This is a genomic window from Bacteroides sp. OF04-15BH (assembly GCF_003477995.1).
Taxonomy (GTDB): Bacteria; Bacteroidota; Bacteroidia; order Bacteroidales; family Bacteroidaceae; genus Paraprevotella.
Window position 1 is genome coordinate 1 of the sequence record NZ_QUEM01000008.1, and the last position, 57,671, is coordinate 57,671.

Sequence of the window (57,671 nt, forward strand, 5' to 3'; positions counted from 1 at the left end):
ATCGAGGCTGGTCAGCCATTCTTCTACATTGGTGGTGGTGCAGCTCTGGGCGTTTCACAGGAACCGACTGCAGCTGATACAACTCAGATGTTGATCCAGTTCCCGAAGAACGAAACCAAGACTATCGCTCAGACTCCAAGCAGCTATAACGGCTTGATCGGTAACTACTACAGCGGTACTAAGGTGGCCAAGGGCTTCGGTGTTGTTAAAGAAACTAAGGGCGTTCAGTCAATTGACGCAACTACAGAAGACCAGCAGATCGGTTGGAACAGCGCTTACATCGATGCTTCCAAGATCGAGAACGCTGAGACTCCGGGAACTATCGTCGTTCCTTTGACCGGCGATCTGGAAACAGCTATCAAGGACGCTATCATCGACGCTCAGACCGGTAAGGTTAATGTTTACAGCGTTGACGGTATCCTGATTAAGAAGAACGTGAAGGTTTCAGAGGCTACTGAAGGACTTGCCAAGGGTATCTACATCGTAGGTAACAAGAAAGTGGCAGTTAAGTAATTAGAATCTGACAGAATATTGAAAAGAGGGAGGTAGAAATACCTTCCTCTTTTTGTTTTTTTATTACTTTTGCACTATAAATCTCAAAATCAAAAGCGCATGAAACAGAATATATTCCTGACAAAACTTCTCCCCTACCGGAACCACATCCTTTACTTTCTTATATGCTGGTTCCTATTAGGCTTATACTACAGCGACGTCCTGTATATAGCCCAACAGAACAGTTTCTTTACCACAGAAGGCATTCTCATGAAGTTCGTCACCGACCACTACCCTTACGGTTATCTCTGGTGGCTCGGACGGGCTGCTTTGCAACTCTTTTACTACCCTGTAATCGGCAGCGCAGTCACAGCCCTTATGTTCACATTAATTTCCGGACTTTTTGCTTATGTATTCCGTCTCAAGGGCAAAATGATCCTTCTTCAGTTCTTGCCGACCACCGTTTGGCTCGGCTATATCTTCTATCAAGGATATGACAATTACTATCAGGCAGAAACCGGAAAGATTCTGGGCATCCCCCTGTGTATCCTGATTATCCTCGTTCTTCAAAGCCTGTTCATGAGAACTTTCAGCAAAAAGCCGATTCTGTCTTTCTTCCGAACAGAAGAAAACAACCGTAAACAGAACATTTGGGAGAGCGTGATCCTCGTACTCATACCGTGTCTGCTTGTGGCATGGAATGAAACATATCGCCCGTATGTACGCCCCACAGCCCACATGCAAAAAGCATTGCAGAAGGAAGATTGGGAAGAAATGAAGGAGACCGCAAAAGAATGCGGTGTTTCTGCACGTCCCATTGCAGCCTACTATGCCATTGCCCTGCTGCAAACCGGACAGATCACCCAATCCTTGTTTGATTTGGAGTACAATTATGCCGACCTGCATCTGCACGACCGAAATAATGATAAAGACTTTGGAACGGCTTATTACGAGGCTGACGGCAACTTCTATGCCGGACTGACCAATACAGCATATCGGAATGCCATGGAACGTTTGACCATGGACGGTCCATCCGCACTGATTTTAAAGATTCTTACAGAATCAGCCCTGCTGAATGGAGAGACAGAAGTTTGCAAGAAATATCTGGACATATTAAAGTGTCTGCCTTTTGAAGGAGCCTTTGTAGAACATATTGAAATGTTTCTTGACGACCCGACTCTGATCGAAAAAAACCAGCGCTATGCCAATATCTTAAAGCTTCGCCCCGTAAACGATTCTTTTGAGACTCTTTACCGGGAGCCGCTTTTCCTGGGCTACAACATTGCGTTGCTGCAAGGACGCTCACTGGATGCCTTGCAGGCCTCATTGGCAGCATGCCTGTATAGCAAACTGATGCCGGACTTTCTGGTACGTACGGAGCCTCTGGTCAACACCAGTCCTCTGCCTCAGAATGTACAGGACGCTCTGATTATGGAAAGCTACAAGAACAACCGAATCGAGCAAGTATTCCAGTTCGACGCCTTTACAAAACAAAAGTATGCACTCTTCATGCAGCTGGCCGGACCATACAAACAAAACCGCGAAGAAGGTGCTCAAAAGCTCAAAGAACAGTTCCTGGGATTTTATCCTTACTACTATCACTTTGGTAATGTAAAGGCAGAAGCCGCACCTGAGAACGAACAGAAAAAACAAACCGAACAACGAGTAAACTAAGTCACTATGCATAAAAAACTGTTTATCAGTCTTGCGCTTGCCAGTCTGTTTGTGCTGGGCAGCTGCAAGAAGGAATACAATATTCCACAGAATTACGAATACAGCAAAGATTCTCTGGCCATATTTCCCGACTATAAGGATATTATTGTGCCTCCCAATATTGCACCTTTGAACTTCAGAGTCGATATTCAGGCCAAAAATATTCTGGCAGAAGTATGTGCCAACAAACAGACAGTAGTTATTCCTGCCAACGAAATGAACGAAATCCGTTTTGATGAGAAGGTGTGGAAAGACCTGATTAAAAATGAACACGGAAAAGGCATCAGCATCCACATTTTTGCAGAAACAGAGAAAGGATGGATGCGTTATCAGGACTTTCGCATTGACGTGGCACCGGAAGAAATAGACCGCTATGTATCCTATCGACTGATAGAGCCGGGATATGAGCTCTACCGCCAGATGGGACTTTATCAGAGAGACCTGGAATGTTTTGAGGAGAAAGCAATCTACGAAAACAACCGTGTGCACGATCTAGAAAACAATCATTGCGTAAACTGCCATAACTATCAGAATCACTCTACCGAGAAAATGCTCTTCCATGTGCGAGGAGCCCATGGAGGAACCATCATCTGCAACGGACAGAAAATCGAAAAGCTGGATATGAAAAACGATTCTATCCTCGGCCCTTCTGTCTATCCCAGTTGGCATCCCAAGATGAACAGCATCGCTTTTTCATCGAATATGACAGGCCAGAGTTTTCATATTCTGGATCAGGAAAAGGTTGAGGTCGTGGACGGAGAAAGTGATCTGGTATACTTTAATGTAGACAAACGAAGCATCAAAAACGTTCTGAAAACCAAAACCGATCTGGAGAACTTCCCCTGCTGGAACCCTCAGGGCGACAAGCTGTACTATTGTGTCGCTCATGTTCCTCAGCTGGATTCTCTGAATCAGGAGGAATCTTATCTGTATTTCCTGAATCACTATAAAGAAATCAAGTACAACATCATGTCCCTGGATTTCGATTCTAAAAAGGAGTCTTTCAGCAATCCGCAGCTTGTAGTGAACTGCAGTGCCGAAGGAAAAAGTGCTTCCGTGCCGCGGATCAGCCCCGACGGAAAGTATCTGCTCTTCACCAAAGGAGATTACGGGCAGTTCCACATCTGGCATAAAAGTTCTGACCTTTGGGTAAAAAATCTGCAGGACAGTACCACTTATGCTCTCTCGGCAGCCAACAGCAAGGATGTAGACAGCTATCATTGCTGGAGCAGCAACGGACGCTGGATTGTATTCAGCAGCCGGCGCGATGACGGAAACTTTACCCGCTTGTATATCGCTTACTTCGACAAGACCGGAAAGGCCCATAAAGCTTTCATGCTTCCCCAGGAAAGCCCGCAGGATAACATTTTACTGCTCAAGAGCTACAATGTACCGGAGTTGACAAAAGATGCGCTTAAATGCGACGAGAACAGCTTTAAGGAAGTAATCTACAAGCAGGAAGCCAAACGAGTAGACTACAAGCCTTAATGAAGAGATCATAAAGAACGAAAATTATCATCAGCATGATAATAAAAAAACTCGGGCACGGTAATTGTTTATCATGCTCGAGTTTTTTTTACGTACAGAGCTACGGCAAGGGGTCACATCATGGCGCCCATACTTACCGATACGGTCGATTTGGCCGGTTTTTGAACAGGCTTTCCTTCAAGCACCTCCTTTAAGGTATCCTTTATCTGCTTTCCGCGAACATTTTTCCGGTAAATCCGTCCTTCCTGATCCAGAACCAGAATAAAAGGAATGCCGCTGAACTGCATGGTATTCATTACTGCCTTACCGGAATCCTTCACCCAAGCCTGGGTCCACGGCATCTGTTCATCTTGAAGGGCCTTGGTCCAGTCTGCCTTCTTTCCGTCGATAGACACACTCAGGAAAGCCACTCCTTTGTCTTTAAACTCTTCATATACCGCTTTCAGATTCGGAATCTCCTGACGGCAAGGACCGCACCAACTGGCCCAGAAATCCAGCACCACAGCCTTACCCTTGAAATCAGAAATCCGTACCGGCGTTCCATCCTCTGAAAAACAGTCGAAAGCCGGCAGCACGCTCCCCGGCTCCATCCGTTTTTTACGGGCCAAGGCTTCGCTTTTTTCCTTCATATAAGCTTCTGCAAGTGCAGTAGCTCCGCTATTGGCCTTTTTCAGCGTATTCAAGGCCTGCTTAATCAAAACAGAATCTTCTTCGAAATTCAAGCCCCGTATGGCAGCCATCACCGCAGTACGGTCTGCATAATGCTTCACCAGATAACGGAGGTGCTCTACATAGTTCTCGTTTCCATGATCATAAAGTTTCATGGACAAGGACTGACGCTCATCTTCGGAAGTGAACTGGGCACGATAGGCAGCCTGCGACACAGCTATCATCTGCTGATAGTTACGATAACTCTCAAAGTTGATCCAATTCATCAGCTCATTGTTTTTTCCTCCCTTAATATAGACAAAAGGCGGATTCTTGATTTTGATCCGTGCCGTGTCCTTCCCGCGAAAATCCACATCGAGGTTCTCATCTTCCATCCACACATTTACAGACTGCCAGTTGGCACAGTTCAGAGTCACTACACTCGGACGATCCACCGGAATCTTCATCTCGTAAGTCTGGTCCGGACGCACCTCACAGGTTGCCAGAGTATCTCTCTGAAAGCCTTCGTAACGACAAGCCACAATCTTAAATCCGGGATCGGTAAACTGAACCTTTCCACGAACATGAATTTCATTGTCGGCAAAAACAGTCGAAGCACACGCCAAAGCGACTAATAAAAAGAATGATTTCATTGTATTATATTTTAATGGCATAAAAAGAAACGATACAAGGAAAAACCTTGTACCGTTTCTCTAAATCAGGTGATAATCATTTTTACTTCTTCACAGGTTCATTTGGAATATTCGGAGTCTCATAAACTGGCAGTGGAGAGTGAGCCATCTTCTCCATCATGTCGGCAGAAACTTCCTTCAGGCCAAGAGCCTTCATATCTTCCTTGAACTCAGCCTTCATATCCTCCATCATAGCGTAATCCTTCAATCCATAGTCATCGATAGACATGATGATGGTACGCATGAATCCGAACTTGTCGAAATAGTCGAACAGGTTGTAACCGCTGATCAACGAAGCCTTGCGGATATAGTTGAAGATAAACGGCACACTGTTCTGCCAGCAGTTAGAGTTTGCATTGATGTACTTCAACCAGCAAGTGTTCGGATAGAGTTCTTTCAGCTTATCCAATTTGCCTTTCACACCATTCTGTGCACTGGCAATCAGTTCATACTTATCAACTTTTGTCTTCTTGCTTCCATCGGCATAAGTCTCGATTGCAGAACCGTTCTCATTGTCATTCTGACGCAAAGACTCATACAAATCCAGCTGATAGTCAACCTTTGACTTATCTTCTGATACATAGCTGAAGTAGTTATGCAACATGTAGAATGGTGCTGTATTGGCTTCTACATAAACTTCGTGAGTAGATAATCCGTGTTCGGCATCTTCTGCAATAGCAGGGATTTCCCAACGTCCATTCTTGTAATATTTTGCATACTGTGCTCTGATCTCATCCTGAACAGCAGAACTCCAGCTGAAGCGGCTGATGTTGTTATAGGCACGCAAGCGTGGTTCAGAAGTTGCCGTATCATTCACATTTACAAAGAATGAGTTATAAGCACTCTCCCATGCACCCTTGATTCGTCCGGCATGCCAGTCATCGTGATATCCCATACGCAAAACGTTCTCACAAGAGTTCATGTTATTAGAACTTTCGCCCAGACCTGCCCAACAGAAATAAGGCTGCATCTGATGCTGGTGTCCCCACTCGTGGCTCAAGCCCCAAATAGCATCACCATCATTCTTCATGATTGTCTTACAATTCAAAACACGTGATTCACAATCATATTTGAAAGATACTCCGTAATAACCCTGGAACATGTAGTAGGTATAGTTCACATAAGCCATTGTACGGTTGTCCGGAACACGATTGTACTTCTTCAATCCCAGCAAGTGGTGCTCCCAGTCTACCAATGTATCCAATACATTCATAAACTGAACATAGCCCTTGGAAGTTCCGTCCAGAGCCTTACAGTAGTTTCTCATACCTGAGGCCTGCCATACAGAGTGAACCTTACTACCCACCAAGTCGATACAACGGTTCTTGGCATTCTTCAGAATTACATCCAGTTCCTCGTTCGTCTTGTCTGGAGTCAGATAACCGTTCACATTTCCATTGATAAAGTGTACCTTTACATTCGGATATTTTGCATGATCTACCGGATATGTATCTGAGTAATAAGCGATATAAGCCAGTCCATCGTAGTCAGACTTGTACTCAATAGAGTTAAGACCATTATGCAAAGTATATGAATACTCTACCGGGCCTCCTCCATTACCTTCAGCATTTAACTCCTGCGGGAACCAAGCAACCACTTTCAGGGTCAGTGACTCACCGTCCGGCAATCCGGAAACAGCGATTGCATGAGTACCTTTGTTAATGTTGATACCGGTTACTCCCTGAAGATGATCATAATACTTACCCGGAGCTTTCAACAAATCAGACTGAGCTTCTGGAGACAAACGGCAAGTATACTCCTGAATTCTGTCTTTGGTAAACTCGGCTTTATTGTCATACAACTGCTGAGCTACAAACTTGCAGAAAGGATTGGTCAATGCATTAATCTCATCTTGAGTAACTCCTTCTTTCAAAGCATCACACAAATCGCTGGCAAAAATGGCAGTGTTCGGATCATCGGCTTTCTTCTGATAGAACTCCATCTCAGCACATGAAGCAAAGTTTCCGGATCCAGATAAGATCTTGAACTGAATTGATTCCGGATTCTTTAATGGAGTCTCAAAAGAAACATCTCTTGAAGAAGACTTGCCGCCCCAACTTCCCTTGTAGACCTGTTTGTAATCTGTATCACCGGCACATTTTACGTAAATCTCCACTTCGTTGAAGTTTCCATTGCTACCACCAGAAGTACGAGGTACATAACGAAGATAGTCAATATGATCTACATTCTTGAAATTATAAGTCAGGGTAAAAGGAAAACCTCCTCCCTGGTTGTTATTATAAGGAGAGTGCCACAAAGTAGACACATCGCCGTCATAAGTGCGCTCAATACCTTCACCAGACTGACTGTCACTAGCTGTAGCAGAAGCGACCTTAACCTTCTCATCTGTAGGAACAAATGCAGCATATCCCTCACGATCCTGATCTACCTTGAATGTACGGGCCATAGCACCGTCCTTTGAAGAGATCGTGATGGTAGCATTTCTGTCCATGGCAACATTATTCGTTGCAACCTTTATTTTCAGACGTTTGTTTTCAATGGTTGGAGTCACCCAGTCAGAAGAAGACTTGACTTCAAGTTCCTGATTGGTCAGAACCGGAACAAAGAATGTTGTATCCGTATAGCCTACGGACATTTTCTGCGCACCCAGCAACACTATATTCTTATCGGTTGCACTCTGTGCCAAGGCTGTTGAAGTGGAAAGGAGTGCCAAAACTCCTGCAAACAATATATTTTTATTCATCATTTATTCGCTTTAAAATTCATTTTGAGAACATTACAGAGAAATCTTAACTCCGTTAACCAAGAAGATGCCGTGTCCTAAAGAAACCTGCTCCTCGTTTGTTACAATTCCGGTCCATACCTGCTTACCGTCCACTGTATAAATAGATACACGATAAGGCTTTCCGGATTTCATGGTTATAGTACCATTGTTTGTAACATAAGAGAAACCATAGGCATCCATGATATCCTGGATACCGGTTCCATCAGATACGGCCAAATTCTCACTGCTCAAAACCAAACCCGGAAATTCAGGTGAAGTTACTTCACAATGAATAGCCTGGAAAGGCTTCTTGAATGTAAACATATTGCTTCGTGCAGTGTAATCTGCATTAGAACCTTTCACAAGTTCTTCCTCTCCGTTCTTCCATACATATGAAGGTGAAGTGGCATTGCCATCCGCATCTGTATCCAGACCATCCAGAGTAAACTGCTCGTTCACCTTGATCTGCGTCTTAGGCAATGCGAAAGCACCTTGTGGAGAATAAAGCATATTCGCCGAATTTACCATATTATCCAAAGAGTGCATTGAAGCGAAGGTCAGGTTGTTGCCGTCGCAATAGAAAGCCAAAGACTTATTGCTTGAGTTTGCAGCCGGAATAGTCAATGTAGTCAATTCATTGTTTGAGCAAGAAAGAGTCTGCAGATTTGCATTATTCTGCATGCTCAATGAAGTCAGTTTGTTGTTGTCACACCAGAAGTCCACCAAACCGGTGCAGTTTGACATATTCAAGGTAGAGATTTCATTGTCGTCACAAACTACAGACTTCAAGTTTCTGTTTGAGCTCAAATTCAGTGTCTTCAGGGTGTTGTCCTGACACCACAAAGTTTCCAGAGCCGAAACGGTAGACAAGGTCAATGAAGACAATTTGTTACCAGAACAAATCAAAGTCTTCAGATTTGACGGACCGCTCAAAGACAAACTGGTCAATTGATTATTGGCACAGTTCAGTGTCTCCAGACTCTTCATCAAAGTCAAGCCCAAGTAACTTACTTCATTACCAGAACAATCCAAGTTCACCAGATTACGCATAGAATTCAAATCCAGTGTAGTCAGTTTGTTATCTGAGCAGAAGAAAGTGCTCAGAGAAGAACCGTCAGCAACATTGATCGCGGTCAACTCATTAGAGCTACAGTCAAGGAACCAAAGATTATCTGCAGATACAGTTATTGTCTGACCTTTCAGATCTCCTTGTATCGGTTCTCCTGTACTGGTAATACTAACAGGTGTTCCATCTCCCCAATCAACAGTAACAGTACCCGGATTAGTTGTAAAACTAAATGCCGCTCCGGCTGTCTTTGCTGTGGTCAGCGTCACCTTGGTCTGTGCTCCAGCCAAAGAAGGACTAAGGGCTAGTCCAGCGGCCAGTGCCAAGGAAAATAAAGTAGTTTTTTTCATTATAAATATAGGTAATTAAGTTAATAATATTTATTCGGGTAATTTTATCGGGAATATCGGACTGTCTACATGTTCCTTGCGCACAATTTCTTTCAGCTCGGCAACAATCTCAGGATGCTGGTCAGCCACATTATGATCTTCATGGACATCTGTGGCCAAATCGTAAAGTTCACTCTTACCTGATTTTACAATCAGTTTCCAGTCTCCCTTACGTACGGCAATCTGCTGTGTCTCGTTAAACTCCCAATACAAATAAGGGTGTTTCTTTTGTTTCTTGTCCTTGCCCAATAAAGTTGGAGCGAAGGAAATTCCGTCAAAATAGTCCTGTGCCTTATCTTTGTTTGTGTATTTTTTCTTGTAGTTCTTCTCTCCGGCCAAATCACAGAAGGTTGGCATGATGTCATAGAAAGCGATCTGATGATCATTTACGGCTCCTGCCGGAATCTTACCCGGCCATTTGGCGATGAAAGGTACTCGGATACCTCCTTCGTGACAAGAGCGCTTCAAACCGCGCAGTTTACCATCCCGTCCAAAGAATGACGGATCGGCTCCACCTTCCTCATGAGGACCGTTATCCGAAGAGAAGATCACCAAAGTATTCTCAGCGAGTCCTTTTTCTTCCAGTTTCTGCATAATCTCGCCTACATAACTGTCCAAGCGGGTTATCATGGCTGCAAACTGAGCGTGCACATTGGCCACTGCATTATATCGGGAACCGTCAGCACCCTTGAAATTCTTGTCGTTCTTGAACTGCTCCAGATAATAGTCCAGAATAGAATCTCCCGGCTGAACCAGTTCTGCATGCGGCAAGGTATAGGTAAAGAATCCGTAGAACGGCTGATCGGCAGTCTGCTTATCCAACCACTCCATCGCCTTCTCATGAATCATACGTGCCGAATATTGAGGACGACGACCATATTCAGAACCCAACATCGGATATTTGATATTTTCATCCATCACAACACGTACCACTCCGGTATCACCCAAAGCCTTACTGTAACGGTTCAAGAAGTTCGGATAATACAAATGAGCCTGGAACTGGCAGATAAAACCGTAATACTCATCTACTCCACGCTTATCCGGCGTAGAGACAGAGCCTTCATATCCTCCGGCCCACTTGCCGAACATTCCGGTAGTATATCCTAAATCTTTCATGATTTCAGGAAGAATCACATGATCCGGATCATAAGGATGCTGTCCGGCAACGGCATAATCGGTATTCCTTCCGTATTGAACCTGTCCGGACCAATATTCCTTGTTTCCGCGTACTTCAGTATGTCCGGTATGTTGTCCGGTCATCAAGCTGGCACGGGAAGGTGCACTGACGGGACTGCCGGCATAAGCCTGTGTAAATAACATACCCTCCGAAGCCATCTTGTCCAGATTCGGAGTCTTTATATATTTCTGACCGTAACAAGCCAGATCTCCGTAACCCATATCATCACATAGAATAAAAATTATATTGGGCTTGGAATTCTGTTGGGCCTGCATTCCCACTGATAACAACAAAGACCCAAACAAGCTAATTTTTTTGAGACTAAATTTTTTCCCTGAAATCATGATTCCGTTCATTATTGTATTCAGTATAACAATGCAAATTAAAAGAAAAAGCCAAAAATCTCCAATTTTCTTATGTTAAAGTTTTAAAGAGAATACTGATTAAAGAAAAACAAACTGGCTGAATAAATTCAACGAAAAAATTTCATTATATCTTTTACAATTACTACCTTTGTAACAGTAATGTACATTAATTATTAAAAGACAAAGTTATGAGAGTTATTATTGAGCCAAACTATGATCAGCTGTCACAATGGGCTGCCAATTACGTCATTAATAAAATCAACGCTGCAAACCCAACTCCGGAAAAGCCATTCGTTCTGGGATTGCCTACCGGTTCATCTCCAATCGGCATGTACAAGGCATTGGTAGAGGCTTGCAAAGCAGGTAAAGTAAGCTTCAAGAATGTGGTTACCTTCAACATGGACGAGTACGTAGGACTACCGGAATCTCACCCGGAAAGCTATCATTCTTTCATGGCCAACAACCTGTTCAACCACATCGATTGCCCAAAAGAAAACATCCATATCCTGAACGGTAACGCAGAAGATCTGGAAGCAGAATGTGCCAACTACGAGAAGATGATCGAAGAGGCTGGTGGCATTGATTTGTTCATCGGTGGAATCGGTCCTGACGGACACATCGCATTCAACGAGCCTGGTTCTTCTCTGACTTCACGCACTCGTGTTAAGACTCTGACTACTGATACACGTATTGCCAACTCACGCTTCTTCGGTGGCGATCCGAACAATGTACCTTTGCACGCTTTGACTGTAGGTGTAGGTACTGTAATGGCTGCCAAGGAAGTTCTGATTCTGTGCAACGGCCACAACAAGGCTAAGGCTCTGTATCATGCAGTAGAAGGCGGCATCACTCAGATGTGGACCATCAGCGCTCTGCAGTTGCACCAGCACGGTATCATCGTTTGTGATGAAGCTGCAACCGACGAATTGAAAGTGGGCACTTACAAATACTTCAAAGACATCGAGAAAGATGCTCTTTAATCGCTTCGCCCCAGATTATATCTGATCATAACGAAAACGCATCCTGAATACAGGCAGACAGCTCCAAAAGCCAGTCCTGTATTCAGGATGTCTATTTTAAATGCCATTTATGGAAAAAGCTACCTATACCCTTAGCAAACCGCTCTATATCATGACCAAGCCGGCCGGTTCTCTCTGCAATCTGGCCTGCGATTACTGTTACTATACTGAAAAGTCAAAACTCTACCAGCATACTCCCAAACAGATCATGAGCGACGAGTTGCTGGAAAGATTTATCAAAGAGTACATCAACAGCCAGACCACTCCCGAAATATGCTTCACATGGCATGGCGGAGAAACCATGATGCGTCCGCTTGACTTCTATAAGAAGGCGGTAAAGTTCCAGAAAATGTATGGACGGGGACGAAGAATCGCCAACTCCATCCAGTCCAACGGAACTCTGATCACCGAAGAATGGTGCCGTTTCTTCCATGACGAAAACTGGCTGGTCGGAGTCTCTATCGACGGTCCTCAGGAGTTTCATGACGAATACCGAAAATCAAAAAGAGGAAAACCTTCGTTCGTACAGGTCATGAATGGCATCAAGCTGCTGAACAAATATCAGGTGGAATGGAATGCCATGGCCGTAGTCAACGACTACAATGCCGACTATCCGCTCGACTTTTATCATTTCTTCAAGGAAATCGGCTGCCACTACATTCAGTTCACACCCGTTGTAGAGCGTATTTTCAAGCATCCCGACGGCCGTATCCTGGCCACTCCGACCGAAGGGGCGGAAGCCAAACTGGCAGACTTTTCCGTTACTCCCGAACAATGGGGCAACTTTCTGTGCACGATTTTCGACGAATGGGTGCGTCATGATGTGGGAGACTACTATATTCAGATTTTCGATGCCACTCTGGCCAACTGGGTCGGTGTGCTCCCGGGACTGTGCAGCATGGCTGAGACCTGCGGACACGCCGGAATCATGGAATTCAACGGTGATGTTTACAGTTGCGACCACTTTGTGTTTCCGGAATACAAACTGGGAAACATTTATCAGAAGAATCTGATTGAAATGATGTTCAGCGAGAAACAGCTCAAGTTCGGCGAGGCCAAGAAATCTGCCCTGACCCAACAATGCAAGAACTGCGAGTTTCTGTTTGCCTGCCACGGCGAATGCCCGAAAAACAGGTTCGCCCTTTCCAAAGATGGAGAAAGCGGACAGAACTATCTGTGCGCCGGATACCATCAGTTCTTCAAGCATGTGGCTCCATACATGGACTTTATGAAAGAAGAGCTCAAGAATGAAAGACCACCGGCCAATGTCATGCAATGGATCAAAGACGGCGGACTGGAACAGGAACTTTAGTCCGAGAAAGAAATGCTGAAACAGGCAATAAAAAAGAATCATATCATCACTCTCATTCACAGAGTTCTGATATGATTCTTTTTGTTTATAAGGAGGCTTAACTCCTCATTATTTCAATCCAACAATCACAAAGTTATTTTTTAATTACCTTCTGACCGTTTTCAATGTAGATACCACGTACGGTAACTTTCTTATACTCACGTCCGTTCAAGTCGTAGAGTTTTCCGTCACCCTTGCCGGTAACCTCTATCTGACCGATACCGGTGCTGAGTTTCTTATAAACCACCTGAATATCCAGATTCTCACCAACGACAGCAAGCTGTTCGGCCGATACATTTACAGTCGGTGCCTCATAACCATCCAGTTCCGGAGCATTCAATGTATAAGCATCACCAGCCTTGATAATCGTTGTTGTAGCAGGTACGGCAGTAATCGCATTGCCGTTATCATCCACATAGTTGCACTTCACTTCGAAATATGGAACAGCTACAAAAGAATAAGCCTTATAAGGATGAGCACCTGACCATCCGGTCATGCTTCCGGCATTACCATTCCAGTATTTTCCGTTTGTACCCTGAATCGTCCAGGTCACGTTATCTGCATTCAAAGTGAAAGTAAAGGTATCGCCATTATTGCCCACAGTTACGGCACTACCGTTTGGCAAAGCAGGAATATACTTCTCGTTGTAGCTCATCACCTTAAACTGGTTCTCTGAAGCACCGGCTGTCAAAGTCCAGATATAAGCAGGAGCACCCTCTGTGGCTTTGGTTGTCAGCACCTGACCGTTGGCTGCCACATTGATAAAGCCTTTGCGGTCTTCGGCTGATGTAGCATCGAAGAACAGATATTGTTTGCCGGCCTCCAGTTTGGTAACCGCTTCACCTACAGCCTTGAATCCACAGTACAAAGCCTCTGTGCCATAAGTAGCCGTGATGATTTCATCCTGGCTCGGAGTATAGCTTCCGGCAGGAATTGCAGCCTCCTTAAAGGTATAATAAGGAAGTTCCGGATATACTATCTCGATGCTCTCCCCGGTCTTGACGGTATCCTTCTGAATATCCAGCAAATTGCCATTTTCATCGCGATACTCAAAAGACAAGGCATAGGCTATTCTCTTATAAACTACCTTCACGGTCTGGTTCTGGCTGATATTCTCCACAACAGGAGCTTCTGTCTGAGCATCGCCATAGCTTACAACCTCAAAATTCGGAATCTCCGGAGCCTTGCAGGTTACGTTTGCACCATCGGCCACAGCCTCAACATAAGTGCCCAGTGTGTTACCGTCGGCATCCACACATTCATATTTCACCTGCCATACCTTATCCATCTTCCAAGCTGCTCCCTGCGGACGTACACCATCTACATAAATACATCCAGGATTAGTTGAGTAATTGGCAGATACCGGGAACAAAGCCTTATTCTCGGCAGTAGCCAGCGTAAAGTCCTGATAAGACGGGTTGAAGCTGTATTTATAGGCTGTCGGCGCTGTTCCCAGTGTCAGCGGGTTAGCATTACCGTTGATATACTTGCCGGAAACCAGATTCTTCAAGGCAAAGCTATTCTCGGCACTGTTCTCCACAACCCAGATGTCGGAACACCATTTTGAATCGGAAGTCTTGAGCAGACCTTCCTGTTCTGAGATTGACAAGCCTTTGTAGCTTCCTTCCACAGCATTGGTAATACGAATCTGGTCACCATCCTGCGGCACACCCAAAGTAGCCTCCATTGTCTGTATGGCTGTCTGGATTTCCTCGGCAGTAACATCTTCCTTCTCGATTACCGCTTTCAGTTCATCTGCTTTGGCCTGATCGTATTTACCGATTTGCGGATTTCCGGTTTCATAACATACAGCATTTGCCAGAAGTGACTTAGCTTCGCCGATCAGTCCCTCCAGACTGATTGTCTGGCTTCGGTCCAAAGGCTGGAATTCCCAAAGACCGCCATTACCATCTTTTGGATCGGCATAAAGATTGATAGCATAACCCTGACCGCCGGCACCCATATTGAAGTAATTATTGGTATGCTGATCACTCTGGATGGCATAATAGTAATTGTCGCCGTTCTGTCCGTAGTAAGACCCGGTCACGATCTTAAAGTTATAGTGCATGGCTTCCTGATCATAGCTCCAACGGCCGGTATTGCTGTTAGCTGTAGCCGTAGAGTTCACGGAACCGTTCGGGAATGCCTTGCAGACCAAAGCATATTTACCTTTGTTCTGCGGGTCCTCTACCAAAGCCCACCACTGATAATCGTAGGCTTCGTTTCCTTCAGCCACCATGGCACCACTCCAAAGGCGTCCGGCCTGTGCTCCCTTGTCACCATACTGAGAAATCTGTGAAGCACCTTCGCGCAGCAGTTCCACACACATATTATCGCGCTGATCGCTGGCCATAGTCACCAGGCGATACCACACCTTCTTTTCCAATGTAGAAGAAACCGGCAGAACCACCTCAGAACTGTTCATGTCCTTAATATAGTAAGGGGCATACTGATAGTTATTATAGTTCAGCAGTACGGTATCCTGCTTCATACGGTTGCAGAAGTCATTAAAGTTCTTCTTCTCGGTTGGTGACCATCCGGTTTCGGCGATAGCCATCAGACGCGGGAAAGTAAGATATTCCACATGACCGGCCTCGGAAACATGCTCGGTCCAGAATGTTCCCTGCACACCGGTGTAGTATTTCTGCAAATTGGCAGCCACTCCATTGCTTGGATTGTAGCCATATACTTGCTGCAAGGTGGCATCGTTACCGCCTCCCACAGCATGCGGTTCACTCGGGTCGGTTCCTGCCTTACGGTTAATGTATAAGGTAGGCTGAGGAGTCAGCACATTGTTCAAGCCCAACTCAGCTGCTTTCTTCGCCGCAGCATCGGCACCGGTCCAGCACATCACGGTAGCACCGGCTTTTTTAATCATTTCTACATCGGCTCCTCCTGCGGTAATAGCCTCGTTCCAAACATACAGTTTCTTGCCATGAGCAGCAGCGTGATCGGCCAATTCATGAATGAAATGACTTTGCAACTGACGATAGTTGGTATAACCATATTCCTTCATCATCTCCTGGCACTGCTTGTTGCTTTCCCAGGCAGAAGTGGGGCATTCGTCTCCACCGATGTGGAAACAAGGATAGGGGAACAACGCCATCAGCTCGGTCATAATGTCCTTGGCAAACTGAACGCCTTCGGGATTAGCCACATTCAGCACGTCGGAAGAAATACCACCATCGCACCAAACGTAATGTGAACCCTGAGGATTACAGCTATATTCGGGATAAGCAGTCATCGCAGCGGCAAAGTGTCCCGGCATATCCACTTCTGGAATGATGTCGATATGACGCTCCTGAGCATATTTTACCACATCCTTAATCTCTTCCTGAGTGTAGAAGTAAGGACCGTAGGGCTCATAGGTGCGGTAACGCTGGCCGCCCGGTATATATTCCGTGTTCCAAGAGAACTCGCGCACTCCTCCTACACTGGTCAGTTTCGGATATTTCTTGATCTCAACGCGCCATCCCTGGTCTTCGGTCAGATGCCAGTGGAATTTGTTCATCTTGTAATAAGACATCACGTCCAATATGCGCTTGATTTCATCCACCGTGAAGAAATGACGGCATACATCGAGCATATATCCACGGTACTGGAACTTCGGTGCGTCATTAATGTCCACCACCGGCAAAATGAAAGTAGTGACATTCGGGTCTTTCACTCCGGCCATGACACAAGGAGGCAACAGTTTCTTCAAGCTCTGGAAAGCATAGTAAAAGCCGCGGGTTGTTTCTGCCTCGATGGCAATGTTCTGCTCGGTGATCTTCAACTTGTAAGCCTCCGGACCCAGATTATTGGCTCCCGTATTCAGGTTCAGGTTAATTATAGAAGAAGCATCGCCCTGATCCACGATAGTGACATCAGCACCGGATACCTTCGTATAACATTCTACAAACTTCTCGGCCTCTACTTTAACAGAGTCGGCCAGACCGTTAATATTGATGCTGAATTTCTGCGGCAAGGTCAATGTTCCTTGTCCCATCTGAATCTCTTTTGGTAATGGAGTGAGATTCACGGACTCCTGTGCCCATATATTTCCTGTGGAAAGGACTGCCAGGGCAGCAGCAAAAAGGGTAACTTTTTTCATGTTCTCATGTAATTAATAATATAAATCGCTTTTATGTTTTAAGATTGTTTGGGGTCAGATACAGGGCGTGGCAGGTTGTGATTCAACAGCAGCCAGCTGATAATACCGGACAGCAGCGAACCGCACAAAATTCCAATCTTGGCATCACTGAGCAATATGGCCGTTTGTGGCATCGTGCTGTCGTATGACAAATCGGCAATAAACATGGCTACCGTAAAACCGATTCCACTCAATGCGCAGACACTGGCAAAGGATTTGAGGTCGGCGCCCGAAGGCTTTTTCACAAGTCCCAGTTTGATAGCCATCCAGGAGAAGGAGAACACACCGATAAACTTACCGATAACCAAACCCAGAAACACGGCCAGTCCCACTCCGGAGAACAGATTGGCCAAAGACATACCCTCCAGCACAATACCGGCATTGGCAAAGGCAAACACCGGAATCACAATGTAGTTAATCGGAGTATGCAGGGAGTCTTCCATATCCTGCAGGGGGCTGATAATATGGTCTGAGGCATTCTCTATGCTTTTCAGGATACCGATCTGATCGTCGGTCAATATCGGTGCCTTGCAGCCTTTCTCAATATTGTTCACCGGAAACTGGTTGATTCTCCTACGGATGCGTTCGATAAAGAAAGTAGGAGTACGCTTCAAGGTGGCCGGAATGCAGAAGGCCACAATAACACCGGCTATCGTAGCATGTATTCCCGAATTCAGAAAACAATACCAGACGAAAACGCCGACAAAGATATAGAAGAACTTGGACCGTACCCCTTTCATATTACCGAAAATCAGAATGGCAATAAGAATCAGAGCATAAAGCAGAAAATTCAGATGTATCTCCGTGGTATAGAACAAGGCAATAATCAGAATGCCCCCTAAGTCATCGGCTACAGCCAGAGCCGCCAGAAATACTTTCAGCGACAGAGGTACCCGATTTCCGAAAGTTGAAAGAACACCCAAAGAAAAAGCAATATCCGTGGCCATCGGAATGGCTGCTCCACGCAGCATCGTCGGATCATCGGGACTGACCAGCCAGAACACCAGCACCGGCACAAGCATACCGCCTATAGCTCCTATCACGGGCAAAAGCGCCTTTTTCACCGAAGAAAGCTCTCCCACCAGAATCTCGCGCTTGATTTCCAGACCTACAGAAAAGAAGAACACCACCATCAGAAAGTCGTTGATAAACTCCATAACCGTGAGTGTGGTTCCTCCGTGACTGAAAAGATTGAAGTTTCCGATAGATAATGACATCGGAAGATTCCAAAAGCTGGTATAAGTATGACTCAGACTGGAATTCGCAATAATCAATGCAAGAATAGTAGCCAGAACCAACATCACACTCGAAGTGACATATTTCCGGAACATTTTCAAGAAGCTGTAACTACGCATCATAGGGGTTTATGGTTTAGATTTCTAACATATCTCAAAGATAACGAATCTTATGCGTATCCTAAAATAAAAAAAGTTTTTTTCATAAATAATACCAGCGTTCGGGAGAAATGGAATAGTGGAAAGACGGCACCCCGGAAAGCGCATAAAAAAAGAGCTGTGCCCTTTTGTCAGGCACAGCTCCCATATTTCAGATTCTCTTAGAACAGAGTATTCTCGATGATCTTACCCATCTGCCAGATGCAACGGATATTCAAAGCCTCATCCAGAATCAGGATATCAGCATCCTTGCCCTTGGCCAAAGAACCCTTGCGGTCGTACACGTTCATGATCTTGGAAGGAGTCTCGGAAACCATTCTGATAGCATCTTCCAAAGGAACCTCTACCTGCTCTACCATCGTGCGGATCAGGCGGTCAGTAGTAGCGATACTTCCAGCCAACGCAGAACGGTCAGAAAGCTTGCACACACCGTCCTCGATGATGACACGTGGGTCGAAAGCCTTGTCGCTGTCGCTGGCAGCACAAGCCAAAGCGTCGGTAATCAAAGCCATGCGCTCCACACCCTTGATCTTGTAAACCATACGCAAGATGGTTGGAGGAACGTGAATTCCGTCGGCTACACACTCTACAGTCATGTCGTCCAACAGATAAACGCTCTCTACAGTACCCTCGTACTTGTACTCACGCTTGTTGTGGAAGCCCGGCATGGCGTTATAGAAGTGAGTCACGTGTGTAAAGCCGGCTTCATAAGCAGCCTTCACATCCTTGAACTCAGCCTGAGTATGTGCAATTGAAGGCAAAATACCCTTGGCAGCACAATACTTACCGAACTGGATGGCTCCCGGAAGTTCCGGTGCGGCATCCCAACGTGCCAGACAAGGAGAGTTCTCTACGATTGGAATATACTCGTTAGGATCCGGATCCTTAATGTTCTCCGGAAGCTGACCTCCGGCCTTCTTGATGTTCAGGTAGTGACCTTCCAGGTGAAGACCCAGGATAGGGCTGTCTTTCTCAGCCATCAACTTGTTACAGGTTTCAACAGCCTTCTCGATCATAGGCACTGTTGAAGAAGACAGAGTCGGGAAAATTGAAGTCATACCGTGCTTTGCATGAGCAGCAACAGCCTCGCGGAACGCATCTTCGGTACCTTCCATGAAATCGCGGCCACCACCACCGTGTACGTGCATTTCTACACCACCCGGCACTACGTACATACCCTTGGCGTCAATCACTTCGGCACCGATAATGGCCAGGTCGCAATTGGTCACCTCAAGAATCTTGTTGTCACGTATAATTACAGAACCATCCTTCAACCATCCCTGTGGAGTAAGGATCTTTGCATTGATAATTTGAGTAAGCATATTATATATTTTTTAGAACTTCAAAGTTACCAAAATGATTTGACAGTTAAATGTATACACTTGTTTTTTTTACATAAATTAAACAAGGGCATCCGAAAGAATTCTTTACTTATTCAGCGGATATTTGTTGCGAATCGGATCGTCATACTGAATCTGCAAATCCCAAAGCTGCTTTTTCAGTTCCTTCGTAATCTTTTCCGTACCTTTCTTTCCGTAAATATTGTTCATTTCTTTCGGATCATTCTTCAGATCATACAGTTCCCATTCGTCGATATCATTGTAGAAATGAATCAGTTTATAACGCTCGGTACGGATACCGTAATGGCGCTTCACCATGTGTTCGGCCGGATATTCATAAAAGTGATAATAAAGATTCTTTCTCCAGTTCTTCGGGTGCTCACCCTTCAGCAGCGGCAACAGAGACTCTCCCTGAATATCATCAGGAATCGGAGCACCGGCCAAATCCAGGAATGTAGGCGCATAATCAATATTCTGCACCATCTCCTTGATTTCACCACGGGCATTCAGTCCGTCCGGCAAGCGCATCACCAGCGGAGTACTGAAAGACTCTTCATACATAAAGCGCTTGTCAAACCATCCGTGCTCACCCATATAGAATCCCTGATCGGAAGTATAGACCACCAGAGTGTTATCCAGCAAACCGGATTCCTTAAGATAGTCCAGTACACGGCCCACGTTGTCATCGAGCGACTTCAGTACCTTGGCATAGTCACGCATATAACGCTGGTACTTATATTCAGCCAGTTCCTTGCCCTGAGGATTCTTTTTCTCAAAATCGGCAGTGATGGCATTATAAAGGCTGTCGTAACGGACACGGTCCTGCGGGTCCATGCGGTTGATCATAGCCTCATAATTGGCAGACAATCTCGTTTTCTGTCCCGGCTTGTAAATCTTTGTATCGTAGACAATATCCATGTGGTCGTTGTTCGCAATCTCCATTTCCTGAGCGGCAGCAGCCTTGCGGCCGGCATAATCGTCGTAGAAATTATCCGGAAGCGCGAAAGTCTTGTCTTCGTACTCATTCAGATACTTCATTTCGGGCAGCCAGTTCCGGTGGCATGCCTTATGATGGATAAACAGAATAAACGGTTTACTCTTGTCTCTCTGGTTCTCCATCCAATCGATACTCTTGTCGGTGATGATATTGGTCAGATAGCCTTTCTCTACCACGGTATCATTCTGCATCGTAATAAAGCGCGGATTATAATAATCGCCCTGCTCCGGCAGAATATTCCAATAATCGAATCCGGTTGGCAGACTTACCAGATGCCACTTTCCGATAATGGCTGTCTGATAGCCGGCTTTCTGCAGCAGTTTAGGCATTGTCTGCTGGCTTCCGTCAAAAATTCCGTTCTCATTGTGTGTAAAACCGTTCTTATGGCTATGCTTTCCGGTAAACATACAGGCACGGCTCGGTCCGGAAAGAGAATTGGCCACAAAGCTATTGACGAACTTGACTCCGTCGTTGGCAATGCGGTCCAGATTCGGGGTCTCCACATAACGCTGGTCATAACAGCTCATCATCTGTGCTGTATGATCATCCGTCATGATATACACAATATTATAGGGCTTATGGGCAGCTTCCTGCTGCGCCAGTGCGGGACATAGAGGCAGTCCCAGCAAGGCCATCGAAAAAAGTTTTCTTGTCATAGGGATATTGGTTATCATAAAAAAGAACGGCTGAACGAAAGCCAAAGACTTTTGATCAGCCGTTGTTGTATAAATCGGTTTGCTTATTATTTAGCAAACTTGTAAACTACGTCCATGATTTCCTTACCGATCTGATCTGCAGCTTCCATAGTAGCAGCCTCAGAATAAACACGGATGATCGGCTCGGTGTTGCTCTTACGCAAGTGTACCCACTTGTCAGCGAAATCAATCTTCACACCGTCAATGTCGTTGATTTCCTCGTTCTTATACATTTCCTTAACCTTAGCCAACAGAGCATCAACATCAGTATCAGGAGTCAGGTCGATGCGGTTCTTTGCAATAAAGTAAGGAGGATAAGTAGCACGCAGCTCGCTGGTCTTCATGCCCTTCTTAGCCAGATAAGTCAGAATCAAAGCGATACCAACCAAGGCGTCACGGCCATAGTGAGCTTCCGGATAGATAACTCCACCATTACCTTCACCACCGATTACGGCATTGGTTTCCTTCATCAAAGTAACTACATTCACCTCTCCTACGGCAGAAGCGTTGTACTCGCAACCATACTTGCGGGTTACATCACGCAAAGCTCTGGTTGAACTCAGGTTTGATACGGTGTTACCCGGAGTATTCTGCAGAATATAATCGGCAACAGTTACCAAGGTATATTCCTCACCATACATAGTTCCGTCCTCGCAGAACAAAGCCAAACGGTCAACGTCCGGGTCAACCACGAAAGCAATATCGTGTTCGCCCTTCTGCATCAAGGTCTTGATGTCCTGCAGGTTCTTCTCCAGAGGTTCTGGGTTGTGCTGGAAGTCACCGGTTGCCTCAGTATACAAGCCTGTAACCTTCTCTACACCCAGCTGCTCCAACAGTTTTGGCAAAATGATACCACCCACTGAGTTAACGGTATCAATAGCCACCTTGAAGTGAGCATTCTTGATTGCCTCAACGTCTACCAGCTTCAGGTTCTTTACCAGGTCAATATGCTTCTGGTCGTAAGAGTTGTCCTCACGATAAGATCCCAAGTGATCTACATCGGCATATTCAAACTCTTCGGCTTCGGCAATGCGCAAAACTTCATTTCCTTCTTCCTTGTTCAGGAATTCGCCCTTCTCATTCAGAAGCTTCAAGGCATTCCACTGACGTGGATTGTGTGAAGCAGTCAGGATGATACCACCGCAAGCACCTTCCATGGTTACGGCGAGCTCAGTAGTCGGGGTGCTGGCCAAGCCGATGTTTACCACATCAAAGCCCATACCCATCAGAGTACCACACACTACATTCTTTACCATCTCACCTGAAAGACGCGCATCACGACCAACTACGATCTTGTTGCTGTTCACTTTTGTAGTCTTACGGATCAGGGTTGCATAAGCAGAGGTAAACTTTACAATATCCAATGGATTTAAAGTATCACCAGCCTGACCGCCGATGGTTCCACGAATACCGGAAATTGATTTAATAAGAGTCATATTGTATTAATTATTTGGTTGTTTAATCTTTCTTGCAAAATTACTTAAAAACAAGATAATCGCAAAGGAATCATCCACTTTATTTAGCGGGAAGTGTCACCTTGAACAACGGGCTGTCTGTATGCTCCTTGAAGAGGATTGCCTTGAGTTCTTTCACCACTTCCGGGTATTTTGCAGCCACGTTATTGTCTTCATGCAGATCGTTAGCCAGGTCATAAAGTTCACAGTTACCGGCGTTTACACGAAGTTTCCAGTTGCCTTTTCTCACAGCCATCTGGTTGGTCTCATGGAATTCCCAGTAAAGGAAATCATGCTGTTCCTGTTTCTCATCGTTGCCGAGCAGAGTAGGCAAGAAAGAAATACCGTCAAAATAATCTTCTTTTCCGGCTGCGGCATATTTCGGATTCGTATACTCCTTCACGTAATCTTCCACTCCGATGAGGTCGCAGAAGGTAGGCATCACATCATAGAAGGCCAACTGATGGTCGTTCACACTGCCTGCCTGAATCTTTCCGGGCCAGCGCACGATAAACGGAATACGGATACCTCCTTCAAAACAAGAGCGCTTTGTTCCTTTCAGCAAACCGTCGCGGTTGAAGAATGTTGGATCGGCTCCACCCTCTTCATGAGGTCCGTTGTCTGAAGAGAAAATAACAATCGTATTTTCGTCCATGCCCTTTTCCTTCAGCTTGGCCAGAATTTCTCCCACATAAGCGTCCAGACGGGTAATCATGGCTGCAAACTGTGCATGCACATTCTCTGAAGGATTATATCGGGAACCCTCAGAACCTGCAAAGTTCTTATCATTGCAGAAGCGGTTGTTATAGGCCTGCAAAATGGAATCGTTAGGCTGATAAAGCTCTGCGTGAGGCAGAGTGTAGGTAAACAGTCCGTAGAAAGGCTGGTCGTCTGTCTGTTTGTCCAGCCACTTCAAGGCTTCCTGATGAATCAGGTCGGCAGTATACTGCGAACGGTTCTCATAACCGTTGCCATACATCGGATATTTCGTATTGTCGGTCAATTCCTCACGTACAATGCTGGCATTACCATCCTTATCACGCACCAGACGGTTCATAAAGTTCGGATAATACAAATGTGCCTGGAACTGGCAGATATAGCCGTAGTACTCGTCCACGCCACGTTTTTCGGGAGTTGACTCGGAACCTTCATAACCGCCGGCCCACTTTCCGAACATACCGGTAGTATAACCCTGGTCCTTCATGATCTCCGGCAGAATGATATGGTCTGGATCATAGGGTTCCTGACCGGTTTGTGCCGGATCCGAAGTCTGGCCATACTGCACGTTTCCTATTCTGTATTCTTTGTTACCACGCACTTTGGTGTGTCCCGTATGCTGTCCCGTCATCAAGGAAGCACGTGAAGGGGCACTCACCGGGCTACCGGCATAAGCCTGTGTAAAACGCATTCCTTCTGCAGCCATACGGTCCAGATTCGGAGTGCTGATATACTGCTGTCCGTAGCATCCCAAATCTCCATATCCCATATCATCGCACAGGATAAAAATTATATTGGGCTTTTCATTGCTTGTCTGTGCCGATGCAGCACCAGCCAGCATACATAAGGAACTGAAAAGGATCATATTTTTATTTTTCATAATAATCTGTTCTAAAATTTATGTTATAGTTTGGAATGAGAGGCATCCGTCAAAATTTTTCCATGCCCCGTTTTTATTTCAAAGAAACCTTCTTGCTTCCGTCACCTGCAGCGGTAACCACCTTCACGATATAAGTACCCTGTGACAGGCCGGCTACAGAGACCTTCTTTCCGGCTGCCTTACGCACCTGAGTTCCGTCTACGGCAAAGATATAAACCATCTTGACTTCTGCATCAGTAATCACCTGAATGTTCTGGTCGCCCTGCTGTATTTCATATACAAAGTTATTCTGGTCTACATCGGCGCTCTGAATGTCTGTGGCTATAGTACTGTTCGGAGAGAAGCATGCCACCAAATCAGCATTCTCGGTCACGGTGAAGCTGTATTCCTTTTCAGTAGAAACCACGGTTCTGTTATCCTTCCAGGCGATGAACTCCAGCTTGTCGTTCGGAGTAGCTACTACAGTCAGTTCCTGACCATAATCACAGGTATAAGATTGCAAGGATTCCTCTCCAATCCGAATTTCTGCCACGCCACGCTCCGGGTCATTAGGTGCCACAGTGATGGTATGCTGTGCCTGTGGTTCCGCGATATTGACAATAAAGTCATAAATAGAACCTACCGCATCATCTTCTGCATCAGCCAAAGCATTGTTGGTGATGCGGACACGCATTCTGGATTTACCGACCACGGCATCCTCCGGCACTGAAATCTCTTCTGCCACATCGGCACTATTATAAGTATACATGGTTTCAAACATGCCGTCACGATTCCAGTCGAAATAAACATACAGGGTTACGTTTTCATCCATCTGTGCGACGGTGGCGGCCAAATTAAACTTCTGTCCGACACTTACCGTTGCTTTTTCTGTAGTATAAAGTGTATAGTAGTTGGTCGGTTTGGCTGTTGCCGCATAATTCAGTTCTTTCTGAACCTGCTCACCGGTGATATTCAGTGCTGTGAGATATCCGTTATCCAGAATACCGCAAGGCAAAGTATAAACCTGAGCCATCAAGCTGTATGTGCTGCGATAATTGCCCAAAACGAAATCAGAAGCACCGCCCACGGTCAGATAAGGTGCATCGGCCTCGTCTTTCTGATCGAATGGAACAAATACCAGACGGGGAACACCATTGAATTCCTTTTCGGCAACAAACCAACGGGTAGCGTTTTCCGGCTCTGCGAAGGTATAATTGCCTTCCGCATCCAGTGTCAAGGCTTTTGCCGGTTCTGTCATATTCACCAGATAAATACCTTCGGTCTTGTTGCTTTTACCTACAAATACCCATGCATATTTATTCTCAGAACCTCTTTCGGTCAATACGACGGTTCCATTTTCAGCGGCCATCCACTGTCCGTCGGAAGCCACCAAAGCATATTTGGCAGCAGAAGCGACCTTATCAAAGCTTGCAACCAAAGGAACGATCTGTGCCTCATAAGTATATTCCGTTTCAGAAACAGTCCAATAAGAGTTCTGGTTGCCGCTTGATGCAGACCAAGCCACAACATTGGCTCCCGGCTTGCTTCCGTTCAGGTTCAAGCCCAAAGCACCGCTCGGAATATTGGTCTGGTCTGTACTGCAGAAATAATAGAAAGAAGCACCGTTGGTAGCCGCTCCGCTCTTGGTATCCTTTCCGATCTGGATTTCTACCGGATTGCTGCCCATAGGGATTTGTGCACTTAAATTCTGCTTGGTGCTCTGAACATAACGTCCGGTAGTTGCATTCTGCACATAATAACAATTCTCCTTGCCTGTCGGAATCAGTTTCCAGAAGACACGTTCCGTATTTTGGAAGGTCGTGGTATAAAGTTCTCCGGTATTATTCTCGACCATGAAGGCACCGTCCATATTCATTCTGTTGATGGCATAATACTTATTCTCAGAGAACACACCGTCCGTAACCGGTTTCAATGGATTCTCCGGTTCCGGCTCTACGGCATCCCAATCCACATTGGTCACATCATACACATACATGATAGACCATCCTCCGGTACCAACTGCATATATAGCCTTGGCAGAGGCCCCCTGGGTATTGATCTTCATATCCGTACCCTTGCTGGTAAAGCGGGTCAGCAGACTATGGTCTTTGGTCGGTTCCAGCCAGTTCATATCCCCCTCATCATTGAATGTAGGGTTGGAAATCTCAAAAATACCGGCCGAAGCCTTGTTTTCGGTGGAGCCGATTGTTGAAGAACCACTCTGATAAGCAGTCAGATACAGGCCTGTGCTTTCATTTTTCAGATAGTAACCTCCTTCGGCACTTTCCACGATAAAGACGGAAGCCTTTGACACGGTCATTTCATTATTGGCCAAAATGTTAATCCACGGGTTACCGTTCTTCAGTCCGCGCAGGACTATTTTTTTCCCGGCAACAATTTGATCAGCCTTTAAAACCTGATCCAAGGTCAGCGAGACTGCTCGCATTTCACTAAGACCTGTCACAAACAAAAAAAGCAGGCATAGTAAGGAATAAATTTTTCTCATAAGTTCTAGATTGTTTAATTTTTTCTAAGAGTTTTCTTTGCTTTGATTAAATAGCAAATCTAGTAAAATATTTAAGATTCATTTCTATTTTCAAGTAATTTTAATCTTTATTCACTATCAAGCAAATCGGCACAAGTTTCTTAATAGTTCATTTCTCCAGGGATTCTGCCCGGTTGTCCAAACCGCTTTCTTACCTTATTCTGTCACTAATTAGAAAACTTCTTAAAAAAATATTATTATAAGAAAGGTGATTCAACAAAAAAGAATTATATTTGTAACAATCTACAAACAAATAAATCTCTCTAATTATGGAACAAACAGAATTGAAAGAAATTGTATCAAAATTTGCCATTAAAGGCACTGTTGCCGAAATCAAACCTTTAGGTGCCGGACTGATCAACGATACCTTTATGGTAACTACCAGTGAAGAGGACCAGCCTAACTATGTATTGCAGCGCATCAACAATGCGATTTTCCCGGATGTGGAAATGCTGGCAGACAACATTCAGGCCGTGACTACTCATATCCGCAAAAAGCTTGAGGAAAAAGGCGAAACAGATATCGACCGCAAGGTGCTGACTTTCGTTCCTCTGGCTGACGGAAGCAAATATTTTTATTTCAACGGAGAAAGCTACTGGCGCATCATGGTGTTCATTCCAAACGCCATCACCAAACAGGCTGTAAATCCGGAATCTTCATACGCTGCCGGTGAGGCCTTCGGTAATTTCCAGGCTATGCTGGCTGACATCCCAGTACAGTTGGGCGAGACCATCAAGGACTTCCACAACATGGAATTCCGCCTGCAGCAGTTGCGCGACGCTGTGAAGGAAGACAAAGTTGGCCGCGTTGCCGAAGTACAGTACTACATTGACGAAATCGAGAAGCGTGCCGACGAGATGTGCAAGGCCGAGCGTCTGGGCCGCGAAGGCAAGCTGCCGAAGCGTATCTGTCACTGCGATACCAAGGTAAACAACATGATGTTCGACGAGAACGATCAGGTACTGTGTGTTATCGACCTGGATACCGTAATGCCTAACTTTATCTTCTCTGACTACGGAGACTTCCTGCGTACAGGTGCCAACACAGCCGAAGAGGACGAGGCAGATCTGAGCAAGGTAAGCTTCAACATGGAAATCTTCAAGGCCTTTACCAAAGGTTATCTGAAGTCTGCACAGAGCTTCCTGACTCCTATCGAAATCGAGAACCTGCCATACGCTGCCGCTCTGTTCCCATACATGCAGTGCGTACGCTTCCTGGCTGACTACATCAACGGAGACACCTATTATAAGATTAAGTATCCGGAACACAACCTGGTGCGTACCAAGAACCAGTTCCAGCTGTTGCTGAGTGTTGAGGAGCATACCCCGGAAATGAAGCAGTTCATCCAGGAGTGTCTGGCTTAATTCCGCATCAAGACATAAAAGCCCATTCTTCGCCGAATGGGCTTTTTTTGTCGGCATATTTGTAAAAATGCTCTAATTTACGTATGTTTGTATCATTAAAATCAAATACTGAAATTTCATGAAACATTACTTTCTCCCGTTGTTCTGCCTGATGCTGGGCGGAGCCTCGCTGCAGGCACAAACCAACACCAACCTGCTCCAACCCAAAGTACAGGAGTTCCAGCTGACAGAAACATCAGAAACCCTTACTCTTCCGGAATCCTATAATCTGGTCGTTACGGAAGGCAGTTGTCCTCATGCGCTCGAAGCCCTGAAGCAGATTATGCCCAACAAGGAAGGCAAAAGCAAGTTCCAGGTAATCGTGGGCAAGAAAGGCGACAAGGCTGTAAAAAAGTATGCCAAGAAAATTCCGCAGAAGAAGGAAGGATACTATCTGGAAGTCCAGAAAAACCGTATTGTCATTGCCGGTGCCGACCAGCGCGGTACGTTCTATGGCGTGCAGACCCTGGGGCAGATGATCCGTCAGGGCCAAATGAGCATTTGCGCCATTGAAGATTATCCCGACATTGAGTTCCGCGGAGTGGTGGAAGGCTTCTACGGCACCCCCTGGAGCCACGAAGCACGCATGCGCCAGCTGGAGTTCTACGGAAAGAACAAGATGAATACCTATATTTACGGTCCGAAGGATGATCCTTATCACTCTTCGCCAAACTGGCGCAAGCCTTATCCGGAGAAGGAAGCGGCACAGATACACGAACTCGTGGAGCAGGCCGCCCGTAACGAGGTGGACTTTGTGTGGGCCATCCATCCGGGAAAAGACATCAAATGGACCAACGAAGACCGCGACGCGCTGATTCAGAAATTCGAAGCCATGTATCAGCTCGGAGTGCGCTCTTTTGCCGTGTTCTTTGACGACATCTGGGGCGAAGGTACCAATCCGAACAAGCAGGCCGAACTGCTGAACTACATCGACAACGAATTCATCCAGAAGAAACATGATGTTACTCCGCTGGTGATGTGCCCCACAGAATACAACAAAAGCTGGTCGAATGTAAAGGGTGGTTATCTGACCACCTTGGGCGAGAAACTTAACCCGAGCATCCACATCATGTGGACCGGCGACCGGGTGATTGCCTGCATCGACAAGCCGACACTGGACTGGATCAATCCGCTCATCAAGCGCAAGGCCTATATCTGGTGGAATTTCCCGGTGAGCGACTATGTACGCGACCATCTGCTTCTGGGACCGACCTACGGAAACGCCCTAGACATCAAGGACGACATGTCCGGATTCGTGTCCAACCCGATGGAGCGTGCCGAGGCTTCCAAGATTTCGCTGTATAGTGTTGCGGACTATACCTGGAACATGGAGTCTTATGACAGCATCAGTTCCTGGAAGAATGCCATCAAGGACCTGTTGCCGCAGAACTGCTCTTATCTGGAGCTCTTCGCTTCTCACAGCTCTGACCTGGGTCCTAACGGACACGGATTCCGCCGTGACGAGAGTACCGACCTGCAGCCGACACTGAAGGCCATGAAACAGGGCGAGCAAAAAGCACTGGAAAGTGTGCTGGCTGAATGCAAGAATCTGGAAACTGCCTGCGACATCCTGCTGGCAGATACCGAAAATCCGTACCTGATCGAAGAAATCCGTCCGTGGCTGAAACAGGGCAAGCTGCTGGGTGAATACGGACAGTCTGTGCTCTTGATGATCAAGGCCATCCAGCAGAAAGACGATGCCTTTATGACACACTACAACCGGGCACGCTCACTGCAGGCCCAGATGTATGAGCTGGATATGACCGAAAACCAGAATCCATATCAGCCGGGTGTCAAGGTGGGCAGCCTTGTGCTGTTGCCTAGCCTGAACGAAATGTTCACGAAGGCCATTACGGAATACAACACCAAGAACAACACCAATCTGGATGCCAAGGCCGAATATAACCCATATACCCTGACCAGTGATGTGCCTCAGCTGAAGATACAGCCGGTACGCGCCCGCCATCAGGATGTCAATGTATCGCCGTCGAACGAGGTCATCAAGTGGCCAGCCAATGCCAGTCTGCAAATCGCTTCCGACCAGCCGGTGCGCATGCAGCAGTTGTATCTGGATCTGGGAACAAAAGATATCGCATCTTCCTTCCGTCTGGAAACCAGTGCCGACGGACAGAACTGGACCGCCGTACCGCTGAATCAGGCTGCCGACAATACCGAGATTACGGGAGCCATCAACAGTGCAGCCGGACAGAGCTATATCCGTCTGGTCAACGCTTCAGGCAAGGAACTGCAGGTTTACTTCAAGAAATTCACACTGCGCCTGCAGAAATAATATCGGCGAAATATTTTTTCCGCTCCGGCCTGCTTTGCACCTGCAAGGCGGGCTTTTTGTTTCTCGCGCTCCCCTAACGCTTTTCAGGGCAGGAAGCCTTGAAAAACATCCTGATGAAATTGCAGAATCATCGAAATGAAAATTAAAAATCATTTCGATGATTTTTTTATTCCCTTTCCACCGGCATGAAAAACCAATCCCTCATGCATCATTTTCTCTATCCGGAAACGGCTGTAACAACCTTGCTGCATTCCGGAAAGAACGAAGTTTAAAGAAAGTTAAACCCTAAAGAAGAGCAAGAGAATCTGTTTTGAAAAATTGATTTTATCAGCTATTGTTTGTAATTTTGCAAACAACAAATAAAAACAACAGGCAATGCCTGTATTTTTTTGCCGCAGATGTTCGTAAAATCACAAACTAACAAATATATAATATCAGTATGAAAAAGATTCTATTCATGTTGGTTGCTGCCATCGCGCTTTTGGCCACCCCCACACAGGCTAAAACAAATGCCGACAACCCGACACAACAAGAAAACAGTGCCAGTCCGCAGGTGGAGGTACTGTATTTTCATGGAAAACAGCGCTGTGCCACATGTATGGCCATCGAAAAGAACGCACGCGCAGCCGTCAGCAACCAACTGGCAGCAGAAGTGAAAAGCGGCAAAGTGGTATTCAAGACCATCGACATCTCACAAAAAGCCAATGAGAAACTGGCGGAAAAATATCAGGTGACCTGGTCGTCGCTCTTTGTCGTGGGCCATAAAGACGGCAAGGAAAGCGCCAAGAATCTCACTCCCTACGCTTTCAAACAGGCCCGGAAAGATCCGGAAGGATTCAAAAAGGGACTCGTACAGACCGTAAAGGATCTGCTAAAATAAAAGCCTATGGACGAACTGCAAACTCTGCTCGACAACAGTTCCATCCCGGTGGTCACCGCCTTTCTGCTGGGACTGCTCACCGCCTTGTCGCCCTGTCCGCTGGCCACCAACATTGCGGCCATCGGCTTCATCGGCAAGGACATTGAAAACCGGAACAGGATTTTCCGCAACGGTCTGCTCTACACATTGGGACGCATCGTGAGCTACACCTTGCTGGGCAGCCTGCTGATTCACACCTTGCAGGAAGGCTCCAGCATGTTTGGCATACAAAACACAGTGGGCAAACTGGGAGAATGGTTTCTCAGCCCTCTTCTGCTGCTTGTGGGAACCTTCATGCTCGTAGATCACAGACTGAATCTGCCACAATTCGGGTTTCATGGAAATGCCGAGGGACTGGCCCGCCGCGGCGGTTGGGGCGCCTTTCTGATCGGGGTGCTGTTTGCCCTGGCCTTCTGCCCCACCAGCGGAGTATTCTTTTTCGGCATGCTCATCCCCATGGCGGCAACGAGCAGCGAAGGACATCTGCTGCCGGCCGTCTTTGCCATTGCCACCGCTGTCCCCGTCATCATCGTGGCCTGGATTCTGGCCTTCAGCGCCGCACGCATCGGCACCTTCTACGGCAAAGTAAAGGTGTTGCAGAAGGTACTCAACCGCGTGGTAGGCATCCTCTTTATTCTTACCGGTATTTATTACGCATATATGCTCTATTTTTAATCGAACAACACTCTAAAACAACAAAAATATGGAAATCAAAGTATTAGGACCGGGTTGCAGCAAATGCAAGACAACCTATCAGGTTATTGAAAAAGTAATTCGTGAAAACAATCTGGATGTAAAGCTCACCAAGGTGGATGATATTATGGAGATCATGAACTACAACATCATGGTTACTCCGGCTGTGGTTGTTGATGGAGAGGTGTGCCTGAAAGGTCAGGTACCGAGCGAAAGTGACGTCAAGAAATTACTCGGCATCTAAACCGTGACAATATGATTCAGAACTTTGCCGACTGGCTGGTTTACGACATTTTCGGACTGTCACCGGCCACAGCATGGGGCACAGCCGTGAACTTTTTCTTCTATGATTCGATAAAAATCATCATTCTGCTGTTTTTTATCAGCATTCTGATGGGCATCATCAATGCCTATTTCCCAATAGAACGGTTGCGCAACTATCTGATGACGCACAAGATGTATGGGCTTCAGTATCTGCTGGCCTCCGTATTCGGTGCCATCACCCCGTTCTGCTCCTGTTCTTCCATTCCGCTCTTTATCGGATTTGTCAAAGGAGGCATTCCGCTGGGGGTAACTTTCGCCTTTCTGATTACCTCGCCGCTGGTCAATGAAGTGGCCGTGGCCATGTTTCTGGGCTCGTTCGGACTGAAAATCACCCTGATCTATGTCCTGAGCGGCATCTTGATGGGAGTTATCGGAGGCGTTGTGCTCGGACGCATGAAGCTGCATCCCTATCTAAGCGACTGGGTGAAACAGATTCAGGCCAACTCTTCGGCCCAGGCCGACAGCTGGGAAAAGGAACACACCACCTTTCTGAAGCGTCTGCCCGCCATCGTCCATGATGCCACTCAGATTGTGCGCGGCGTATTGGTCTATATTCTGATAGGAATCGGCATCGGAGCCTTTATGCACGGCTTCGTTCCCGAAGGTTTCTTTCAGGAATATCTGTCCAAAGACAACTGGCTGGCCGTACCGCTTTCGGTCATTCTGGCCGTACCGATGTATGCCAATGCAGCCGGAATCGTTCCCGTCATAGAAGTCTTTGTGGCGAAAGGAATCCCTGTAGGCACCGCCATCGCCTTTATGATGGGGGTGGTAGGCCTGTCTCTGCCCGAAGCAACTTTGCTTAAAAAGGTAATGACCTGGCGCCTCATCGGTATCTTCTTCGGTACGGTGGCGTTCTTCATCATCCTGTCGGGCTATCTGTTCAACTATATTCTGTAACCCAATAAAACACTCACAAGAATGAGAATCTTGATTCTTTGCACCGGAAACAGTTGCCGCAGCCAGATGGCACACGGCTTTCTGCAATCGTTTGATGCCTCGCTGGAGGTTTATTCGGGCGGAACGGAGCCCGCTTCACAGGTAAACGCCAAGGCCGTTGAAGTCATGAAAGAGGTCGGCATCGACATCAGCACGCATGTCCCGACGCATGTCAACACTTACCTGAACGAAGCCTGGGACTATGTGATCACCGTTTGCGGCGGTGCTAACGAGAGTTGTCCGGCATTTACGGGAAAAGTAGGCCAACGCCTGCACATCGGTTTTGACGACCCGTCCCATGCCACCGGCACACCGGAATTTATCGACTCGGAATTCCGCCGCGTGCGCGACGAAATCAAAAACGCATTTGCCCGCTTCTATATCACGGAAATCAAAAAACAGGAACTGCCCAAATGCTCCTGCGGCGGAAAATGCTGAACCACACCAATCCCCACCTTCCTGCCACTGGCACGAAGGTGGGGATTGCCGTTTATAACTAAAGATAAATCCGCGACATCCAGCGCACGCATTCTTCCACCTGTTCCCGGAAAGATATCGGAGCAAGCACCTCCACATCCGAACCATAAGACAACACCTCCTGAAAGAAATCAAAAGTGGGCCTCAGAAGATACTCGAAAACCATATATTCGTCATCGCTCGAAATCAGCTTCTGCGAATGATGCAGGGGCCTCTTCTTGATATACATTCCCTGTTCAGCGATAAAACGCAAGCGGATATTCTCTATGGGAACATCGGTGCGCTGGATAATGCCAAAGCTGTTGGAGAAATAAGCATCAACATCCATAAACTCAGGCATGGTAAAGGTTTGCTCGGCCATCTCAACCTCCTTTATCCGGTCAAAGGCAAAAATTCTGATTTCATGGTGCTTGTGCGAATATCCTACCAGATACCACCGCTGTTTAAACAGCCTGATGAAATAAGGAGACAGAAGAAACTGATAAGGCTCATCGTGCCAGAACGGCTGGTATTCTACCCGAAGACAGCGGTTGGCCGACATGGCCTCCGTAATCAGAGGCAGAAGCTTTTCTTCGCCGAAAGTGGGTTCCAGCATAATCCGGTTCGACAGGGTCTTGCACCGCTCCATAGTGGTCACCGCCGAAATGGAAGACAGCAGCCAGCTCTTCAGTGGATCGGCTCTCAACGCACTCGATTTCTTGATTCTGTATTTATTCGTTCTGCGGTCGCATACAATATCAATACCAAAGAATTCCTCTGCCCTACGTTTATAAGCCAGGAAAGTGTTGCGCGACATATCTTTCTCATAAAAGGGGGTCCTGCTCCATGCTTCATAAATCTCTTTTAGTGTAGACTCGGATTCTAACAAATAATGAACAAGCCATATAGAAAATTCAATTTTCATGTTTTTCCCATAATTTTTTGATTCGACGCAAAAATAACTTCAGCTTGCCTAGAAAGCTTGTGCAAGCTCCCTCTATTTTTGCAAAACAAAGGCAGTCCGGATATTTATGTTCTCTGTTTTGTTGGAATAAATGATCTGACGGAAAAAGGAATATTTTGTCCGACACACTGTCGGCATATTATGGTATGAAACAGCAAGTCTGTTTTCATCCATCACAAATACACGAATCGTGAAAGTTCTTATAAATGTGATATAATTTAAACATGAGGCCATGAAAGGAAAAGTCAAGTACGTAACCAGAAATGTCTGGTATGCAGGAAATGCTGCCGACCAGTACAGTTCAGACATCCACGATGTACGTTTTACAACCACCAATGCCATCCTGTACGATGGAAAAGAGGTGGTCATTGATGAGGATGATATTAAAAGCTATTACGACCGGAGTAGAATTACAGACAAACTTGTAAACACAATCAGCGAATCCTTACACAATGTCTGGATAAACTATTCCGAAGATAATGACGGAGTATATCATTTGGATGGAAATCTGGAAGATTATCTGTAAATCTTCAGCACAACCGGAGCTTGCACCATTATTTTGCGCAAGCTCCGGGTATTTTTGCAGCACATTTACCAATGAGATAATATTCACTAAAAACAATCACGTATGAAAACATTTTTATGTTGGGGCATCTCCAAACTGGAAGGATTGGCTGCCCTGTTAGTATGGCCGGCCATGATGCTCCTAGGCGCCAATGAGGCAAAAATTTTCCATGAAGACCAACTGAATGCATCCGGATGGATCCTGACACTAGTCTCAATGGTGGGAGCAGCCATTCCTGCAATCTTCACAGCCATCTATGCCGTCAAGAATTTTGATGAGGTAACGTCCTACTCCATGCTTTTTTATTTTAGCAGAAGCACGATGCTGGATTCAAAAATCAAATATTTCTTTCGCACCATGTTCACCGCCGGCTTTTGCTGGGCTATGATCATCTTCAGCATAGGAATTTTCTTCGTTTAGCTCTTCCAAATTATAAATACCCATACAAAAAAGAGGCAAAAATCCCACAAGACCTACATCAACAGGTTTTGTGGGATTTTGTATAAGGGGTATAAAAACAAAAAAAGACAAATCGTAAACGATCTGCCTCAGCACGTACTCGAAGCGGGACTTGAACCCGCACAGCCATTACTGGCCAAGGGATTTTAAGTCCCTCGTGTCTACCGATTCCACCATTCGAGCGCCTTAGAGCGGAAAACGAGGCTCGAACTCGCGACCCCGACCTTGGCAAGGTCGGGGTCTACCAACTGAGCTATTTCCGCAATTCTTTTTGAAACCGCTGCAAAGGTAAGAAGAAAGGATGACAGTTGCAAATATTTCCGAGTTTTTTTCTAGTTATTTATTAAAAGAGTATTGTTTTGATAGGTTACCCGATAACGGTATAACGACTTACCCGGAGTACCGCTCGTTACATACCCCTGATTGTTGAGATCGTACGTGCGCTGACAAAGGCGGCAATAGCACTTTCCACCAGCCTGCAACTGCATTTCCCGGGTAACCACCTGCTCTTCATAACAGTTGGGACAAGCCAGATCGTAACAAACTACCTGACTGACACTGGAGCCTAAAGGCGGAATGTTAGGTAATCCCACAATAAAACCGGATAATCCCATATAGTTACGGTCAGCATCCGTTACCGGGCGTTGCGTGGACGTTTGTGTATTACTATAAATATAGACATTCGTGCGCTGTGTGATGGTGGCAAACTCCCCCATACTGTTGAGCGCCGCATTCAGCGGAGGGATGGTCTGCACATACTGAACCCGGAAGCGTGCCGGCAGATTGGCATAGAACTGTTCGGTCTGCCCGGCGCAAGACAGCAGGGACAGTAATAACACAACAAAAAATCTCCCTTTCCCTATACCACGGGATATAGGGGAAAGGAGATTCTTGGATTTAAAAGATTGCTGAAAAATATTCATCTTAGTCTTTTTATTCAGATGCCAGAAGTTTTTTCTCGGCTTCCTGCATCTTGGAGAAATTAAAGCCGCTCCACACCTGAGCCATCAGGCTGACAATACGGTCGTTGCAAAGGTTGCCGATACTGCCCTCGTGGGTATGTGCCACATGTTTGTCGGGAGTAAAGGTACCGGCCTCAATGTCCAGACCGACTTTCTTATAGGCATCACGGAACGGCATTCCGGCAGCTGCCAGACGATTCACTTCTTCAACACTGAACATGTTGTCGTATTTCGGATCATCCAGAATATGTTCGTTCACCTGAATCTTATTGATGATGTAAGCCACCATCTGCAGGCAATCCTTGATTTCCTGGAAAGCCGGAATAAATACTTCCTTGATAATCTGCAAATCACGGAAGTATCCGCATGGCAGATTGTTCATGATCAGTACAATCTGCTGCGGCAAAGCCTGCAACTTGTTGCACTTGGCACGGGTCAGTTCAAAGACATCCGGATTCTTTTTATGCGGCATGATGCTGGAACCTGTCGTACACTCGTTCGGAAGTTTTACGAAACCAAAATTCTGTGAGTTGAACATGCAGGCATCAAAAGCCAGCTTGGACAGGGTTCCGGCCAGCCCGGCTAAAGCAAAAGCCACATTGCGCTCCATCTTGCCACGACCCATCTGAGCGTAAACCACATTGTAGTTCATCGAATCAAAGCCCAACAATTCGGTGGTCATCGTACGGTTCAACGGGAACGAAGATCCGTATCCCGCTGCCGATCCCAACGGGTTGCGGTTGGTCATCTTAAAGGCGGCCTGCAAGAAAAGCATGTCGTCTACCAGACTTTCGGCATAGGCACCGAACCATAATCCGAAGCTAGACGGCATGGCCACCTGAAGATGCGTATAACCGGGCATCAGCACATCCTTGTAACGGTTGCTCTGCGCTATCAGTTCATCGAACAGCACACGCACTTCTTCGGCTATCTCCATCAGCTGCTGACGGGTAAAGAGTTTCAAATCCACCAACACCTGATCGTTACGTGAACGGCCGCTGTGGATTTTCTTTCCCATATCGCCCAGCTTACGGGTCAGCATCAATTCTACCTGAGAATGAACGTCTTCCACGCCTTCCTCGATCACAAAGCGACCGGCCTCGATCTCGGCATGGATATTCTTCAATTCGGCCAACAGAGCTTTCAGTTCTTCCTTTTCCAGCAGACCGATGCTCTGCAACATCGTGATGTGTGCCATGGAGCCCAACACATCATGCTTGGCCAAAAACAAATCAAGTTCACGGTCGCGACCGACCGTGAACTTCTCTATTTCCTGATTAACCTCGAAATTTTTTTCCCAAAGTTTACTTGCCATAATCTTGTCTGTTTATCAGCATTCTTATGCTCCGTAAGGAATCATGGCCAACATGTCAGCCAGTTTCTCCACACCCTCTTTCAAAGGTTTGCTCACCATTGCCTTTATAAACATATTCAGTTCGGCACGTACAGTCAGCTTCATCTTGCACTGGGTTTCGGTTACCGGCAGCAACTGAATCCACAGGTTTGCAGGAATCGGACTGTTCACCGCCTCAAACTTGATGCATTTAGGCTCTTCGCGCTCTATGATTCTCAAAGACAGCTCACCCATTGGAGGAACATTGGTCGTGATGGAATCCCGGTCGAAGGTCATGTCCTTGACGCGTTCCTTGATCTGTTCCAGCTTATCCTGCGGCACTTTTCCGGCCACAGCGGTATCAAACATAGGATCGTTGATGCGCTCCTTAATCACAGAAAGATTGGTCAGATCGGATAACTTGGCGTAAACCAAATCCTGACTGTAGGGGATCAACTTCACACTGCTCTCAAACTGTTGTTCTGCCATATTCGAAGATTCCTGAATGGTTTATACATTCCAATGTGCAGGATCCTTGCGCCACTGGTTCAACAACTCTACATCAGACTCGGCGATGTAACCGATACGCAAAGCCTCAGCAACAACTGCTTCGTAGTTGGTCAAGGTAATCAGACGCACATTCGCATCGCTGAATGCCTTCTGAGCAACGTCGAATCCATAAGTGTAGGCTGCAACCATACCCACTACCTCACAACCGTTATTGCGGATAGCTTCTACGGCCTTCAAGCTGCTACCGCCAGTTGAAATCAGGTCTTCAACAACAACAACCTTCATTCCCGGACGCAACTCGCCTTCAATCAGGTTCTCCAAACCGTGATCTTTTGGTTTTGAACGAACATATACAAACGGCAGATTCAATTCGTCAGCTACCAGCGCACCCTGTGCAATGGCACCGGTTGCCACTCCGGCAACAGCATCTACCTCTGGGAAGTTTTCTTCAATCAAGCGACAGATTTCAATCTTGACAAAATTGCGCAAAGCAGGATAAGACAATGTTTTGCGGTTATCGCAATAGAACGGTGATTTCCAACCTGAAGCCCAAGTGAAAGGATTGGTTGGCTGCAACTTGATCGCTTTTACGTTAAGCAATTTTGAGGCAAAGATTTTCTCTAATGTTTCCATAATTTATTCGCTTATTTTTGTTTGACATGCAAATATACAATAATTCAAAGATTTAACGGCGACTTATGTACAAAACTTTTGCAACCGGAACACAAAATTATCCTCCGGCCCAAGCTAAAGTCAGAATACTGAAACGCACCCCGGGCACCGCCTTCAAGGTATCACAAAGCGACAGCATCGTGGCGCCGGTAGTAAATACATCATCAATCAACAAGAGGTGCTTGCCGGACAAGGCTGAAGAACGACGGGTCAAACCGAAGATGGAATCAACATTTTCCATACGCGCCCAACGGTCCAAACGGGTCTGGGAAGGATTGTTGCGTACACGCTTGACTGCGTTCCGGCAAACGGGGATTCCACTAATCGCAGCCACCCCTCGGGCCAGCCATTCGCTTTGATTATACCCGCGTTGCCAACGGCGCAAACGCGAAAGGGGCACCGGAATAATGACATCGACCTCGTCAAAAAAGCCTTTGGCCTTCAACATGCGCCCCATAAAACGTCCCAAGACATATCCCACTTGCGGATTATCCCGGTATTTCAAGTCAAAAAGAATCTGATTCACCGCCGCTCCCTTCTGATAATGAAAGCAAGAGGCAGCCTTGATGATCGGAAACAGACCAACGAAGCGATCGGTCATGGGATTCTCCGAGAAAGAGGCAAAACGAATCAATGGCAACTGATGCAGACAGGAAATGCAGAGTTGCTCTTCATCAAGCGCCAGGCGGGTGCCGCACACCACACAAAGCCGGGGAAAGAACACATCGGCACAGGCCCGGAAATAACGGCGTAACGGACTACTCATCCTCTGCCTCTCCCCGACCGAGATTGTCTAAAGCATGCAGCACTTCCTGCATACCGAAACCGCGGCCCAAAGCAAAACGAATCACCTTCTGCCGGCATTCATAATCGTTTTTCCCTTTCACCAGTTTCCACTTGTCGCGCAAAATCCTTTGCAGCATTTCGTCATATTCTTCTGACTCCAACTGCTCCAAGGCATTCTGTATCTGTTCCTGTGCCACTTCCTTTTCGCGCAGGGCATAAGTGATCTTCACACGCCCCCAATGATTATAACGCATCTTGTCACGGGCAAAGGCAACAGCAAAACGCTCCTCGTCTATAAAGCGCTCCTGCAACAGATGGGCCATAATCGAAGCCGTCTGAGTATCCTGTGCTCCCCAGGTCTCCAACTTCCGGGCTACCTCACTGCAACAACGCTCGGCCTGAATGCAATAACGCTCGGCCTTATCGGTCAATTCTTTTTCTGACAATTCTTTCATCTTCGGCATTTTATCATTCGGTCGTTTCCAAACTGATCCTGACGGATCTGGATTTCCTGATATCCCATCTCTGCAAGCATCTGCCGGGTGGCAGCACCATAAGCCCGGTTTATCTCAAAATAGAGATATCCTCCGACACATAAATGCTCCAAGCCCGCCTGCGCTATGGCGCGGTAAAACAACAGCGGATCGTCATCGGGCACAAACAAGGCCGTGTGAGGTTCATGGTCCAGCACGTTCGCCGTCATCTCTTCACGTTCTCGATTGCAGATATAGGGTGGATTACTCACCCAAACATTCCATTTCGGCTGGTTCGCCAGAGACCTCGGATGCAGGATGTCTTCCTGAAAAAAGTCTACCACAGCCCCCAAACGGTCTGCATTCTCACGGGCCACATTCAAGGCGCCTTCACTGATATCACAGGCCGACACGGCAGCCTGAGGCAGAAAGCACGCCAGAGAAACAGCGATGCAACCGCTACCCGTACCCAAATCCAGCATGCGCGGAGCATCCGGAAACGACGGCGCATCCGCAACAATCCAATGCACCAGTTCCTCGGTCTCCGGCCGGGGAATCAGCACATGACGGTTCACCAGAAAAGTCCGGCCACAAAATTCGGTTTCTCCCAAAATATACTGAACAGGCTCATTTTCCAACAAACGGGATACAATATTTTCAAAATCATCCCGTTCTTCTTTAGAGAATTCCCTATCTTTGCCCAGACAATAGTCCAAACGGGTATAATGAAACCGGCTTTCGAAGACCCAACGCGCGATAGCAGCAGCCTCACCGGCTGGATAACAGGCCAGAAGCTTTTCTTGCAGATAGTGCAGTTCTTTTTTCACAAGCTGATTGTTTTATTTAGTACCAGTAGAAGTAAATTTGATATATCCATACAAACATAACACTATTTTTCGAAGAAGCGAAATGGAATTTAAAGAAATATATATGGACCGCTGCCTGCAACTGGCACGCAACGGCGCCTTGACAACTGCTCCCAATCCGATGGTGGGAGCCGTTATCGTATGGCAGGATCAGATTATCGGAGAGGGATATCACATCCGTTGCGGCGAAGGACATGCCGAAGTGAATGCCATAGCCTCTGTAAAGAACCCGGAATTGCTGCGCGAATCAACCATGTACGTCAGTCTGGAGCCCTGCGCCCACTACGGCAAGACGCCTCCTTGCGCCGACCTGATTGTAGAGAAGCAGATTCCCAGAGTAGTTATCGGCTGCCGGGACCCGTTTGCCAAAGTTGCCGGAAGAGGCATCCAAAAGCTGCTGGATGCCGGGATAGAAGTGGTTGTAGGTGTCAAGGAAAAAGAATGCCTGGAGCTGAACAAGCATTTCATAACCTTCCATCAGTACAAACGGCCGTTTATCACGCTGAAATGGGCCGAATCGGCCGATCGTTATCTGGATACCTTACGCACTGACTATCAGCAGCCGGCCTATGCTTTCTCCACCCCGGAAACCCTCACGCTGGTTCATAAAAGAAGAGCCGAGCATCAGGCCATTCTGGTAGGAGGAGCCACAGCCCTGAAAGACAACCCTTCGCTGAACGTGAGACATTGGGGCGGTCGTCAGCCTCTGCGCCTCGTTATCGACACGCACGGCAATCTGCCGGAAAACCTGAAACTTTGTCAGGATCAGGCGCAACCGACCCGAATCTACACCTATCACCGATACCAGAATGAGCAGAATCTGCCCCAACACGTGTCTTTCAGAATCTTGAATCCGGAAGAAAACCTGCTCCGGCAGATTCTGGACGATCTGTATCAAAGCAACATCCTTTCGCTGCTGGTTGAAGGCGGTGCTGCTACCCTGCAACAGTTCATCACCCAGGAACTGTGGGACGAGATCTATGTGGAACGCTCTCCGGTATGCCTGAAAGAGGGTGTCCCCGCACCACAACTTCCCGAGAAAAAAGGAGCCGGAATCACCCGTTATCACCATCATGAGATTTTACGTTTTGCGCAGAATCTGGGAGCCTGCAAGGATTCATTATGACACGATTAAGGGGCAAAAAGAAACAGAACTCTAGTTTTTATCCATAATTTTAGATAATTCAACGAATTAATTTTCGCTAAAGAAAAAAATGTGAGTATTTTTGCGAAATTAAAAATCAATATCTATTTTAAGAAATCCACAATGAGAAAAATTTTCCTTCCGATCATTGCGTTACTCGCTTGTATGTTAGGGTCATGCAGCGACGAAATCGACTATACACTGAGCAACGACTGCATCATCACGGGATTTACCTTAGGACAGGTAAAGCGCACGATGCACACCACAGATGCAGACGGCAACGACAGCACTTACACCATCAATTATTCCGGAGGATACTATCCAATGACCATTGACCAGATTAACAACAAAATCTACAATCAGGATTCATTACCCTACGGAAGCGATCCAAGCAGCATTCTGGCTTCTCTCTCATGTGTGGGTAGCGTGGCCTACTGCATCGCCGGAGAGGCAGAACCGGAATGGAAGATGTACAGCTCTTCCGACTCTATCGACTTTTCTTATCTGCTGAAATTCCGTGTGATGTCGAATGACGGAAAGGCATATCGGGATTACGAAGTCAAACTGAATGTTCATCAGCAGGATGGAGAAGAGTTTGTCTGGCAGAAGGTTTCAGAGAATGCGCCTTTTGAGGATATGAAACAGACCAAGGCTGTGTTCTGGAACAACCAGGTCTTCGTTTTGGGCCGTAAGGACGGAGCCATCTACGCATCACGTCAGGAGCAGAATCAATGGACACTGATACCGACCAGCGGATGTGAACTGGCAGAAATAAGTTCCCTGACCGTGCTGAACAACAAACTGTATCTGAACACAACGGACGGCCGGATTCTGGTATCCGAAAATGGCAGCATCTGGTCGCCGGCAGGCAACGGCCTCAGCATTGACCATCTGATTGCCGCTACAGAAAACAGACTGTTTGCCCTGGCAGGAGGAGAAATCGTATATTCCAAAGATGCGGGCATCAACTGGGAAAAAGACTCCATCGATACCCCTTCGGCATGGCTTCCTACTCAGGATGTCACCGGTATCTATTACGAACTGAGCAACGGCAACCAGCAAATGGTGCTGGCCGGAAACCGCGCACCGGAAGTCTTTGCACAAGACACCACCGCTATGGTATGGAGCAAACTGTTCCTGGCACAAAGCCAGAAGGAACAGCCGTGGATTTATTATCCGGTAACCGCCGAAAATACCTTCCCATGCCCGAATCTGAGCAACTTGTCTTTAGTTCGCTACAACAATAACATCATCGCACTGGGCGGAACTCCGGTGAACGGAACCGGCGGCATTGCCTACAACAAGCTCTATGTCAGCAAAGACAACGGCATTACCTGGAAGGAAGACGAAGACATCGTCATGCCGTATACCATCAAAGGAACCTCAGAATGTGTGGCAGCCACAGCCGATGACGACCAGTTTATCTGGCTGATTTGTGGCAAGAACGTCTGGAAAGGACGCCACAACGAACTGGGATTTAATTAAAAGAAAAGGGAGCAGCCCATTCAAACGTATCCAAGCATGAAAAAGAGCATTTTCTTCTGGCTTCTGCTGCTCGTCACAGGAACAACCCTGCCGGCTCAGGAGCTGGAGTACAAAATGGAACTGGGCGGAGCCTTGGGCGGCAGTTTCTATCTGGGAGACCTGAACAGCACACCTTTCCGGAATCTGGGAGGCAGCGGAGGTATTCTGGCCCGATATATCCTCAATCCGAGAATGGCCGTAAAAGGAAATCTCTTTATGGGACACATCAAGGGAGACAACCAGAAGGTCTTTATCCCGGAAGACGGCCATACCCCTTCGGAAAACGGAGGAAACGCGGCCCATGTTGCCTTCACGCGCAATGTGTTCGATCTGGGAGCCCAGTTCGAATTCAACTTCTGGGGCTACGGCATGGGCAACAGTTATAAAGACAACAGTCGCATCACACCGTATATGCTGGCCGGAGTGGGACTGACCTTTGCTCCCAAGCCGGCAGATATCGTTGTGGGATTCAACATTCCCATTGGCGTGGGAGTAAAATATAAACTGAAAGAAAGAATAAACATAGGATTTGAATGGAGCGTACGGTTCACCACGAGCGATGCTCTGGACACCACGAATCCAAACGGAGCACAGGTGATTCATCCCTACGGCATCACAGCCAAAGGATTCAAGAACAAGGACTGCTACTCGCTGAGCCTGTTCTACATCACCTATGATTTATTCCCCAAATATAGATTATGTAATAATTAGTCATATGTCTTATAAAGAACAAATAGATAAATCGCGCATCCCCGAACATATTGCCATCATTATGGACGGGAACGGTCGTTGGGCCAAAGCACAAGGACTGCCACGCACTGCCGGACATCAACAGGGAGTGGAAATCGTAAAGAAAATCACAGAGGAGGCCACAAGACTGGGTGTGAAATATCTGACCTTATATACCTTCTCTACCGAGAACTGGAACCGACCGGCTGCCGAAGTGGCTGCGCTCATGGGACTCATTCTGGACCATCTGGAGGAGGAAATCTTCATGAAGAACAATGTGCGTTTCCGAGTAATCGGCGACCAGTCAAGACTGCCCGAAAGCGTACAGAAACGCCTGGACGAATGCATGGAGCGCACAGCACAGAACGACAAGATGACCATGGTCATTGCGCTCAGCTACTCTTCCCGCTGGGAAATCACACAGGCCGTAAAAAATATCGCACAGGAGGTTCAGGAAGGCAAACTCAGTGCCGGAGAAGTTTCGGAAGAAGTAATCTGCAAGCACCTGAACACCAACTTCATGCCCGATCCGGACCTGCTGATCCGCACCGGAGGTGAATTGCGCATCAGCAACTATCTGCTGTGGCAGTGTGCATATACCGAACTATATTTCTGCGACACATTCTGGCCCGACTTTGACGAAGAGGAATTCTGCAAGGCCATCGTAGACTATCAGTCGCGCGAAAGAAGATTCGGAAAAACCAGCGAACAAGTGGCAGAACAATAAAGGACTCAAACACATGAAACAGAAATTCATAATAGGACTGACAACCGCAATCCTTTGCGGCAACATTACCTCATCGTGGACACAAGACGACAAACATATTCAAATCAAACCAGACATTGAATATTCCAGAACACCGATAGAATGTACCATCGGTGGTATTCGTGTGGACGGAGTCCAGAACTACGACGACTACTTGCTCATCGGAATCTCAGGTCTGTCTGTAGGACAGAAAATCAGTTTGCCGGGTGAAGAGATCACCCAGGCCGTAAAACGCTACTGGAAAAACGGTTTCTTCTCCAATGTAAAGATTGAAGTAGACAGTATCGTAGACCAGAAGGCCTATCTGCACATCCAGCTCAGCCAGCGCCCCAGAATCTCACAGATCAACTACAACGGCGTGAAAAAGTCGGAAAAGGAAGACCTGGAAGCCAAACTGGGACTGATCAAAGACGCACAGCTCACTCCGAACATGCTGGACCGGGCCGAGATTCTTGCCAAAAAATATTTTGATGAAAAAGGTTACAAGAATGCGGAAGTGCATTTTGTACAGCGTGATGACGCAAACGAAAAGAATAAAGTGATTCTGGATGTCAATGTAGACAAAAAATCCAAAATCAAGATCAACCAGATCATTCTGGACGGCAACAAGGCTTTGAGCGAAAAGCAGATCAAGGGTACCTTGTTCAAACCGGGTGCCTTCAAGAAAACCAATGAGAAGGGAAAAGTTGCCAGCTGGTTCCGCACCAAGAAGTTTGTCCCGGAAAAGTATGAAGAGGACAAACAGAACCTGATTACCAAATACAATGAACTGGGTTACCGTGATGCCATGATCGTAACCGACAGTGTTTGGAATCACGACGACAAGACCGTCAACATTTATGTGAAGATTGACGAAGGACAGAAATACTACCTGCGCGACATTTCGTGGGTAGGTAACACCTTATATAATACGGAATATCTGAACCGACTGCTCAAGCTGAGCCGGGGAGACGTCTATAACCAGACTGAGCTGAACAAGCGTCTGAACATGGACGAGGACGCCATCGCCAACCTGTATCTGAACAACGGTTACGTGTTCTCAACCATCGATCCGGTGGAAATCAATATCGACGGAGACTCGATTGATCTGGAAATCCGTATCACGGAAGGTACTCAGGCCACCATCAAACACGTCAAGATCTCCGGTAACGACCGCGTTTACGAAAATGTCGTGCGCCGTGAGCTCCGTAACAAGCCGGGCGACCTGTTCAGCAAGGAAGCTTTGGAGCGTTCTTATCGTGAAATCGCTTCTATGGGACACTTTGACCCGGAAAACATTCAGTATGACATCCAGCCGGATCCCGAAACCGGAACCGTGGACCTGTCATGGGGTCTGACTTCCAAATCAAACGACCAGATTGAGTTCTCACTGGGTTACGGACAGACCGGTGTGATCGGACGTATCGGTTTGAAGTTCTCCAACTTCTGCATGGCCAACCTCTTCAACAAGGACGGTCTGCGCCGCGGTATTCTGCCGCAGGGTAACGGAGAAACCTTCAGTATCAGCGGTGAAACCAACGGACAGTACTATCAGTCTTACAGCGTCAGCTATCTGAACCCGTGGTTCGGCGGCAAGCGCCCGAACAGCCTCTCCTTCTCGGCCTTCTACTCCAAGCAGACCGAGGTGAACGACCGCTACTATAACGAAGCCTACTACAACAGCTACTATAACTATCTGTACGGACTCGGTTCTACCAGTTCGAACTATTATGAGAACTTCTACGACCCGGACAAATACGTCAAGGTATTCGGAGTTTCTCTCGGATGGGGTAAACGTCTGCGCTGGCCGGACGACTACTTCACCATGATGACGAGCCTGTCGTACAACCGTTATGTGCTGAAAGACTGGAGATACTTCCTGATTGCCAACGGTACTTGTAACAACATCAACCTGAACCTGACCATCGGACGTAACTCTACCGACAACCAGATTTATCCGAGACGCGGTTCCGAGTTCTCGTTCTCCGTATCACTCACTCCGCCGTATTCTCTGTTCGACAACGTAGACTACAAGTCTTTGGGTAACGACTACCAGAGCTCAACCTACCAGAGCGAGCTGCAGAAGAAATACAAATGGGTGGAATATCACAAGTGGAAATTCAAGAGCAAGACCTATACGGCTCTTACCGGAAAGAACAAGTGTCCGGTGTTGATGACCCGAGTGGAATTCGGTATCGTGGGTTCTTACAACCAGTATAAGCCTTCGCCATTCGAAACCTTCTATGTGGGTGGTGACGGAACCTCGGGATACTCATCCAACTACGCTACCGAAACCATCGGTCTGCGCGGTTACTCCAACGGTTCTCTCACTCCGAACGGTTATACGGGATATGCTTACGACCGCTTCACTCTGGAACTCCGCTATCCGCTGATGCTCCAGACCTCTACCAACATTTACGCCCTGGCCTTTGTTGAGGGTGGTAATGCCTGGAACAGCGTGAAGAAGTTCAATCCGTTCGACATGAAGCGCTCTGCCGGTGTGGGTGTGCGTATCTTCCTGCCGATGGTCGGACTGATGGGTATTGACTGGGCATACGGATTCGACAAAGTGTTCGGAACGAAGGGTGGCAACAACTTCCACTTTATCTTAGGACAAGAATTTTAAACAAGGAGGTTTTTATGAAAAAACTAATATGGATTCTGCTGGTGATGCTGTCATTCGGCATGCCAGAAGTCAAGGCTCAGAAATTTGCCTTAGTTGATATGGAATATATCCTGAAAAAGATACCGGCCTACGAACGGGCCAACGAACAGCTGAATCAGGTTTCCAAGAAGTGGATGGCCGAGGTAGATGCCCTGAACACCGAGGCACAGACCCTCTACAAGAACTACCAGAGCGAGGCTGTGTTCCTGAGCAACGAGCAGAAAACCGAAAAGGAGAATGCCATTGTGGCCAAAGAGAAAGAGGCAGCCGAACTGAGAAAGAAATATTTCGGTCCGGAAGGCGAACTCTTCAAGAAGCGCCAGAGCCTGATGGCACCGATTCAGGACGAGATCTACAACGCCATCAAGGATATCTGCGACTCCAAGGGCTACTCCCTGATTCTGGACCGTGCATCAGATGCCGGCATCATTTTCGCATCGCCCAAAGCAGATATTAGCAATGAAGTGCTTGCTAAATTAGGATATTCAAACTAACATTCGTATTTTTGCAATCGCTTAGAACGAAAATAAATAACTTAAAATAGAAGAATAATGAAAAAATTAATTTTAGTATGCCTTCTGTTGGCTCCGCTGACAGTTTTCGCACAGAAGTTCGGACATTTCAACTCGGCTGACATCATCCAGGCTATGCCGGAATATCAGACCGCACAGACAGAACTGCAGAACCTGCAGAAGCAGTATGAGGAGGACCTGAAGCGCATGCAGGACGAGTTCCAGAAGAAGGCTGCCGAGTATGAGAAGGAAAGAGCCAACCTTTTGGACAACGTACGCCAGCGCAGAGAGACTGAGCTGACTGACTTGCAGCAGCGCATCCAGCAGAGCTACCAGGACAACCAGATGGCTCTTCAGAAAGCCTCTCAGGAGAAGATGCAGGCCATTACAGACAAAATGCTGAACGTAATCAAGGAAATCGGTCAGGCCGGTAATTACGTTTACATCATGGATGTTACTGCCGGTGTTCCTTACATCAGCACTACCCTGAGCACAGATGTAACCGCTGACATCAAGAAGAAGTTGGGATTGCAGTAAAAACAAACGATAAATAACAGAACAAGAGGAGGTTTTTTGAAATCTCCTCTTTTATTTTTTCTACAGTATTCCTCTTTTTTCATCCAAAAGAATTACTTTTGCAATAATCATAAAAAAAATATCTATGCTGAAAAGAATATTCTTCTCCCTGCTTTGCCTTTGGACACTCTCGGCTGCCGGACAAATCCGTTTCGGCTACCTGAGCTATCAGAAGGTCATCGCCATGATGCCTGAATATAAGAGTATTACCGAAAAACTGAATACACTCAAAGACAAGTGTAACGAAGAAGCCAAGAAGTCGGAAGACGAACTGGAACGGAAATATGCCGAGTTTCTGCAAGGACAGAGGGACTTTCCGGAGAACATTCTTCAGAAACGCCAGAACGAACTGCAGTCGCTCATCAACAGCGGCCTCATGTTCCGCCGGGAAACCGAACTGCTTCTGAGAAACGCCGAAAGAGACATGCGCAAGGAAGTGGAAAACAAACTGAACCAGGCCATCGAAAGCGTGGGACAGGAACAGGGACTGGCTTTCATCCTGAATACCGACAACAATGCATGTCCTTTCATCAACAAGAGCAGCGGACTGGACATCACTTATAACGTGCTGGTAAAACTCGGACTGGCCAAGGCGCAGCCGATAGCCGTTCCGGAATCAACCACCATCATTCAGAAAACCGACAGCGTTGCCCCACAGAGCGATCCCAAACAAGCCATCGATTCTACCGTAACGGAAAACGGCTTCCTGCAGCATGTTGACGACTCCCTGCTCAAAACCATTAACCCTTCAGACAAATAAGACAGTATGAACAACGGCACACTTCCCACCCAGCCGGGACCGATAGGAATTTTCGATTCCGGATATGGAGGACTGACCATACTCCGACAAATACGGCAGTTTCTGCCTCAATATGACTATCTGTATCTGGGAGACAACGCACGCGCTCCCTACGGCACACGCTCCTTTGAGATTGTCTATGAATTTACCTTGCAGGCCGTAAAGAAACTATTCTCCATGGGATGCCATCTGGTGATTCTGGCCTGCAACACGGCGTCGGCCAAGGCTCTGAAAAGCATTCAGGAAAAGGACCTGCCCTTGCTGGACCCCAACCGGAGGGTGCTCGGAGTGATCCGCCCCACGGCCGAATGCATCGGCGACATCACGCAGACAAGGCATATCGGCATTCTGGCAACTCAGGGAACCATCAATTCGGAATCTTACCCGCTGGAAATTCACAAGCTTTTTCCCGACATTGTGGTCAGCGGAGAAGCCTGCCCCATGTGGGTGCCTCTCGTAGAGAACAATGAATTCGACTCTCCGGGAGCCGATTATTTCGTGCAGAAGCGCATCGGCAACCTGCTCCGGAAGGACCCGGAGATTGACACCATCATTCTCGGATGCACGCATTACCCGCTGCTGCTGAACAAGATTCTGAAATATACACCGCGCACCATCAAGATCATTCCGCAAGGCGACTACGTGGCTGCCAGCTTGAAGAAGTACCTGCAGCGCAACGAAAGCATCGAGGCCAACTGTACGCGTAAGGGTACCTGCCGCTTCCTGACTACCGAATCGGTGGAGAAATTCGAGGAGTCTGCCTCGATATTCCTGCGCGACAGAATCGTGGCTGAGCGCATTACTCTGGAATGAGCCAACACTTCCCCTACCGGGCACCTGAAAGAGCCGGAGAACGGCTTTCCGGGCCTTTCTGAAAGGGCTGAAAAAACATCCTGATGAAATGAAAAAAGCATTTCGATGATTTGAAGAAATCATCGTGATGAAATCATAAAGCTGCACGCACCTCCCCAAAGGGCGATGAAGCAGCACAGAGAAAAAACAGAAGGAGCTGCATGACGATGATGCCATGCAGCTCCTTCTGTATGTTTATACTTATTAATCGATCAGGCGCTTGCCCAGATAGCGTATCGGCAGCCAGAGGGCCACATAGCCCACCAGAACTACGGTGACAAACACCAGCAGCAGATCGCCCCAATATACACTGACAGGATAAGCATCGACCAGGAAGAGACCTGTAGAAGAACCCATCTTGATCAGACCAAAGGTCTGTTGCAGCCAGCATAACAGCAATCCGAGCAACAGGCCGACCACGGCTCCCAGTGTGGAAATCATGCGGCCTTCGTACAGGAAGATCCGGATAATCTGACTGTCATTGGCACCCAGATTGCGCAACGTGTGCACATCGTCTTTCTTGTCAATAATCAGCATCGAAACCGAACCGATAATGTTGAAGCAGGCAATCAGCAGAATGAACGTGAGGAAGATATAGGCAATCAGTTTCTCCACCTTCATGATGCGAAACATGTCGGCCTGCTGTTCATAGCGGTCCAGCACCTTAAAGCGGTCTGCTCCCAACAGGTCCTGAATCCTGTGCTTGGCATCCTCCACATCCACATGATCCTTCAGCTTCAGGTCTATCGACGACACCATATCGGGCTGGTCGAACAGATGGCGCGCAAACTCAATGGAGGTGAGAATGTAATGACTGTCGTACTTCTCCATATTCACCGAGAAAACCACTCCCGAAGAGTTCAGCTCGCTCTGACGGAAGGCCGTGGTAGGATTTGCCACATTGATCTGCGCCCCTTTTTTCGGAGCATAAATCTGAAGCGGCTCCTCAAAATAAGCGCCCACTCCCAGAGAATTTGCCAAACCGATACCGGGCACACCATACTGCAACACATCGGCATGCAGCACAAAGGAACCTTCTCCGTAAAGCAGTTTGTTGATGTCGGTCAGTTCAGAAAACTGGTCCTCCACTCCTTTGATGCTGACCATCACCTGACGGTTCTTGTAAACGGCAAGGGCATTGTCTTCCAGACATTCGGAAAACAGAGCAATGTCTTTGTCGCCACGCAGTTTCTGAATGGCCGGGTCGTTTCTATGAAACACCTTTCCCTCTACCGGCACAATCTTCAGTTGCGGGTCGAAGGCGGTAAAAAAAGAGGCTACCAGATCCTGAAACCCGTTGAACACCGACAGGGTGCATACCAGCGCCATCGTGGTAAAGGCTACTCCGCACACCGAAATCAGGGAAATGATGTTAATGGCATTGTGCGTTTTCTTCGAGAACAGATAGCGTTTGGCAATATAATAAGGAAAGTTCGCCATAATTCATTATCTGGAAAGAAACCGGTCAGTCTTCCGCTTCCGGCTGCTGACCGATGGTACGGGAATCTCCCTCTACATTATTTAATAAGTGATCAATGTTTTCGATGTAATCCAAAGAATCATCCAGGAAGAATTTCAGTTCGGGGATAATGCGCAACTGATAGCGCACTCTCTTGCCCAGTTCAAAACGAATGGCCTTGGCATTCTCATTGATGTTCTTGATGATTTCCTCGGCCTTGGCACTCGGAAATACACTAAGATACACACGGCAAATGCTCATGTCGGGACTGATGCGGCACACACTGACCGTTACCAGCACTCCCTTCATCACCTTCGTCTGGAGCATAAAAATCTCGCTTAATTCCTTTTGAATCAAACGAGCTATCTTGTTTTGTCTGGTTGTTTCCATATCTTTTATTCCTTTTTTCTAATAATAGTCAATCCGTCGCGCATCGGAAGGATCACCTTCTCCACACGCTCGTCGGCAGCTACAAAATCATTGAAATGCATGATTCCCTTGGTCTGGAGGTCGTTGGCATGGGGCTGCTCCTCGAGCACATGCCCGTCCCACAAGGTATTGTCGGCCAGAATATATCCACCGGGAGATAACTTGGAAAGCACCAATTCGTAATAATCCAGATAACGCCGCTTGTCTCCGTCAATAAAAGCCAGATCAAACACGATATCCATATCGGGCAGAAGCTTCAGGGCATCGCCGATATAAAAACGGATCTTGTCTGCATAATCGGACCCTTCGAGCCAGGGACGGGTAAAGTCCTCCTGCTCATCATTGATCTCGAATGTGTGCAGCATAGATCCTTCGGGCAGTCCTTCGGCCAGACATAAGGCGGAATATCCGCTATAGGTACCTATTTCCAAAACCTGTTTCGGGCGTATCATGCGTACAAACATCTTCAGCATACGCCCCTGAAGGTGGCCTGAAGCCATTCGGGGACGCAGTAAATGTACATGCGTCGCCCGATATAATGCTTTCAGGTATGTTCCTTCCGGATCAATATGATTCAGGATATATTCATCCAAAAGATCCGTTTCTTTCATCTGTCGATGTTTATGAATTAAAGATAACGGTTGCGGTTTGGCAACACGTAATCCATGGCATATTTCAAGACATCACCCACAACGTTGATTTCGAGGAATGAAGTCTGGGCACCCTGCTTGCCACCGCTCAGGTAAGCCACCATTTCGTTTTCTGTCAATACTCCGTCGTCGAGCAGCTTGCGCAGTGCAGCAAAATAGTATGCCTGTCCGTTGGCCTTCTCCGGCATATAGATTGCCTCAACACCGTAAGACAGTGCCAAATGACGCATGGTCTTTTCCTTGTAGCAGATTGCCAGCACCGGATACTTGCCTCTGAAGGCAGCCAGGTTGCGGGCCATTCTGCCGCTGAAGCTGTCGGTAATGATTGCGCGGATCGGAAGCTTGGTAGTAGCCTTCACAGCCTGCTTGGCCAGGAATGCGGTTACGTCGGTTCCTTCTTCCAGCGGAATGCGGATATCGTTTTCTGAGAGCTTGTCCTTCTCTGCCTGAGCAGCAATCTTGGCCATGGTGCGGACAGCCTCTACCGGATATTTTCCGTAAGCAGTCTCACCGCTCAGCATCAATGCATCGGTACGGTAATAGATGGCGTTGGCAATATCGGTTACCTCGGCACGGGTTGGACGCGGGTTGTTGATCATGGTGTGCAGCATCTGAGTGGCTACGATAACCGGCTTCTTGGCCAAGATACACTTTCTGATCAACTGGCGCTGGATACCCGGAATGCGCTCCTGCGGTACCTCGATACCCAGGTCTCCACGGGCAACCATCACACCGTCGGCAACTTCCAGAATCTCGTCGATGTTGTCCACACCTTCCTGATTCTCAATCTTGGCAATGATACGGATATCGCTGCCGTATGCATCCAATATCTGACGGATGTCCATCACATCCTGCTTGTTTCTTACGAAAGAGTGAGCGATGAAATCAATGTCCTTCTCGATGGCATAAAGAATGTTGTTACGGTCTTTCTCGGTCAATGAAGGCAGATTGATTCTCACACCCGGCACATTCACACTCTTGCGGCTTCCCAAAGTAGCGTCGTTGCAGATTTCGCAAGTCAGAGCCTCATCGGTCTTCTCGGTAACGCGCAGATCCAGCTCACCGTCGTCCATCAGGATTTCATCACCGACATTCAGGTCGTTCACAAAATTAGTGTAAGTCACGGCGATACAGTCCTTGGTGGTTTTCAGTTCCGGATTACCCACAATACGAACCACATCACCGGTCTTGAAATCAATTGATCCGTCGGCGCATTCAGTTGTACGCACCTCCGGGCCTTTGGTATCCATCAAAATGGCAATACGGTTGGATACCGTACGCACATTGGCAATCAATCTCTCGAATCCTTCTCTGTTTGCATGAGCCGTATTCATGCGTACTACATTCATACCTGCTTCGTACAAAGCACGAATAAAGTCTACGTCACATCTCAAATCAGAAATGGAAGCTACGATTTTTGTCTGTTTAAGCATCATAATCACTTAGTATTTAATATCATTTTTTATTTTCAAAAGTGCCTCTACTGCCAGACGGTAGGAGTCCAGCCCAAAGCCACAAATTACTCCCTTGCAGGCTGCGGAAATCATAGATACGTGCCGAAAAGCTTCTCTCTGGTGAACATTGCTGATATGAACTTCAATGACCGGAGCGGGAACAGCCCGTATGGCATCCTGAAGCGCAATGGAAGTATGCGTATAAGCGCCGGCATTCAACACGATTCCTTCATAGTCAAAACCTACCTCTTGAATCACATTAATCAGTTCTCCTTCTACGTTACTCTGAAAGTAATCGAACTCCACCTCGGGATACTGCGCTTTCAGTTGCTCGTAAAAGTCTGAGAACGGGACAGAACCATAGATGCCGGGCTCTCTTTTACCCAGCAAGTTAATGTTCGGTCCGTTAATGATTTGTATTCTCATGTTTTATTCTCTATATTTGTGAAAATTTGGGTACAAAGTTAGCAAAAAGAATGGAATATCCCGCAAAAAATCAGCAGAACTATCTGTCAATAGATAAAAGTATATTACGCAGATACAACCAATATCTTCAGTTGGAGAAATCCTTGTCGCCAAATACACTCGAAGCCTATCAAAATGACTTGAATCATTTACTGGAATTTCTGCAGGAGAAGAACCTCTGTTACAAAAATGTTACAATCGAAGATTTACAGCATTTTTGTGCCGTTCTGATCGATCTGGGAATCAGCGCCCGTTCCCTGGCCCGCACCCTGTCCGGCCTGCGGTCTTTTTATCGCTTTCTGCTCCTGGAAGGAGAAGTTGAAAATGACCCAACGGAACTGTTGGAAGGCCCCAAGATAGACCGCCATATTCCCGATGTTCTGACAGTAGAGGAAATAGACCGAATGATCTCTTGCATAGACCTTTCCAAACAGGAAGCACAACGCAATCGGGCCATATTGGAGGTGCTGTACAGCTGCGGCCTGCGTGTCAGCGAGTTATGTCAGTTGAAACTCTCCAGCCTGTATCTTGATGAAGGGTTTATCCGCGTCGAAGGAAAAGGCAACAAGGAACGCCTGGTACCCATCTCCGAAAAAGCAATCAAGGAACTGAATTTTTGGTTTTCCGAACGGGTTCATATCCCCATAAAACCTGGAAACGAAGATTATGTTTTCGTCAGTTTCCGGAGAGGCGGCGCATTGACCCGCGTCATGGTATTCTATATCATCAAAGAACTGGCAGAACGTGCTGGTATACACAAGAGTATCAGTCCACATACATTCCGTCATTCCTTTGCCACTCATCTGCTGGAAGGAGGGGCAAACCTGCGGGCCATACAAAGCATGCTCGGGCATGAGAGCATTGGAACCACAGAGATATATACTCATATCGACACCGCAAGAATCCGCGAAGAAATCCTGAATCACCACCCTCGAAACATCAACAAAAAGGAAATCAAAGGATAAAAAAGACACGAAAAACGTACTTTTATTATTTTTTTTGCAAGTTTTCAGTCTAATAAATCTCTTTGTTGGACAAAGTTACTTATCTTTGCAACTGCAACGAATAACATAATTTAAGTTAGTATGCGTAAAAATTTTTATTTAGCAATGACAGTGGTGTCTGCATTGGCATTCACCTCTTGTAAAAAGTTGGGCGCTTTGTCAGCCGACAACTTTACAGTGACTCCTACTCCATTGGAAAGCGTAGCTGGTCAGGTACCGGCAACAATTAACGGTCAGTTCCCAGAGAAGTACATGAAGAAAAAAGCCGTTGTAACTGTTACTCCGGTTTTGAAGTACGAAGGTGGCGAAGCAACTGGTGCCAGCGCAACATTCCAGGGTGAGAAAGTAGACGGTAACAACCAGACTATTTCTTACAAGATGGGTGGAAACTACACCATGAAGAGCATTTTCGATTTCGTACCAGCTATGCAGAAGTCTGATTTGTATCTGAAGTTCGAGGCTAAAGTTGGAAAGAAGTCTGTTACAATCCCTGAAGTTAAGATCGGTTACGGTGTAGTTGCTACTTCAGAACTGTTGAAAAACACTTTGGCTTCTGCTAATCCTGCTATCGCTCCAGACGGATTCCAGCGCATTATCAAGCAGCGTCAGGAAGCTACTATCAAGTTCTTGATCCAGCAGGCAAACATCCGCAACAGCGAGTTGTCTTCTACTTCTATCAAGGACTTCATCAAGACTTTGAAGGAAATCAAGGCTGACCAGAAGGGTAAGGCTCTGAACGATATCGAAATTTCTGCTTACGCTTCTCCAGATGGTGCTTTGGATCTGAACACC

Annotated in this window: 48 protein-coding genes, 2 tRNA genes and 1 pseudogene (1 of these 51 running past the window's edge); 25 read left to right on the forward strand and 26 right to left on the reverse strand. The window is 46.9% G+C overall.

Going from position 1 to position 57,671, the window contains the following annotated elements; genetic code table 11:
* The 3 genes and pseudogenes from DXA74_RS16295 to DXA74_RS04950 form a co-directional block, all read left to right on the forward strand.
* A pseudogene (locus tag DXA74_RS16295) lies at positions 1–513 on the forward strand (hypothetical protein); the annotation flags it as partial.
* A gap of 99 nt (positions 514–612) precedes the next feature.
* Positions 613–2,166: a DUF6057 family protein gene (locus DXA74_RS04945; protein ID WP_147401036.1), complete on the forward strand. Its 1,554-nt coding sequence runs from the start codon at positions 613–615 to the stop codon at positions 2,164–2,166.
* A gap of 6 nt (positions 2,167–2,172) precedes the next feature.
* Positions 2,173–3,693, forward strand: coding sequence for a PD40 domain-containing protein (locus DXA74_RS04950; protein ID WP_118525722.1), 1,521 nt, complete (start codon positions 2,173–2,175; stop codon positions 3,691–3,693).
* A 113-nt stretch (positions 3,694–3,806) separates the two neighbouring features.
* Here DXA74_RS04950 and DXA74_RS04955 read toward each other — a convergent pair whose 3' ends face one another.
* The 4 genes from DXA74_RS04955 to DXA74_RS04970 all read right to left on the reverse strand — a co-directional run bounded on the left by DXA74_RS04955 (position 3,807) and on the right by DXA74_RS04970 (position 10,665).
* On the reverse strand, positions 3,807–4,994 hold the full coding sequence (locus DXA74_RS04955) for a TlpA disulfide reductase family protein (RefSeq protein WP_158576020.1): 1,188 nt from the start codon (positions 4,992–4,994) through the stop codon (positions 3,807–3,809).
* Between the two features lie 82 nt (positions 4,995–5,076).
* Positions 5,077–7,737 (reverse strand): M60 family metallopeptidase, encoded by a 2,661-nt coding sequence (locus tag DXA74_RS04960; protein ID WP_158576021.1) that lies wholly within the window; start codon positions 7,735–7,737, stop codon positions 5,077–5,079.
* A gap of 33 nt (positions 7,738–7,770) precedes the next feature.
* Complete coding sequence (locus tag DXA74_RS04965) at positions 7,771–9,174, reverse strand: leucine-rich repeat domain-containing protein (RefSeq protein WP_147401037.1); 1,404 nt, start codon at positions 9,172–9,174, stop codon at positions 7,771–7,773.
* A 30-nt stretch (positions 9,175–9,204) separates the two neighbouring features.
* Positions 9,205–10,665 carry an arylsulfatase gene (locus tag DXA74_RS04970; RefSeq protein WP_118525788.1) on the reverse strand — a complete coding sequence of 487 codons (1,461 nt, stop codon included), beginning with the start codon at positions 10,663–10,665 and terminating at the stop codon, positions 9,205–9,207.
* Positions 10,666–10,943: 278 nt separating this feature from the next.
* Here DXA74_RS04970 and nagB point away from each other — a divergent pair, with 278 nt between their 5' ends.
* On the forward strand, positions 10,944–11,735 hold the full coding sequence (nagB, locus tag DXA74_RS04975) for a glucosamine-6-phosphate deaminase (protein ID WP_118525726.1): 792 nt from the start codon (positions 10,944–10,946) through the stop codon (positions 11,733–11,735).
* A gap of 109 nt (positions 11,736–11,844) precedes the next feature.
* On the forward strand, positions 11,845–13,086 hold the full coding sequence (locus DXA74_RS04980; protein ID WP_118525789.1) for an anaerobic sulfatase-maturation protein: 1,242 nt from the start codon (positions 11,845–11,847) through the stop codon (positions 13,084–13,086).
* Positions 13,087–13,219: 133 nt separating this feature from the next.
* Here the strand turns inward: DXA74_RS04980 and DXA74_RS04985 are convergent, their stop codons facing one another.
* The 7 genes from DXA74_RS04985 to DXA74_RS05015 form a co-directional block, all read right to left on the reverse strand.
* The gene (locus DXA74_RS04985) at positions 13,220–17,218 is read right to left on the reverse strand and encodes a family 20 glycosylhydrolase (RefSeq protein WP_118525727.1); all 3,999 of its coding nucleotides are present in this window, start codon (positions 17,216–17,218) and stop codon (positions 13,220–13,222) included.
* 38 nt (positions 17,219–17,256) lie between these two features.
* Positions 17,257–18,612, reverse strand: a complete 1,356-nt coding sequence (gene nhaA / locus DXA74_RS04990) for a Na+/H+ antiporter NhaA (protein ID WP_118525790.1) — start codon at positions 18,610–18,612, stop codon at positions 17,257–17,259.
* Positions 18,613–18,812: 200 nt separating this feature from the next.
* Positions 18,813–19,973 (reverse strand): N-acetylglucosamine-6-phosphate deacetylase, encoded by a 1,161-nt coding sequence (gene nagA / locus DXA74_RS04995; RefSeq protein WP_118525728.1) that lies wholly within the window; start codon positions 19,971–19,973, stop codon positions 18,813–18,815.
* Positions 19,974–20,078: 105 nt separating this feature from the next.
* On the reverse strand, positions 20,079–21,644 hold the full coding sequence (locus tag DXA74_RS05000; RefSeq protein ID WP_118525791.1) for a sulfatase: 1,566 nt from the start codon (positions 21,642–21,644) through the stop codon (positions 20,079–20,081).
* Positions 21,645–21,730: 86 nt separating this feature from the next.
* The gene (gene glmM, locus DXA74_RS05005; RefSeq protein WP_118525729.1) at positions 21,731–23,119 is read right to left on the reverse strand and encodes a phosphoglucosamine mutase; all 1,389 of its coding nucleotides are present in this window, start codon (positions 23,117–23,119) and stop codon (positions 21,731–21,733) included.
* Positions 23,120–23,198: 79 nt separating this feature from the next.
* Positions 23,199–24,734 (reverse strand): arylsulfatase, encoded by a 1,536-nt coding sequence (locus tag DXA74_RS05010; RefSeq protein WP_118525730.1) that lies wholly within the window; start codon positions 24,732–24,734, stop codon positions 23,199–23,201.
* Between the two features lie 73 nt (positions 24,735–24,807).
* A complete protein-coding gene (locus DXA74_RS05015; protein ID WP_147401038.1) occupies positions 24,808–27,219 on the reverse strand; it encodes a T9SS type A sorting domain-containing protein in 2,412 nt (803 codons plus the stop codon).
* Positions 27,220–27,527: 308 nt separating this feature from the next.
* On the opposite strand from DXA74_RS05015, the gene DXA74_RS05020 reads away from it, so the two are divergent.
* The 7 genes from DXA74_RS05020 to DXA74_RS05050 all read left to right on the forward strand — a co-directional run bounded on the left by DXA74_RS05020 (position 27,528) and on the right by DXA74_RS05050 (position 34,264).
* A complete protein-coding gene (locus DXA74_RS05020) occupies positions 27,528–28,622 on the forward strand; it encodes a phosphotransferase enzyme family protein (RefSeq protein WP_118525732.1) in 1,095 nt (364 codons plus the stop codon).
* A gap of 118 nt (positions 28,623–28,740) precedes the next feature.
* Positions 28,741–30,951 (forward strand): beta-N-acetylglucosaminidase, encoded by a 2,211-nt coding sequence (locus DXA74_RS05025; protein ID WP_118525733.1) that lies wholly within the window; start codon positions 28,741–28,743, stop codon positions 30,949–30,951.
* A 439-nt stretch (positions 30,952–31,390) separates the two neighbouring features.
* Complete coding sequence (locus DXA74_RS05030; RefSeq protein ID WP_118525734.1) at positions 31,391–31,831, forward strand: nitrophenyl compound nitroreductase subunit ArsF family protein; 441 nt, start codon at positions 31,391–31,393, stop codon at positions 31,829–31,831.
* Positions 31,832–31,837: 6 nt separating this feature from the next.
* On the forward strand, positions 31,838–32,545 hold the full coding sequence (locus DXA74_RS05035; protein WP_118525735.1) for an aromatic aminobenezylarsenical efflux permease ArsG family transporter: 708 nt from the start codon (positions 31,838–31,840) through the stop codon (positions 32,543–32,545).
* A gap of 28 nt (positions 32,546–32,573) precedes the next feature.
* Positions 32,574–32,807 (forward strand): thioredoxin family protein, encoded by a 234-nt coding sequence (locus DXA74_RS05040; protein ID WP_118525736.1) that lies wholly within the window; start codon positions 32,574–32,576, stop codon positions 32,805–32,807.
* An 11-nt stretch (positions 32,808–32,818) separates the two neighbouring features.
* Positions 32,819–33,787, forward strand: coding sequence for a permease (locus DXA74_RS05045; protein WP_118525737.1), 969 nt, complete (start codon positions 32,819–32,821; stop codon positions 33,785–33,787).
* Between the two features lie 21 nt (positions 33,788–33,808).
* The gene (locus tag DXA74_RS05050; protein WP_118525738.1) at positions 33,809–34,264 is read left to right on the forward strand and encodes an arsenate reductase ArsC; all 456 of its coding nucleotides are present in this window, start codon (positions 33,809–33,811) and stop codon (positions 34,262–34,264) included.
* Positions 34,265–34,322: 58 nt separating this feature from the next.
* Here DXA74_RS05050 and DXA74_RS05055 read toward each other — a convergent pair whose 3' ends face one another.
* A complete protein-coding gene (locus DXA74_RS05055) occupies positions 34,323–35,207 on the reverse strand; it encodes a WYL domain-containing protein (protein ID WP_118525739.1) in 885 nt (294 codons plus the stop codon).
* A 271-nt stretch (positions 35,208–35,478) separates the two neighbouring features.
* Here DXA74_RS05055 and DXA74_RS05060 point away from each other — a divergent pair, with 271 nt between their 5' ends.
* Together DXA74_RS05060 and DXA74_RS05065 are read left to right on the forward strand one after the other, a co-directional pair.
* Positions 35,479–35,772 (forward strand): hypothetical protein, encoded by a 294-nt coding sequence (locus DXA74_RS05060; protein WP_118525740.1) that lies wholly within the window; start codon positions 35,479–35,481, stop codon positions 35,770–35,772.
* A gap of 102 nt (positions 35,773–35,874) precedes the next feature.
* Positions 35,875–36,231 carry a hypothetical protein gene (locus tag DXA74_RS05065; protein ID WP_118525741.1) on the forward strand — a complete coding sequence of 119 codons (357 nt, stop codon included), beginning with the start codon at positions 35,875–35,877 and terminating at the stop codon, positions 36,229–36,231.
* 136 nt (positions 36,232–36,367) lie between these two features.
* Here DXA74_RS05065 and DXA74_RS05070 read toward each other — a convergent pair.
* The 9 genes from DXA74_RS05070 to prmC all read right to left on the reverse strand — a co-directional run bounded on the left by DXA74_RS05070 (position 36,368) and on the right by prmC (position 41,833).
* Positions 36,368–36,453, reverse strand: a tRNA-Leu gene (locus tag DXA74_RS05070).
* 7 nt (positions 36,454–36,460) lie between these two features.
* Positions 36,461–36,533: transfer RNA gene (locus DXA74_RS05075), tRNA-Gly, on the reverse strand.
* 69 nt (positions 36,534–36,602) lie between these two features.
* A complete protein-coding gene (locus DXA74_RS05080) occupies positions 36,603–37,109 on the reverse strand; it encodes a hypothetical protein (protein ID WP_147401039.1) in 507 nt (168 codons plus the stop codon).
* Positions 37,110–37,203: 94 nt separating this feature from the next.
* Positions 37,204–38,547 (reverse strand): argininosuccinate lyase, encoded by a 1,344-nt coding sequence (gene argH, locus DXA74_RS05085; protein WP_118525743.1) that lies wholly within the window; start codon positions 38,545–38,547, stop codon positions 37,204–37,206.
* Between the two features lie 24 nt (positions 38,548–38,571).
* A complete protein-coding gene (locus DXA74_RS05090) occupies positions 38,572–39,054 on the reverse strand; it encodes an SRPBCC family protein (protein ID WP_118525744.1) in 483 nt (160 codons plus the stop codon).
* A gap of 21 nt (positions 39,055–39,075) precedes the next feature.
* On the reverse strand, positions 39,076–39,708 hold the full coding sequence (pyrE, locus tag DXA74_RS05095) for an orotate phosphoribosyltransferase (RefSeq protein ID WP_118525745.1): 633 nt from the start codon (positions 39,706–39,708) through the stop codon (positions 39,076–39,078).
* Positions 39,709–39,805: 97 nt separating this feature from the next.
* A complete protein-coding gene (locus DXA74_RS05100; RefSeq protein ID WP_118525746.1) occupies positions 39,806–40,513 on the reverse strand; it encodes a ComF family protein in 708 nt (235 codons plus the stop codon).
* Complete coding sequence (locus tag DXA74_RS05105; protein WP_118525792.1) at positions 40,506–40,988, reverse strand: regulatory protein RecX; 483 nt, start codon at positions 40,986–40,988, stop codon at positions 40,506–40,508. The genes DXA74_RS05100 and DXA74_RS05105 overlap by 8 nt, the downstream gene beginning before the upstream one ends.
* Positions 40,985–41,833 carry a peptide chain release factor N(5)-glutamine methyltransferase gene (prmC, locus tag DXA74_RS05110; RefSeq protein WP_118525747.1) on the reverse strand — a complete coding sequence of 283 codons (849 nt, stop codon included), beginning with the start codon at positions 41,831–41,833 and terminating at the stop codon, positions 40,985–40,987. The genes DXA74_RS05105 and prmC overlap by 4 nt, the downstream gene beginning before the upstream one ends.
* An 82-nt stretch (positions 41,834–41,915) precedes the next feature.
* Here prmC and ribD point away from each other — a divergent pair, with 82 nt between their 5' ends.
* The 9 genes from ribD to murI all read left to right on the forward strand — a co-directional run bounded on the left by ribD (position 41,916) and on the right by murI (position 51,379).
* Positions 41,916–42,998: a bifunctional diaminohydroxyphosphoribosylaminopyrimidine deaminase/5-amino-6-(5-phosphoribosylamino)uracil reductase RibD gene (gene ribD, locus DXA74_RS05115; protein WP_118525748.1), complete on the forward strand. Its 1,083-nt coding sequence runs from the start codon at positions 41,916–41,918 to the stop codon at positions 42,996–42,998.
* Positions 42,999–43,139: 141 nt separating this feature from the next.
* Positions 43,140–44,501, forward strand: a complete 1,362-nt coding sequence (locus tag DXA74_RS05120; protein ID WP_147401040.1) for a DUF6242 domain-containing protein — start codon at positions 43,140–43,142, stop codon at positions 44,499–44,501.
* A gap of 36 nt (positions 44,502–44,537) precedes the next feature.
* Positions 44,538–45,251: a DUF6089 family protein gene (locus DXA74_RS05125; protein ID WP_118525750.1), complete on the forward strand. Its 714-nt coding sequence runs from the start codon at positions 44,538–44,540 to the stop codon at positions 45,249–45,251.
* 4 nt (positions 45,252–45,255) lie between these two features.
* Entirely contained in the window at positions 45,256–45,996 is a 741-nt protein-coding gene (locus DXA74_RS05130; RefSeq protein ID WP_118525751.1) for an isoprenyl transferase, read from the forward strand.
* Between the two features lie 13 nt (positions 45,997–46,009).
* On the forward strand, positions 46,010–48,640 hold the full coding sequence (locus tag DXA74_RS05135; RefSeq protein ID WP_118525752.1) for an outer membrane protein assembly factor: 2,631 nt from the start codon (positions 46,010–46,012) through the stop codon (positions 48,638–48,640).
* Between the two features lie 14 nt (positions 48,641–48,654).
* The gene (locus DXA74_RS05140) at positions 48,655–49,173 is read left to right on the forward strand and encodes an OmpH family outer membrane protein (RefSeq protein WP_118525753.1); all 519 of its coding nucleotides are present in this window, start codon (positions 48,655–48,657) and stop codon (positions 49,171–49,173) included.
* 57 nt (positions 49,174–49,230) lie between these two features.
* The gene (locus DXA74_RS05145) at positions 49,231–49,728 is read left to right on the forward strand and encodes an OmpH family outer membrane protein (protein ID WP_118525754.1); all 498 of its coding nucleotides are present in this window, start codon (positions 49,231–49,233) and stop codon (positions 49,726–49,728) included.
* 124 nt (positions 49,729–49,852) lie between these two features.
* Positions 49,853–50,527 carry an OmpH family outer membrane protein gene (locus DXA74_RS05150; protein WP_118525755.1) on the forward strand — a complete coding sequence of 225 codons (675 nt, stop codon included), beginning with the start codon at positions 49,853–49,855 and terminating at the stop codon, positions 50,525–50,527.
* Between the two features lie 6 nt (positions 50,528–50,533).
* On the forward strand, positions 50,534–51,379 hold the full coding sequence (murI, locus tag DXA74_RS05155) for a glutamate racemase (protein WP_118525756.1): 846 nt from the start codon (positions 50,534–50,536) through the stop codon (positions 51,377–51,379).
* A gap of 243 nt (positions 51,380–51,622) precedes the next feature.
* Here the strand turns inward: murI and DXA74_RS05160 are convergent, their stop codons facing one another.
* Genes DXA74_RS05160 through aroQ form a run of 5 tightly spaced genes read right to left on the reverse strand, consistent with a single transcriptional unit; the run spans position 51,623 to position 55,836 of the window.
* Positions 51,623–52,858 (reverse strand): FtsX-like permease family protein, encoded by a 1,236-nt coding sequence (locus DXA74_RS05160; protein ID WP_118525757.1) that lies wholly within the window; start codon positions 52,856–52,858, stop codon positions 51,623–51,625.
* Between the two features lie 25 nt (positions 52,859–52,883).
* Positions 52,884–53,267, reverse strand: coding sequence for a 30S ribosome-binding factor RbfA (gene rbfA, locus DXA74_RS05165; RefSeq protein ID WP_118525758.1), 384 nt, complete (start codon positions 53,265–53,267; stop codon positions 52,884–52,886).
* Between the two features lie 5 nt (positions 53,268–53,272).
* Positions 53,273–53,917 (reverse strand): O-methyltransferase, encoded by a 645-nt coding sequence (locus DXA74_RS05170; RefSeq protein WP_118525759.1) that lies wholly within the window; start codon positions 53,915–53,917, stop codon positions 53,273–53,275.
* A 17-nt stretch (positions 53,918–53,934) separates the two neighbouring features.
* Positions 53,935–55,392 carry a pyruvate kinase gene (pyk, locus tag DXA74_RS05175; protein ID WP_118525760.1) on the reverse strand — a complete coding sequence of 486 codons (1,458 nt, stop codon included), beginning with the start codon at positions 55,390–55,392 and terminating at the stop codon, positions 53,935–53,937.
* A gap of 6 nt (positions 55,393–55,398) precedes the next feature.
* Entirely contained in the window at positions 55,399–55,836 is a 438-nt protein-coding gene (gene aroQ, locus DXA74_RS05180) for a type II 3-dehydroquinate dehydratase (protein WP_118525761.1), read from the reverse strand.
* A gap of 50 nt (positions 55,837–55,886) precedes the next feature.
* Here aroQ and xerD point away from each other — a divergent pair, with 50 nt between their 5' ends.
* Entirely contained in the window at positions 55,887–56,840 is a 954-nt protein-coding gene (xerD, locus tag DXA74_RS05185) for a site-specific tyrosine recombinase XerD (RefSeq protein WP_118525762.1), read from the forward strand.
* 120 nt (positions 56,841–56,960) lie between these two features.
* Positions 56,961–57,671 carry the beginning of a hypothetical protein gene (locus DXA74_RS05190; RefSeq protein ID WP_118525763.1) on the forward strand. It continues 984 nt past the right edge of the window, so the window shows 711 of its 1,695 coding nt (coding positions 1–711); it begins with the start codon at positions 56,961–56,963; its stop codon lies off the right edge, out of view.

What these genes read in the sequence shown, in the direction of transcription:
- argH (WP_118525743.1), bottom strand. Translation starts at nt 38,547, where the DNA reads ATGGCAAGTAAACTTTGGGAAAAAAATTTCGAGGTTAATCAGGAAATA.
- rbfA (WP_118525758.1), bottom strand. Translation starts at nt 53,267, where the DNA reads ATGGAAACAACCAGACAAAACAAGATAGCTCGTTTGATTCAAAAGGAA.
- DXA74_RS05010 (WP_118525730.1), bottom strand. Translation starts at nt 24,734, where the DNA reads ATGAAAAATAAAAATATGATCCTTTTCAGTTCCTTATGTATGCTGGCT.
- DXA74_RS04945 (WP_147401036.1), top strand. Translation starts at nt 613, where the DNA reads ATGAAACAGAATATATTCCTGACAAAACTTCTCCCCTACCGGAACCAC.
- murI (WP_118525756.1), top strand. Translation starts at nt 50,534, where the DNA reads ATGAACAACGGCACACTTCCCACCCAGCCGGGACCGATAGGAATTTTC.
- DXA74_RS04955 (WP_158576020.1), bottom strand. Translation starts at nt 4,994, where the DNA reads ATGAAATCATTCTTTTTATTAGTCGCTTTGGCGTGTGCTTCGACTGTT.
- DXA74_RS05030 (WP_118525734.1), top strand. Translation starts at nt 31,391, where the DNA reads ATGAAAAAGATTCTATTCATGTTGGTTGCTGCCATCGCGCTTTTGGCC.
- DXA74_RS05145 (WP_118525754.1), top strand. Translation starts at nt 49,231, where the DNA reads ATGAAAAAATTAATTTTAGTATGCCTTCTGTTGGCTCCGCTGACAGTT.
- ribD (WP_118525748.1), top strand. Translation starts at nt 41,916, where the DNA reads ATGGAATTTAAAGAAATATATATGGACCGCTGCCTGCAACTGGCACGC.
- DXA74_RS04980 (WP_118525789.1), top strand. Translation starts at nt 11,845, where the DNA reads ATGGAAAAAGCTACCTATACCCTTAGCAAACCGCTCTATATCATGACC.
- DXA74_RS04960 (WP_158576021.1), bottom strand. Translation starts at nt 7,737, where the DNA reads ATGAATAAAAATATATTGTTTGCAGGAGTTTTGGCACTCCTTTCCACT.
- DXA74_RS05135 (WP_118525752.1), top strand. Translation starts at nt 46,010, where the DNA reads ATGAAACAGAAATTCATAATAGGACTGACAACCGCAATCCTTTGCGGC.
- DXA74_RS05130 (WP_118525751.1), top strand. Translation starts at nt 45,256, where the DNA reads ATGTCTTATAAAGAACAAATAGATAAATCGCGCATCCCCGAACATATT.
- DXA74_RS05105 (WP_118525792.1), bottom strand. Translation starts at nt 40,988, where the DNA reads ATGAAAGAATTGTCAGAAAAAGAATTGACCGATAAGGCCGAGCGTTAT.
- DXA74_RS05045 (WP_118525737.1), top strand. Translation starts at nt 32,819, where the DNA reads ATGATTCAGAACTTTGCCGACTGGCTGGTTTACGACATTTTCGGACTG.
- DXA74_RS05150 (WP_118525755.1), top strand. Translation starts at nt 49,853, where the DNA reads ATGCTGAAAAGAATATTCTTCTCCCTGCTTTGCCTTTGGACACTCTCG.
- DXA74_RS05055 (WP_118525739.1), bottom strand. Translation starts at nt 35,207, where the DNA reads ATGAAAATTGAATTTTCTATATGGCTTGTTCATTATTTGTTAGAATCC.
- DXA74_RS05160 (WP_118525757.1), bottom strand. Translation starts at nt 52,858, where the DNA reads ATGGCGAACTTTCCTTATTATATTGCCAAACGCTATCTGTTCTCGAAG.
- DXA74_RS05020 (WP_118525732.1), top strand. Translation starts at nt 27,528, where the DNA reads ATGGAACAAACAGAATTGAAAGAAATTGTATCAAAATTTGCCATTAAA.
- DXA74_RS05125 (WP_118525750.1), top strand. Translation starts at nt 44,538, where the DNA reads ATGAAAAAGAGCATTTTCTTCTGGCTTCTGCTGCTCGTCACAGGAACA.
- nagB (WP_118525726.1), top strand. Translation starts at nt 10,944, where the DNA reads ATGAGAGTTATTATTGAGCCAAACTATGATCAGCTGTCACAATGGGCT.
- DXA74_RS05170 (WP_118525759.1), bottom strand. Translation starts at nt 53,917, where the DNA reads ATGAAAGAAACGGATCTTTTGGATGAATATATCCTGAATCATATTGAT.
- aroQ (WP_118525761.1), bottom strand. Translation starts at nt 55,836, where the DNA reads ATGAGAATACAAATCATTAACGGACCGAACATTAACTTGCTGGGTAAA.
- DXA74_RS05060 (WP_118525740.1), top strand. Translation starts at nt 35,479, where the DNA reads ATGAAAGGAAAAGTCAAGTACGTAACCAGAAATGTCTGGTATGCAGGA.
- DXA74_RS05015 (WP_147401038.1), bottom strand. Translation starts at nt 27,219, where the DNA reads ATGAGAAAAATTTATTCCTTACTATGCCTGCTTTTTTTGTTTGTGACA.
- DXA74_RS05100 (WP_118525746.1), bottom strand. Translation starts at nt 40,513, where the DNA reads ATGAGTAGTCCGTTACGCCGTTATTTCCGGGCCTGTGCCGATGTGTTC.
- nagA (WP_118525728.1), bottom strand. Translation starts at nt 19,973, where the DNA reads ATGCTTACTCAAATTATCAATGCAAAGATCCTTACTCCACAGGGATGG.
- pyrE (WP_118525745.1), bottom strand. Translation starts at nt 39,708, where the DNA reads ATGGAAACATTAGAGAAAATCTTTGCCTCAAAATTGCTTAACGTAAAA.
- DXA74_RS05035 (WP_118525735.1), top strand. Translation starts at nt 31,838, where the DNA reads ATGGACGAACTGCAAACTCTGCTCGACAACAGTTCCATCCCGGTGGTC.
- nhaA (WP_118525790.1), bottom strand. Translation starts at nt 18,612, where the DNA reads ATGCGTAGTTACAGCTTCTTGAAAATGTTCCGGAAATATGTCACTTCG.
- DXA74_RS04965 (WP_147401037.1), bottom strand. Translation starts at nt 9,174, where the DNA reads ATGAAAAAAACTACTTTATTTTCCTTGGCACTGGCCGCTGGACTAGCC.
- DXA74_RS05050 (WP_118525738.1), top strand. Translation starts at nt 33,809, where the DNA reads ATGAGAATCTTGATTCTTTGCACCGGAAACAGTTGCCGCAGCCAGATG.
- DXA74_RS05065 (WP_118525741.1), top strand. Translation starts at nt 35,875, where the DNA reads ATGAAAACATTTTTATGTTGGGGCATCTCCAAACTGGAAGGATTGGCT.
- DXA74_RS05040 (WP_118525736.1), top strand. Translation starts at nt 32,574, where the DNA reads ATGGAAATCAAAGTATTAGGACCGGGTTGCAGCAAATGCAAGACAACC.
- DXA74_RS05090 (WP_118525744.1), bottom strand. Translation starts at nt 39,054, where the DNA reads ATGGCAGAACAACAGTTTGAGAGCAGTGTGAAGTTGATCCCCTACAGT.
- pyk (WP_118525760.1), bottom strand. Translation starts at nt 55,392, where the DNA reads ATGATGCTTAAACAGACAAAAATCGTAGCTTCCATTTCTGATTTGAGA.
- DXA74_RS04985 (WP_118525727.1), bottom strand. Translation starts at nt 17,218, where the DNA reads ATGAAAAAAGTTACCCTTTTTGCTGCTGCCCTGGCAGTCCTTTCCACA.
- glmM (WP_118525729.1), bottom strand. Translation starts at nt 23,119, where the DNA reads ATGACTCTTATTAAATCAATTTCCGGTATTCGTGGAACCATCGGCGGT.
- DXA74_RS05140 (WP_118525753.1), top strand. Translation starts at nt 48,655, where the DNA reads ATGAAAAAACTAATATGGATTCTGCTGGTGATGCTGTCATTCGGCATG.
- DXA74_RS05120 (WP_147401040.1), top strand. Translation starts at nt 43,140, where the DNA reads ATGAGAAAAATTTTCCTTCCGATCATTGCGTTACTCGCTTGTATGTTA.
- DXA74_RS04970 (WP_118525788.1), bottom strand. Translation starts at nt 10,665, where the DNA reads ATGCAGGCCCAACAGAATTCCAAGCCCAATATAATTTTTATTCTATGT.
- DXA74_RS05000 (WP_118525791.1), bottom strand. Translation starts at nt 21,644, where the DNA reads ATGACAAGAAAACTTTTTTCGATGGCCTTGCTGGGACTGCCTCTATGT.
- DXA74_RS05025 (WP_118525733.1), top strand. Translation starts at nt 28,741, where the DNA reads ATGAAACATTACTTTCTCCCGTTGTTCTGCCTGATGCTGGGCGGAGCC.
- DXA74_RS04950 (WP_118525722.1), top strand. Translation starts at nt 2,173, where the DNA reads ATGCATAAAAAACTGTTTATCAGTCTTGCGCTTGCCAGTCTGTTTGTG.
- xerD (WP_118525762.1), top strand. Translation starts at nt 55,887, where the DNA reads ATGGAATATCCCGCAAAAAATCAGCAGAACTATCTGTCAATAGATAAA.